We start from the raw sequence: 57,671 nt of genomic DNA, 5'->3' as shown, positions 1-57,671 counted from the left end.
GCAAGTCTCTCCATTAACGTGAACGGCACAGAATATCGGATTCCGGCTTCGCTGATGACGGTTCCCGGCCCTGTGAAAGTCTCGATTGTTTCTCCAGGGGCTGCCGATGCAGCAAGCGTGGAGACACTGTTTAAGGGAAGAGAAGTACTAGCCGATCCGCTGTTGTTCAAGCTTGAGCAAATAAACGCGGATAAGACAACGACCGAGCTGAAGCATTTCGGCAAAACCCATGTCAGCGAATTTATGACCGTCGATGCGAAAAAGATAAATGTAAAACGTGCCACCGGAGTGGTTTATATACCAGGTACTCATGAGCTTCGATCCGTTCCGACCTTGTTTAAGGTTAACGCGGATGGTACGGTAACTGTTGAAATCAAGAAAACTGGCAGCGGTATTTATGCTCTGATTCAGCAAGATATCCGGTTTAGCGACGCGATCCCTTCATGGGCAAGAGAAGACGTGGCGCAGGCTGCTGCCAAGCTGATCGTATCTGGAGAAAGTAACGGATCATTCGGCGGGGATCAACATATTTCCCGTGCCGAGATTATATCCATTGTGGTGAAAGCTTTGGGTATTCTGCCTGACGACAGTAATTCCAACTTTAAGGATGTAGATCCGAAATCACGATATGCTAGAGAGATTGCAGCGGCGAAAGCGGCAGGTTTAGTGAAGGGACGCTCAGGCGATACCTTTGATCCAAACAGCTTGATTACGCGTGAGGAATTGGCCGTCATGCTGAGTAATGTGCTGAATTATTCCGGCAAGAAGAACGAAGCCAGCCAAGGAATGTTAAACCAATTCAAAGACCACTCCAAGATTTCGTCCTATGCGAAGTCGTCCGTCGCCTTCGTAGTGGAGCAGAAGATTATGCAAGGCGTATCCGCCTCCAAGCTGGATCCGCAATCCCATGTAACCAAAGCTCAGACGGTGGTAACCGTCATGAGATTGCTGCGGGCAGTGGGTTTGTCTAACTAAACATGGATTCGTAATACAATGGGATGTCTCACAGGCGAGTTTTCACACTGCCTGGAGGCATCCTTTTTTCGATTAGGGGTTATATGCTATAGCCGGCTGAATCGCTGCTGCGTTTTTTAACAACTAAACCTGAATGGACGGGATCGAGAGGTTGAATATGCTTCGCAAGCTGAATTCCCGAGGCTTGGGTTGAACATAGCAATTGAAGAGAAATACCGCGCTGCTGCTCATGCTAAGATGAATCTATCAAATCGACGAGGTGATTCGAAATGGCTTTGAAAAGCGACAATATTTTTGTGAACTTACCTGTAAAGGACCTGGAGAGAACGAAGGACTTTTTCTCGAAAATCGGCTTTGAATTTAACGCCCAATTTACGGACAAAAATGCGGCTTGCCTGGTCATCGGCGATAACATCTTTGCCATGCTGCTCACCGAGGATTACTTCAAGACGTTCACCAAGAAAGATCTGTCGAATGCCGCCAACACAACGGAAGTGATTCTGGCATTATCCGCCGAAAGCCGGGAGCATGTGGACGAAATCGTCAATGCCGCGCTTTCCTCGGGAGGGTCGCCTTCCAATGATCCGGTGGATCATGGCTTTATGTATGGCTGGAGCTTCCAGGATCCGGATGGTCACCTGTGGGAAGTCATGTATATGGATCAGAGCCAGGTCGAATAAGAAGCATGGAAGCAAACAGATGCAGGATCTTCAACATGAAGAAGCATACACCCTAATAAAATGAAGCGGCAGCGGTCTCCGGGGGTTATGGGGGAAATCTGCCGCTTTACTTTTATTTGGAAATCCATTATATTTGTATGTGCAAACAATAAATGGTGATTCAACAGGATGAACTCAGCGAAAGAGGTAGCCGTTATGTTAAACACGTATATCAAGGAATGCCTTTACTTCACTGCCAATCGTCTTAGCCGGGTCATTACCAAGATGGCCGAAGACGAGTTTGCCGCAAGCGGATTGTCACCCACATATGCTTATTTGCTTATGGCTGTATATGAGAAGGAAGGGATCTCGCAGAAGGAATTAGGCGAAATTCTTCATCTTCAGCCTTCTACCGTAACCCGACTGGTTGAGAAGCTGGCCGTTAAAGGGCTGGTTTATAATCGAGTGGAAGGAAGGATGTCACTGATCTATACAACCGATAAAGGGAAGGCTTTGGAGAAAGTGATTCACGAGTGCTGGATGAATTTGCGCAGTCGTTACGGCGCTATATTAGGTCATGCCGAAGGTGATGAATTATCGCTGCGTTTATACGAGGTGAGTGATCAATTGGAGAATAAGGACTGAGGTCTTTATTTTCGCAAAACAATAATTGTATGTACAAACAAATTTTATATAAAAGCAGAATTGGATTAAGCATATGATTCTGATCGGGAGGTGAGTCAGGGCTGGCAAGCTAGCTGGTGACGTTGTTGTCCACAAAATAAAAGGAGTGTTGTTTATATGGAACGCGTACTCGTTATTAATGCACATCCGAGGGTAAGAAGCGAGAAATCATTGAGCTTGCAGGTACTGGAGCATTTCGTAAGTAAGTATGCAGCGCAGAATCCGGCCAGTCTGATCGAGCAGATTGATCTATATCGGGAGGACGTACCCGCCATTGACGCAAGTCTGCTAAACGGGTGGGAAAAGCTTGAGAGCGGGGAGCCGCTAACAGAGGGTGAGGAGAGGGTGATGGGACGGATGGCTGAAATCCTGCAGCAGTTCAAAGGAGCATCCAAGTATGTAATCGCCATGCCGCTGCACAATTTTAACATCCCTTCCAAGCTGAAAGATTATATGGATAACATCATCGTTCCGAAGGAAACGTTCAGATATACGGAAAGCGGCTCCGAAGGACTTCTTACCGACGGAAGAAGTGTAGTGGTCATTCAGGGCAGCGACGGCATATACACGGAGAATGATGGGTACCGAGAGGTTGAATATTCGCATAAGTACCTGAAATCCATGTTCGAATTCCTTGGCATTACGGATTATGAGATCATTCGTGCACAAGGCCGCGCCATGCTCGATGTTAAAGATATTTTGGACACAAGCCGATTGGCCGCAGCGGAAGTCGTGGAACGGTGGAGTTCCAAATAAATCACACAAAAAAGGCCCTCCAAGTGAAACTTGAAAGGGCCTTCTAACATTAATTGACTTGGACTTCTGTCGTTACCTGCCACAATACGCCGAACTTGTCTTCCAGCACCCCGAACAGCGCTCCCCAGAATTGAGTTTTCAGCGGATCAATCACCTTACCGCCCTCGGCCATGCGGTCAAAAGCTTCATGTGCTTCAGCATCGCTCTCAAACGACAGGCTCAGATGAATTCCGTTTCCGCGCTCCAAGGTTTGGAATATGGAGTCCGACATAAAGATGGGAATTCCTCCGGCTACCAGACTAAGATGCATGACCTTGTCTTTAAGCTCTTCCTTGGTTCCGGGAATCTCGCCATGGGTTTGCACGGACAGGATTTCCCCGCCCAATGCTTGGGTATAAAACTCAGCTTGCGCTTTTGCATCCTCAGAGAAAATATACGGTGTCAGTTTAGCCACGTTCAACATCCTTCCCAGTTTTAAAATGATGGATTTGTTTTCCTTGGTTTTAGTATAAACGGTCAGAATCTCCCGCATTTCTTCTGGATTGCTAAATGTTGCGGCAGCGCTAAGGCTTGTTTTACAGAATAGGTGACAGCAAGCGTGAGATGGATTCCTTGAACTTGATCCACCTTGATCGCTCCAGATACTGCTTCATCGTAAGCTGGCTGGATACCTGCAGATCCTGATGGAAGATGTGGGTCAGCTGTTTTGATAAATTCTCATCGTACAGGAACGCATTCACTTCAAAATTCAGCTTGAAGCTTCGAACATCGATATTCGCCGTGCCGACGGAAGAAATCTTCTCGTCAATGATGATTGTCTTGGCATGAATGAAGCCATTATTGTAGAGATACACGTTAGCCCCGGTTCTGAGCATTTCCCCGATATAGGATAAGGTCGCCCAATAGACAAAGGGATGGTCTGGTTTATCGGGAATCATCAGGTTAACCTCGACGCCGGACAGCGCCGCAATGCGGAGCGCATCCAGGAGACTGGCATCGGGGATAAAATAGGGCGTCTGAATATGAATCGATTTCTTGGCGGACGAAATCATTTTGATATAACCATTCTTGATGTGTTCATACCTGGAATCCGGACCGCTGGTCACAATCTGAATCCCGACATTGCCTGGCGAATCGATCTTGGGGAACAGATTCGATTCATAAAAAATATCGTGATGGTGCGAAGCTTGATTCCAGTCGAGAATGAAGCGAACCTGCATCGCATAAACAGCTTCACCTTGAATACGCAGATGGGTGTCCCGCCAATATCCGAACCTGGAGTTGAGACCCAGGTATTCATCCCCAACGTTAAATCCGCCGACATACCCGATGTCGCCATCAATGATAGCGAGCTTCCGATGATTCCGGTAATTCAAGCGCAGATTAATGAAGCGCAGCTTGGACGGGAAGAAGGCCTCGGCTTCTCCGCCGGCTTCGCGAAATGCTTTGAAGAAGCCCTTGGTTAATTGACGCGAGCCCAGTTCGTCGTATAGAACCCTTACCTTCACGCCTTCTTTTGCTTTTTTGGTCAACAGGGATATCAGCTTCTTGCCCAGCTCGTCGCGACGGATGATGTAGTATTGAATATGTATGTAGACTTTGGCTTCCTCAATATCCTGAAACAAGCGTTCGAATTTCTTGCGTCCATCCGTGAAAATTTCAACGTGGTTATCGTCCGTAAGGATCGCCTGATTCTCATTGATATGCATATGGATCAAATCGCTGCTATCCGCCGCCGCTTGATTGCTGAACGGGTATTCCCCGTTATTCATCCTCTCCATTTGAGACAGCAATACCTTCTCAATTCCCGTTTTCTGCAGATCATCCCAATGAAAGAGACGGATTCTTCTTAAATTTTGGGCGAACAACAGGTACAGCGCAAAGCCCAGAATCGGGATAAAGGACAGCACCAACAGCCATGCCCAGGTGGAGCCGGCATCCCGCCGTTCCCTGAACACCACGAACATGGAGAACACGATATTCAGTACGATGATCAGACCAAGAATGATGGATGTAACATGCAGGTTCATAATATCCTCCTAAACTATATCCTTGCCCTTGCAATCCATCATATTATACGTGAGGCGTTAGGAGAAGTATATATCGACAGGATGAAGTGAGCCGAATGGTTATAAAGGGGATGGCGTTACGCTCCGGGCATCCTATGCCAGTGCAGACGCAAGCGATTTGTGTATGCACACATGGTCATGATACGATGGTGAAAAAAATAGGAGAAGGGGCATGCTTTTTGCTGAAAATGAACAAGTTTTTCAAATTATGTCTTGCCGTGATCCTGGTCCTCATTATTATTTATTTGGGATCGCTGGTGGATTTTATATTCAGACCGGTACTTTCGTTCTTCTCGATCATCCTTGTGCCGTTGATGCTGTCAGGATTCTTCTATTACCTGCTCAGGCCGCTGGTGGATTTTCTCGAAAAGCGCAAGCTAAATCGCTCGCTGGCCATCCTGCTCCTATATGTCGTGTTTGCAGGCATACTTACAGGTTTTATTATTGGCGTATGGCCATCCCTGCGGGACCAGATCGTGGCACTTGTACAGAATGCCCCCGCATTGTTTGCTAAGCTTGGCGAGCAGCTTCAGGAATGGGAGAATAACGGCTTCTTCAAGGATATATTTCCGGAGAACGCCAATCCGCTTACACAGCTAACCGATTATTTGAACCAGGGCTTTACGTTTTTGACGAATTATATTATGAACCTGTTTTCGTTTGTTTCGAATTTTGCCATCGTTTTATTTACGTTCCCGATCATGCTGTACTACATGCTGAAGGAAGGCGGGAAGTTCGGGGAGATGATTGTCAGCTTTTTGCCTAACCGATTCAAGGAAGTCGGAGCTTCGGTGCTGGATGAAATCAATAATGCACTCAAAGGGTTTATCGTGGGTCGGGTCCTCATCAACCTGGCGCTGGGCGTCTTGATGTATATCGGCTTCCTGATTATTGGTTTGCCTTATGCGCTGCTGCTGACGGTTGTCGCGGTCATTGCAAATTTCATACCGTTTATCGGAGCCATTCTATCCTCGATCCCGATTGTGATCATCGGGTTCATCCAGTCCCCGGGGACGGCGATCTGGTCGCTTGTTGTCATCCTGGCCGCCCAACAGATTCAGGATAACCTGATTGGTCCGTATATTTTTGGCAAACAGCTGGCAATCCACCCCATTACGATCATTATCTTGGTTTTGGTGGGACAGGATCTTGGCGGAATTATAGGGATTCTGCTGGTGGTACCGATTTACATGATCATTAAGATTATCGTAACGAGAGTGTATCAGCTGTTCTTTAAAGAAAAATGGCAAAAAGCATAGAATCGGGATAAATATGTGGCCGAAGCTAGCTGCTGAAGTCGCCTAAGAGCGTGGAATCGTTCTTGGCGGCTTTTTGTATGCCCGAGGTATGAAGGGGCGCTTGACAATGATATGAAAAATATATAATCTTAAATTAAAGATATTAAATATAAAGATTGTGTGATTGAATTATACGAACGGAATCAAGTTTGGAAATATTGGGCTGGACACGAAACGATGGGGAGCGATGGATATGGCATTACATACGGCAGGCATTCATCATATTACCGCTTATGCGCAGGACACGCAGAGAAATGTTGATTTTTATACGGGGGTACTGGGGCTCAGAATGGTGAAGAAGACGGTGAATTACGATGCGCCCGAGGTTTACCATTTGTATTTCGGGGATGAGGAGGGGCACCCGGGGACCATTATTACCTTCTTTCCGTCTTCTGCCTCGCGAAGAGGGAGACGTGGAGGAGGGCAGGTTGGGTATACAACATTTGTTGTCCCTGCAGGTGCCCTGCCGTATTGGGAACAGCGATTACGGAGCTTCGGCGTCCCTGTCATGAAAGCATACCGATTTAATGAACACTATCTTCAGTTCTCCGATCGCGATGGACTTTCTCTGGAGCTGGTCGAGCGGGAAAACGGACCGAAGAGCAGCTGGTCTGTAGACGATGTGACGCCGGAAACAGCGATTAAGGGATTTGGTGGTGCGGTCCTGTTCAGTAACAAATGGAAGGAAACGAAGAAAGCATTGGAGCAGGTAATGGGGCTGACCTTCATGGGAGAGGACGTTAACTATGCACGTTTTCAGTCTGCGGGGCCCTTCGGCAACGTGATTGATTTACCGATGCGGGACATCCCGTTGGGCGCTGGAGGTGCCGGAACGACCCATCATATCGCTTGGCGGGCCCAAGATGATGGTGAGCACGGCAAATGGCACGAATGGGTGAAGCAGCATGGTTTTCACCCTACGGATATTAGGAACCGGAACTATTTCAAAGCGTTATATTTCAGGGAACGAGGGGGGATCTTGTTTGAGATCGCAACGGATCCGCCCGGATTTACGGTGGATGAAGATCTGGACTCACTCGGGGAACAATTAAAGCTTCCTGCCTGGTTTGAACCGGAGCGAGCCCGTATTGAGGAAGGTCTGGAGCCTATACAAGTCAAAATACAGGAGAGGGGCAACTCAAGTGATATCCATTGACCCGAATACCCAAAGCGAACGGGACATATACAAGCTGCTGATCGGGAGCGTTGTTCCGCGGCCGATTGCCTTTGTTACGACATTATCGGAGGATGGCGTGCTGAATGCGGCGCCGTTCAGCTATTTTTCCATTCTGTCGAGCAATCCCCCTCTGCTGTCCGTCTCCGTTCAGCGGAAGAACGGTACGGCTAAGGATACAGCGAGAAATGCCATGCAAAGCGGCGAGCTTGTCATCCATATCGTGGACGAAGACACCGTAGAAGCCGTGAACGAAACGGCGGCGAACCTGCCCCCGCATGAGAGTGAGCTTGACCGAACCCATTTAACCCCGGTCGTTAGCGAGGTCGTTAAAGTTCCCGGCGTTCTGGAATGCAAGATTCGCATGGAATGTGTGTTGGAGCAGGCCGTCACTTTGAATGGCGCGGATCAGCTTCCTGCTGCCGATCTCCTGATTGCCCGCGTAGTCCGCTTCCATGTTGCAGAGGAGCTTTACGAGCAAGGCCGGATTGACGCTGCCAAGTTGAAGCCTGTAAGCCGTATGGCGGGAAACATCTATTCTTCACTGGGAGAGATGTTTACGGTCGAGCGGCCCGTATAACAGCGGATGGGATGGATAAGGGTTAGGACGCAGCGAATATCAAGCTGTAAGCGTTCATGTACCGCTATTCGATAGCGCGTTGGTCCATGAAAGAAACGGGACTTGTGGAATATCCTGCCTGGAATATGCAAATTCTACATGAATGTGGGGCCGATATGATGAATTCACAATATAGGAGTGATCGACATATGAAGTTTGAATCCAAGGTTGTCATTGTGACGGGAGGCGCCAGCGGGATCGGTGAAGCAGCGGTAAGGCTTTTTGTAGAAGAGGGGGCCAAGGTTGTTATCGCGGATTATTCGGACCGCGGACAGGCCGTTTCCGATGAATTAAGAGGAGCAGGCTTTGAGACGCTGTTCGTTAAGACGGATGTAACCCAAGAACAGGAAGTTACGAATATGGTGAAGCAGACGGTTGAGCATTTTGGCCGTGTTGATGTATTGTTCGCCAATGCAGGCATTGCTCATGATGCGCCTGCCGATCAGTTGTCGATGGACAACTGGCAAAGAACGATTGATATTAATCTTACAGGGGTGTTCCTGTGTGATAAATATGTAATCCAGCAAATGCTATCCCAAGGAACCGGAGGGGCGATCGTAAACTGCGGCTCGATCCATAGCCATGTCGGAAAAGCGGGGGTTACCGCCTATGCTTCCGCTAAGGGAGGCGTTAAGCTGTTAACCCAGTCGATGAGCGCGGATTATGCTCCTAAAGGGATTCGGGTCAACGCCGTATGTCCGGGATATATCGATACGCCGCTTATTAAGGGAAGAACGGAAGCGATCACGCAGCATCTGGTCGGCCTTCATCCGATGGGCCGCTTGGGGCAGCCGGAAGAAGTAGCCAAAGCCGTGTTGTTCCTCGCCAGCGAAGATGCATCCTTCATTACAGGCACGAGTTTGCTGGTGGATGGCGGGTATACGGCCGTATAATTGAAGCAAAGCCCCGATATAACAATCGGGGCTTTGTTTGCAGGAGGAAAGACGAAACTTATATAATGCTGACACCAGCGCTGCCGTAACCTGCGACTGCAGTGACAAGAGTTACGCCAGCAGCTGTTGCCGAGAATACCATTAACAAGCGGGTATTGGCTGCCACCGGAATGGCCAGGCCTTCTACGAAGCCATTGCTTACCGTTCCGGGACCTACAATGCCTGTGAGCGGCGGAGCCAACGTAACAAGAGCGCCTGGTATCGGTGCGAAAGTATTGCTCGTAGCCGGTGCACTGTACAGTTGGGCTGTGATTGTAACCGTGGTTCCTGTCAGGGTAAGCGCCAAAGTAGTGCTAAAGGTAGCAGACAGTGCAGTGATGGTACCAGCTCGTGGCGTGTTAAATGCGAAGTCAAGTGCAGTACCTGCTGCTCCCGTAAGGTCGATCGTTCCACCAGCGAGGGTAACGGTAGGGCCGGAAATACCAAAGCCGACCAGACCGACTGTACCTACCAATCCGCCCAAAACAGTAGTCAGAGCAAGTGGCAGACCAGATGCGAATGGGATGATGGCTCCTCCGGCAGCTGCTCCAGTAGCCCCAGTAGCCCCAGTAGCTCCAGCAGGTCCGACGGCTCCAGCAGGTCCGACAGGCCCGACAGGCCCGACAGGTCCCGCCGGTCCGGCAGGTCCAGCAGGTCCAGCTGGTCCAGCAATACCCGTTGTCGGTCCGGCAGGTCCGGCAGGCCCGATAGGTCCAGCTGGTCCAACCGGTCCAACCGGTCCGATAGGCCCTTGAGGACCTACAGGTCCGCGGATAGCTCTTGGGCATCGGCGCTTTTTAACAACACATACATGATCTTTATGGCCACCATGACCATGAGACGGGCATTTCTTTTTCTTCGCATGAATGACTTCTTTCTCTATCTTTTTAAGAGCACACAATAATTTTCTCTTTCTAGAAGAACGTTCCAAATGAAGCACCTCCTTTAGATTTGTTTTATACTACGCAAGTGCTCTCGGTACGGCATGGGTTAATAGCGTACAAATGATAGATATCCACCTATAATTTCCAGAATGTACGCTAGCCCTTAAGGCATTCATCTATTGACGAATAGCAAAAACCATAGGATGAATTTCAAATTTCCATACGATGTTCATAGGCTTATTACGCAGCGTTTCAAAAAAAAAATTAGGCCTTACATGTAATGGGGGAAGCTTTCACAATCCGGGTTTAATTCATGGCATAAACTATCCATCACATGAACGAGTAAGGGAGGCATGTCAAACGCCTGCTATATAGCGAAAAATAAGCCTGGAATAACCCCCCTGAATGGTAAGGGGACAGGCTTGAATGAGGCATTTTTCCGGTGTGTAATATACCCTGGAAGAATGGCATTTCCGCCTCTAAATTTCCAAAAAAAGCGGTTAAAGGGGTTTGACTTTTCCTGAACTTCCCTTTATCATGAACACACGCTTAGTTTCCGGCATACATTTTCCGGAAAGCGGGGGAACCAGTTTCACCAGGGGCGAGTCACTTGGAATCACGAGTGTAGGGTACCATCTTACCCGAGTCCGTCAGCTAACCTCGTCAGCAGTGGATGGGTCTTTTATACATAATGGATGTTTCATAACAAAGGCCCTTTATTCTCTATAGGGGCCTTTCTCTATTTTTTGACCCCCTGCTGGCGGAGCTATGTCTAGATCCCCTGTTTGGTGGTCTTTTTGTATTCTGCTAAAGAGGAGGGGCAAGGTCGGCAAATGTTGAACCAATTGAATCGGTCAGACGGCATTGGGTTAAAGCGTGCACGGAGATGGATGAATCATCTTCCCTGAAGCCCCGACCCGTGCAAGGTATCTGAATGTCTTTATATCCAAGTTAACATATAAATTAACAAGGATTATTTCATCATGCCATTTTTTAAGAATTGCAAAGTCATAACGAAAGGTTGTGGAAAAGTTTTGAAGAAAGTCGTTGTACTGATGTTGTCATTGATTTTGGTGGTATCGCTTGCGGCTTGCGGCGACAAAGGGAGTACGCTGGATCGCGCCATAGAGCAGGGATATATCACCGTGGGTTTTGCGAATGAGAAGCCTTATGCCTATAAAGAGGCCAACGGGGAGCTGACGGGAGAAGCGGTTGAGATTGCCCGAGTTATTCTGGAACGGCTTGGGATCAAGGAAATGAGGGGAGAGCTTACGGAATTCGGTTCACTGGTTGCCGGACTGCAGGCTGAGCGGTTTGATCTCATTACCGCAGGCATGTTCATTAATCCGGACCGCTGCTCTGCCGTATTGTTTGCCGATCCGGAGTACAGCATCGGGGAAGCCATTGCGGTGAAGCAAGGGAACCCGATGGAACTCGGAAGCTATGAGGACATTGCCAAGAATGACCAGGCCAAGGTAGCCGTCATGACCGGCGCGGTCGAAATCGGCTATATGGAGAAGTCTGGTATTCCCACGGACCGGATCGTACAGGTCCCTGACCAGGCCTCGGCCATCAGCGCTCTCCAGGCAGACCGGGTGCAGGCGATTACGATGACGGGGCCGTCCCTGCAGGCGATGCTGGATTCGGCTAACGACGACAGCATCGAACGCGTGGCTGATTTCGAGCAGCCGGTCATCGACGGAGAGAGCGTTCGCGGTTACGGCGCTACGGCTTTTCGCCAAGCGGATACCGAGTTCCAGGAGGCTTACAATGCGGAGCTGCAAAAAATGAAGGAGTCTGGCGAGTTGCTCGAAATTTTGCAAGAGTTCGGGTTCACGGAAGAAGAGCTTCCGGGTGAGATGACGGCCGCCGCGCTTTGCGGGGAATAGCATGCCGAATTCTTGGATCGATTTTCTCCCTACGCTGCTTAAAGGAGCAGAGATCACGATTATCGTCGCGTTTTTTTCAGCCATACTGGCTATCGTGATGTCCTTTGCAGCCGGATTATGCCGGCTGTCGAAGCTGTGGATCGTCCGGACGTTGACAGCCGTGTACGTGGAAGTCTTTCGGGGAACCTCCTTGCTGGTGCAGCTGTTCTGGTTGTATTTTGCCCTTCCGTTCATCGGCATCGAGCTTCCGAAAATGCTGGCGGCGATCCTCGCGATCGGGCTGAACTTCGGCGCATACGGCTCGGAAATCGTTCGAAGCGCCGTGCTGGCCGTTCCGAAAGGACAGTGGGAAGCCGCCTTAGCGCTTAATCTGAAGCCTTGGCAAAGGCTGTGGAATGTGATATTGCCTCAAGCGTCCCTGCGAATGCTTCCCCCTTTCGGAAATCAGCTTGTGGAACTCATCAAATCCACCTCACTGGTTTATTTCATCACGATGGCGGATTTGACGTATCAGGCGATGGTGCTCCGCAACAATTACATCTCCTGGACGACCGAGATTCTGGTGCTGCTGCTCCTCATGTATTTTGTCATTGCTACGCTCGTCTCGCTGGCGGTTCGACTGCTGGAGCGTAAATGGACAGCGGGGAGGTTATAGCCATGTGGGACTGGAACTATGTGTGGGATATCCTGCCGCAGCTCTTGAATGCGTTAAAGATGACGGTATGGGTGACGCTCTGCGCTTTCGCGGTGGCTTTGATCATCGGATTGCTGCTTGCCTTTGCGACACGGAGCCGATTTAAGGTGTTGTCGCTCCTAACCAAAGGAATCATCGAATTTATTCGCAATACACCGCTGCTGGTTCAGGTCTTCTTCCTGTATTACAGTCTGCCGCTCCTCACGGGAATTTCCATTCCGGCTTTCTATGCCGGGGTGATCGGTCTCGGGCTGCATTACAGCACATATCTTTCCGAGGTGTACCGTTCCGGAATCGAGGGAGTGCCGAAGGGACAATGGGAGGCTGCCACAGCACTGAATTACACGAAAGCCCAAACCTGGCGGAGTATTATCCTGCCGCAAGCCGTACCGCCGATCATTCCGGTACTGGGCAATTATTTGATTGTCATGTTTAAAGAAACGCCGATTCTATGCGCCATAACGCTGGTGGAGATGATGCTGACGGCCAAAAATATCGTGTCGCAGTCGTTCCGCGCATTTGAGCCGTATACGCTGGTCGGGATTCTGTTCCTGATCATCAGTTATATCGCCTCTTTGCTTGTGCAAAGGCTGGAAAAGCGTATGAATCTGCAGCGTGGAAAATAAGGAGGGGAGTCTATTGAATGCCGTTGTGATCGATGAGCAAGCGGAAGCGCCGAAGGAGCCGCAGCAGGAGAAAAGTCTCGCTACCGCTACGGGTACAAAGCCGATTGTAAAATATACCGGCGTGACCAAGTCATTTGGTGACCTCCAGGTGCTTAAGGGCATCGATCTGGAAATGCAGCCGGGAGAAAAGGTAGCTGTGATCGGTCCGAGTGGATCGGGCAAAACGACGATGGGCCGGATGCTGATGACGCTGGAAGAACCCACCGAAGGAACCATCGAGGTGGATGGCGAGCTGCTCTGGCATATGGAGGAGAAAGGCAAGCTGGTTCGGGCCAACGAAAAGCATTTGCACCGGATGCGCTGCAATGTCGGCATGGTCTTCCAGCATTTTAATCTGTTCCCGCACATGAATGTGCTTCGCAATGTGACGGAGGCCCCGCGCAAAGTGCTGGGTTTATCCAAGGAGGAGGCGGAGGAGCGGGCCGTCTCCATGCTGGGCAAGGTCGGCTTGGCCGACAAGCTGAAGATGTATCCGTCCAATCTGTCCGGAGGTCAGAAGCAGCGGGTTGCCATCGCCAGAGCGCTGGTCATGCGGCCGAAGGTGATGGTGTTTGACGAGGTCACCTCGGCTCTTGATCCGGAGCTGGTCGGCGAGGTGCTGGAGGTCATTCGGGAGATCGCCGAAGAAGGCGAAATGGCCATGATGCTGATTACGCATGAGATGGATTTTGCGAAGGAAATCGCGGACCGGGTCATATTCGGAGCCGACGGAAGGATCGTTGAGCAGGGCACGCCGGAGGAGATATTCGATGATCCTCAGAGCGAGCGGCTGCAGAGCTTCCTGCAGCGATTCCGTTCCAACGGAAATTAGTTCTGGAAAGAGGTGATTGTATAGAATGGCTGTAAATACCGAAACCGAAATTGTTTACCGAAGACCGGAAGCAAGGGATGGCACCCGGGTGTGGGAGCTTATACGCGACACCGGATCACTTGATCTGAACTCCCCTTATTGCTACATGCTGCTTGGAGATTACTTCCATGATACCTGCATGATCGCCGAGGATGAAGGGGATATCATTGGTTTTATTTCCGCCTTCCGTTCTCCCCGCAATCCGGAGACGCTGTTCGTATGGCAAGTGGCCGTTGCAAGCTCGCACCGGAGGCAGGGGATTGCGAAGGCGATGCTGACAGGCCTCATGAACCAGAAGGCATGTCATGGCGTCCGTTTCATTGAAACGACAGTATCGCCCAGCAATATGGCGTCACGCAGATTGTTTCTCGGTTATGCCGAAGAGAAATCCATTCCGAGCACCGTAACGGTAGGTTATGGAGCCGAGATGTTTCCGGATGGCACGACACATGAAGATGAGCCGTTATTCGTGATTGGCCCCTTTTTCAATGACATTTAAACAAATGGAGGGAACTATGGACAACCAAGTCATGGAGAAACCGAAGCTTACCGTGTTTAACAAGCTGGAATCGGAAGTAAGAAGTTATTGCCGGAGCTTTCAGACCGTTTTTGACAAAGCCCGGAATGCAAAGCTGTGGGATACGCAGGGCAATGAATACATTGATTTTTTTGCGGGAGCCGGCGCTTTAAATTATGGACATAACAATGAGAAGATTCGCGAGAAGCTGGTCGACTACATCCTGAAGGACGGCGTCACGCATAGCCTGGATATGGCTACGGATGCGAAGGAAACCTTTCTGACCCGATTTCAGGAGGTCATCCTGAAGCCGCGCGGGTGGGATCACAAAGTGATGTTTCCCGGTCCGACCGGAACGAATGCCGTAGAGGCAGCGCTCAAAATCGCCCGCAAAGTGACAGGGCGCAGCACCGTTCTGTGCTTCACGAATGCCTTTCATGGCATGTCGCTGGGATCGCTGGCGGTGACCGGCAATGCCTTCAAGCGTCAAGGCGCCGGCGTGGATCTGAACCATTCGGTATTTATGCCGTATGACGGTTACTTTGGCAACGACGTGGATACGATGGCATATATGGAGAAGCTTCTGGATGATCCGGGAAGCGGCATTCCGCTTCCGGCCGCCGTGATCGTCGAGGCGGTGCAGGGGGAAGGCGGATTGAACGCCGCCAGTCGGGAATGGCTGCAGAAGCTTTCGCGCATCTGCAAGGATAAGGGGATGCTGCTTATTCTGGATGATATCCAGATGGGCTGCGGCAGAACCGGGCCGTTCTTTAGTTTTGATGATGCCGGCATTGTGCCGGATATCGTATGTCTCTCAAAATCGATTGGCGGCTTTGGCCTGCCGATGGCGATTACGCTGATCAAACCGGAGATCGATAGATGGGAGCCGGGGGAGCATAACGGTACCTTCCGGGGTAATAATCTCGGATTCGTTGCCGCGGCCGAAGCGCTGAATTATTGGAAAACAAAAGATTTTCAGCTCGATATCGGCATTCGGGAGAATCGGATCCGCCAATCATTGGAAGGCGTTGTGAAGGATTACCCACAGCTCGGCGGCGAGATTCGCGGCAGAGGCATGATTCAAGGGGTTGCTTTTGCTAAGCCGGAGCTCGCAGGAAGGCTATCCGAAATGGCCTTTGAGCAAGGACTGATTATGGAAACGTCAGGCCCGCATAGCGAGGTAGCGAAGCTGATGCCGCCGCTGACGATAGAAATGAACACATTGGCACAGGGATTGGGGATATTTGAGAACAGTATGAAACAATTAGCTGCAGAGGAGAGGTTGTCATGATTGTTAAACATTTGGAAGAGATCGTGGATACCAAGGACGATATCGATACCCAGACATGGAATTCGAGAAGGCTGCTGCTGACCAAGGATGGCATGGGCTTTTCTCTCAATGATACCCTTATCAAGGCCGGAACGGAGACGCTGATCTGGTACAAAAACCACGTCGAAGCCGTGTACTGCATCGAAGGGGAGGGGGAAATCGAGGTTATCGGGGGTAAAACCTACGCGATATCTCCTGGGATGATGTACGCGCTGGACGGTCATGAGAAGCATTATTTGAGGGCACGTTCGCAAATGCGGATGGTCTGCGTATTCAATCCGCCGCTTACCGGTGCTGAAGTTCACGATGAAGAAGGAACCTATCCGCTGCTTGCCCCAATTTCAGACTAAGGAGATGATATGCGATGAGTAATAATCATGTGTCGGCCCTTCAGGAAAAAGAACTGGACGTTTATCCTTCAAGATTGCATCCGGAGCCCCGGATCTTAAAGAGACAGGATCCTGTTGTATATTCCGAATGGACGCCGGATGCTGCATTAACGCAGGAGCAGTCCGACTTTTACGAGCGCAACGGATATTTATTTCTGGAAGGCTTCTTTGATCGGGAGGAGCTATCGCGATATCAGGAGGAGGCCCGCAGGCTGCAGATAACGGCGCGGGACTCAGAGAAGGACGAGGTGATCCGGGAGCCGGGCGGGGACGAAGTTCGGTCGGTATTTGCGGTGCATGAGAGTCATGAAGTATTCAAGCAGCTCTCCCGGCATCCGAGGCTCCAGGCGATCATGGAATATCTCTTGGGAAGCGAGACGTATATCCATCAATCGCGGATTAATTACAAGCCGGGCTTCACGGGCAAGGAGTTCTATTGGCACTCCGATTTCGAAACGTGGCATGTTGAGGACGGCATGCCACGCATGAGAGCCTTGAGCTGCTCCATTGCTTTGGAGGACAATTACCCCTTCAACGGGCCGCTTATGGTTGTGCCTGGATCGCATAAGGAATTCGTGGCCTGCATCGGCCAAACGCCGGAGAATCATTTCAAGGATTCTCTGCGCAAGCAGGAGTATGGGGTTCCGGATCATGACAGCCTGACGCGGATGGTGAAGGAAGGCGGTATCGACACGCCTGTCGGCAAAGCGGGCTCGATCGTGATTTTCGACTGCAACATTATGCACGGTTCGAACAGCAACATCACGCCGATGCCGCGGAGCAATATTTTTATGGTTTATAACAGCGTGGAGAATAAGGTCAAGCAGCCGTATTCGGGCCAGAAGCCAAGACCGGAGTATATCGCCACTCGTGATTCTCTATGATCTCGCTGCCACTTATCGGCTCCATCATCGGCATCAACGTGGTCTATGTCTCGATCTTTTCGCTGCGGCTGATTCTGATGATCAAAGGCAGAAGGGGGATCGCCTCCCTTCTGGCCATGCTCGAGGTATTCGTCTACTTGCTCGGCCTCAATCTTGTCCTGCAAAATCTGGACAATCCCTTTAATATGGCGGCCTATTGCCTGGGCTTTGGCCTCGGTGTATATGCCGGCAGCCGGATTGAGGAGTATTTGGCGCTTGGATATATCGTGGTACAGGTCATTGTCAATTCCGTTGAGACGAACCTGGCGATGAACCTGCGGGAGAAGGGATATGGCGTGACCGCCTGGGAAGCGGATGGCAAGGATGGCAAACGGCTCGTGCTTCAAGTTCTCGTGAAACGGAAGAACGAGCGGCGGTTGATGGAGTCACTATCCAAAATGTCGCCGCAGGCGTTCATTATCTCCCATGAACCGAAAAGCTTTAAAGGCGGATTCTGGGTACGATTGACGGAAGGACGCAAATTGTAGCGCGCCTTTAATAGGATACAGGAAAGCCTGCTTCGGAACCCGGTTCTGAAGCAGGCTTATTTCGGTGCGGCATTTGTCTGCATGCTAACAGGGGGGAATTTCCGGATCAGGGACGATTGCCGATATGCAGTGAGTCATTTAGGTAAGAACCAACTCCGGTTCACTCTGGTACCAAAAAAAAGCGTAGTCGGTCATCGCAGAGGAGCTTCCGAGCTGCCGCAGCATGGCGGCAATATTTCCACGATGGTAGGTGCCGTGGTTCACGACATGCAGTATGATCTCGGATAGGCGAGTATCCCGGATGCCGGCATAAGGATTATCCAATCGGATCATCTGCTCCATATCAGGCTGCTGGCGGAGAAAGGCCGTGAATCGCTCTGATAGTTCGATAAACCGGAGGTTTAGATCCTCCAGTGAAATGGCCTCAAGCTCCTCCCGAAGCTGGAAGGCTTCTGCTAAAGCAAGGTTCATGTCCATCCCGGATAAAATGTTCATCCATCCGAAATCCGCCGTGTAGATGTGAATCAATGCTTCGGATACGGTTGGGAAAATGCTCGTTATTTTCCGATTGTACAATTCGCCCGGCAGCTCCAGCAGACGGTTGAATATCGCTTGGTTGGCCCATACATGGTATTCATACATTTTTACAGGATAGTTCATCGTGATCGTCCCCTTTGGCTTCGTGTTTTTTGCTTTCTTGGGAACATTGTAAATAAAAAAGTATGACAGCGGACTGTCATACTTTTGCGTAAACCTGCAGCATTTTTTCTAATTTGGATTGCATGCGCGTCCTTAAGTCAGCGGGCTCGATGATCTCGATATCCTCGCCAAAGCTCAGCAGGGTAGACCAGAACCACCAGGAATCCGGATGTTCGACCCTGAACGTGAGACGGAGCGAGCCGTCATCATGAAATTCCCGCTGTACATCATAGAATTGATCCATCGCTTTGGCCAAGGCACGGGGGGATACGTGAAGGATCACTTCTATCGCATCGGGTGAAGGTTCCCAGCTGTGCTGCTCCCCTCGGTGGAATGGATTCTGCTCTTGAAGATGGGACCCGTGCGTGTGCTCCTCCGAATGCTGGTGCTGAAAGGGCTCGGCGGACGTGGAAAGCTCCGACATTCTCGAAATGCGGAATTCGCGGTAATCGGCCCTTGTTCTGCAGAAACCGTACAGATACCAGGATCCGAATTTATACATGAGTCGCAAGGGCTCGACTTTACGGTGAATGCGTTCATTCTTGGCGCTTATGTATTGAAAGGAGATCACATGTTTATCGGTAATGGCGCGGCGAAGAAGACGGAGGATTTCGTTGTAAGAGCGCCAGCTCCCGATATCCATGGACAATCCCTGCGATGCGGAATTGGCGGAACGATCAATGGTCTGCAGACGCTGAATGGTATCCATGGCCCGTTCATCCTCAAACACCGTTGACATGCTGTGCAGGATGGTGATCAGGGCGCTGACATCGTAGGAGCCGAGCAAGCTTTTGTCCATCTTGTATTGCTCCATAATGCCATACCCGCCGTTCACCCCTTGGTACGATACAACCGGTATGCCGGCTGCGCAGATCGCATCGATGTCGCGGTATATGGTTCGCTGAGACACGTTATATTTCTCTGCCAGGGCAGACGCCGACAGAATCTCGTTGTTCAGCAGCATGTAAATCATGGATATGAGCCGCTCCAGTTTCATCGGTACACTCTCCTATCATAATTGGATCTATTCTCCAATGATTCCGTATTATATCATAGGTTTTATTAAGTAAGGAGAGGAGATACAGATGAGTCGGAAAATGAAATCTCTACTATGGTTAACGAGAAGGAATATATTGCAGGGATCGTTCATGCGGAGTGGCGGATCCTGAGCGACTTTTGTTCCATTCCCGCCTCTTTTGCCGTACAATATAAGGGAATTCCATAATACAAGGAGTGTGAGCCTCATGGCCCGTACCAAAACGCAAAAAGCGCTCCGCAAAGCGGAACGTGCCGGAACATGGTCAGCCGTCTCGATGAGAAAGACCAACGAAGATTACAGTGCGCTGTCACAGCATGTGAGAGTGAAGCCGACCAAACAGGAACAATGGAATAAGATCAAACACAGAAAGCGGATCGGAGACGATGGCGCTTTTTTTGTTGGTTTCGGAGGATGTGATATAGTACGCTAGAGAGGTTAGTTCAGGATGGAGGTTTATGATGGCGAAGCAAAAATATTATGTAGTCTGGGTAGGTAAAGTGCCCGGAATTTATACAAGCTGGGGCGACTGCCAGCAGCAGGTCAATCAGTTTACAGGCGCGAAGTTCAAGGCGTTCGAATCCCGGAGCGAAGCGGAACAGGCTTATGCGGCAGGCTATAAAAATTACTGGGGGCAGCAGTCCGGAAGCAAATCGGGCAGCTCTGGCTCCAAAAACTACAAGCGAAGCAGCCCATCTGCCGCGGACGAACCGGGCGAGATCGATTACGACAGCATTTCCGTAGATGTCGGGACGCGGGGAAACCCCGGACCCGTTGAGTACAAAGGCGTGGATACGCAGACGGGAGATATTCTGTTCTCGTGCGGACCGATTTCGAAGGGGACGAACAATCTCGGCGAGTTTCTGGCTATCGTTCACGCGCTGGCTTACCTGAAGAAAATCGGCAGCACCAAGACGGTGTACAGCGATTCCATGAATGCGCTCAAATGGCTGAAGCAGAAGAAGGTGGTCTCCACGCTGCCGCGCGATGCGTCCACCAAAGAGATCTGGGATCTGGTGGACCGGGCCGAGCACTGGCTTCGAACCAATACATATGAGAACAAGGTGCTGAAATGGCAAACGAAGAGCTGGGGAGAGATAAAGGCCGATTACGGACGCAAATAAATGAGGGATAGCAGAAGGAAACCGTTCAAAGTTGTATCAAGCCGTAGGTTTGATATCGACGTTTTTGTTGCCACTGGGCGGCACCCTTACAATTATAAAGCGAAGACAGGGAGGGCTTCCCTGTTTTCGCTTTTTTTTGATACTCCATTGATTTAGGGCTCGAATGCAAAAAAGTCCAAATCGAAGCATGTGGATAATTCAAACGAAGGACGCTTGCTTCACATCCAAAGGACTGTGCATAACATGATGAATGAGTTCGTTATACACAGAGTTATAAACATTATCCCCGTTCGTTCCGCATACATCCAATTTCGATCTTATATTTCATGGAAGTTATCCAGCGTTTGTGAACAAATGTGGAGAAGTGCAAGCATAACTCCCCTTTAAACTCGAGGGAGGAGACGGTTATCCCCAAGGCCGGAGGTCAGGCGCAACGCTTGCTGTGGATCTATTCACGATACGATGACCTTTATACCGGGAGCCAGCGACGAGCACGTTTAACCTTATTCCTTCTCACGGACCTGCTTATAGTATTGATTGGGGGACATGCCGACGTATTTTTTGAACACCTTGCTGAAATAAAACGGATCCTCCAGGCCGGTTAGATACCCGATCTCTCCGAAACTGAGGTGCGTGGCCTCGATTAATTCCTTCGCATGATTGATTCGTACCTGATTCACATATCGCATGATCGTATGTCCGGTAAGCTTGGCAAACACCCGATTGATGTAATCATAGTTGCATTCGAAGCGCTGTTCGATATCCGAGCTGATGATTTTCTCGGCGTAATGTTCATGGATGTAGTCAAGGAGCGCATGCACCTTCATATAGGACTTGGTGTGCGGGCTGTTCTTCTCCAGCTCATCGAATAGGCTCTCGCGGGACAGCTCGATCAGCATTTCCATGAATTTGAGTGCGGTCAAACTGCGGTTAAAGTGCTTTCGTCTGTACAGCTGCAGCATTTCGCCAAGAGCATGGTACATATGATGAAGGCTTTTTTTCTGGGTTAGCGTGCAGATCTTGGGGAAATATAGCTGTCTGTTGTCATCCTTGCCGGTCGTCTGGTTCTCGCCCATGATCCATTGTTTGGCCAGCAAGGATAAGGGGCGCTCGGGCGCATGATGAATATCGGGGTGTTCAAAATGAATATAGTAGTAGTCGCAGGGATGTTTCTGGGTTCCCTCGTGGTCCAGATGCGGTTCAAGGACCAGCAAGTCGCCTTTCTTGAGCACATGGGAAACGCCGTTCTCCCGCATATGAAGCTCGCCGCTCTTCACGAAATACAGAATATACTCGTGTGTGTTCCGCTTGAAATGAATCCAGGGGTTCTTGTAGGAGACAAATCCCATCAGTTTGATTCTTGGCACATAGTCCGCGTTCATCGATAGCACGAATTCCACCCTCTCCCCAAAAAAACGTGAAGTCGTTTTTGTACAAAAAGAGTAACTTTCACACATTCCCGTTCATTGTAACACAGCCTATACTTGGGATGAATGTATAAGAGGTCTTACGGACGTCTTTCCGCGGAGATCAGCTGCAGGCTTTTATCTGATGTGGTTAACGGCAATGGTCATGCACTGGATACAACGTTACGGGGATGCAAACAAGAACCAGAGAACGACGGTTTCCAGCTGGACGGAAGAGCGTAGGATATTAATTAATATTAAAGGAGGCCATACTCTTGGCTACTATCAATGTAACGGTATGGAATGAATACCGGCACGAGAGACATAATGAACAGATCGCAAAGATTTACCCCGAAGGCATCCACCGGACGATTGCTGATTTTCTGGAGAAGGACACACAATTTGACGTACGCACGGCCGTGCTGGATGATCCGGAACACGGATTAACAGATGAAGTACTTGCTTCAACGGACGTCCTGATCTGGTGGGGTCATGTGGCTCACGGCGAAGTACGGGATGATATCGTGGAAAAAGTGCGCCAGCGCGTATTGGACGGCATGGGGATCATCGTGCTGCATTCCGGCCACGGCTCGAAGATTTTCCAGCGCCTTCTCGGCACCAACACAGGCGCACTGAAATGGCGCGATGACGGTGAGAAGGAACGGTTGTGGGTCATTGATCCCAGCCATCCGATCGTTAGCGGACTTGGAGAATATATCGAGGTTCCGCAGGAGGAAATGTACGGGGAGCGCTTTGAGATCCCGGCACCGGATGAACTGGTGTTTGTCTCCTGGTTCGAAGGCGGGGAGGTATTCCGCAGCGGCTGCTGCTACAAGCGCGGACGCGGGAAGCTGTTCTATTTTAGACCGGGTCATGAAGCATTCCCTACTTACCATCAACCTGAAATTCAACAGGTAATTACCAATGCCGTCGCCTGGGCGGCGCCGATCCAAGGCGCCAAGACCTCCTATGGCCGGGTATCTCCGCTCGAATACGTTCAGCCGGTATAGGCCGATCCCTTGCAAGCGTCCGTCGTCAACGTTGTATTGCCTGAGATGTCAGGAATACGACCGTTGATCGGGCGCTTGTTTATTTTGATCATAACGGCGGCTATCGAAATCCGCCTAAGAACAATGTATAATGTACCCAATTCGGTTACGACATAAATAAAAGTGGGTTGGATCATGGATCAGGATAAACAGCGCCTTAGCATCGAGGCAGCAAGATTGTATTATATGTCGGATTACAGCCAGCAGGATATCGCGACAAAGCTCGGCGTTTCACGTCCTACGGTCTCCAGGCTTCTTCAGCACGCCAAGGAGCAGGGCTACGTGCAGATCAGCATTGTGGACCCTCTCGAGGACCTGGACGCTTTGGGCGAAAGGGTGAAGAAGGAGTACGGATTGGAACAGGTGCTGGTGAGTTACTCTCCCATCAATGAATACCGCGAAATCCAGAAGCATATCAGCAAAAGGGCGGCCGATTACCTGCATGAAACGGTCCAGGATGCCGATATTATCGGCGTAACCTGGGGAACGACCATGCATGCCGTGGCGCTTCAGCTGCAGCAGAAGCCCGTTCGGGGCGTCGAGGTCGTGCAGTTGAAGGGCGGCGTCAGCCATTCGCATGTGAACACGTATGCCGCAGAGATCGTCAATCTTTTTGCCGAGGCATACCACACGATGGCGAGATATTTGCCGCTGCCCGTCATCTTTGACACCACCGAGCTGAAAGAAATGGTGGAGAGGGACCGGCATATCCAGCGGATTATCCAATTAGGCAAACAAGCCAACATCGCCATATTCACGGTGGGTACCGTTCATGAGGACGCGCTGCTGTTCAGGCTCGGCTATCTTAGCAAGGAAGAACAGAAACTGCTGCAGCGGATCGGCGCGGGCGATATTTGCTCCCGTTTTTTTGATGCGGAGGGCACGGTGTGCAGCGAGGATATTAACAATCGTACGGTAGGCATCGATTTGGATGATCTCAGGCACAAGGAGAAATCCATTCTCGTGGCAGGCGGGCAGCGAAAGGTAGATGCCATTCGAGCTGCGCTGATCGGCAAGTATGCAAACATCCTGGTGACGGACCAGTTTACGGCGCAAGCCTTGTTATCATGAAATGCTCAACTTGATTTGGATATTTTATAGACACCTCGTTTTAGGGAGATTAGAAGCCGTTACAGCTTCGCGCTCTCCTGGATGAGGTGTTTTTTAATGCGTTAAAAATAGCTGTCATAACAGGAAACGGGTCTTATTATCTGATTATGTTTACCCTGATCGGGTATAGAGCATAGTAAACGTAGTGAATTGTTAGATTATTCCTGAATGATCAATTGTCGTTTTAGTCAACAATGATAAATATCATTGCCATAAATCGGAATGAACATATTTTCAATATGTGTTTTACATATGTTCAAGGCTGTGATATGATGGTCCCGTCTAAAGGATTAAGCGTTATGATAGCGCTTTTACAAGATTATTAAAAAACAGTTTAAGGAGTGTTTTAACCAGATGAATATAGCAGGAATGATCGACCACACGCTCTTGAAGGCGGATGCAACCCAAGCCGAGATTACGAAAATTACAGAAGAGGCCAAAAAGTACGAGTTTGCTTCGGTTTGTGTGAACCCGACTTGGGTATCCTACTGTGCTGAGCAGCTGGCGGACACCAACGTCAAAGTATGCACGGTTATCGGTTTCCCTCTGGGAGCTGCAACATTCGCGGTAAAAGCTTATGAAGCGAAGGACGCTATTGCTAACGGGGCTACGGAGGTTGATATGGTCATCAACATTGGAGCGCTCAAAGATCGCAATGATGAGCTCGTGTTGAAAGATATCCAAGCTGTAGTGGATGCAGCTAAAGGCAAAGCCCTGGTTAAAGTCATCATTGAGACAAGCCTTCTGACGGAGGAAGAAAAGGTTCGTGCATGCAAGCTGTCCGTGCAAGCGGGAGCCGACTTTGTGAAGACGTCAACAGGGTTTTCGACTGGCGGGGCGACGCCGGAAGACGTAGCCTTGATGCGCAAAACCGTTGGCGAGAACATCGGCGTGAAGGCTTCCGGCGGCGTGCGCAGCAAGGAAGATATGGACCGCATGATCGAAGCGGGGGCCACACGGATCGGTGCCAGCTCCGGCGTGAAAATTATGGAAGGCGGCCAATCCAGCTCTTCCTACTAAATGCTTTTGTGAATATCCGGTTTTCGATGATTCTATAGCCGTGTCATATCAAAAAAATCACCTATGGGGGAACAACGACGATGAAATATATAATCGCCATACTAGGTTTGCTGGTCGTATTCGGTCTTGCGTTCCTTATCAGCAATGATAAGCGTCACATCCGTTACCGTCCGCTGGCCGTCATGATTGGGCTGCAGCTGATCCTTGGATTCATCCTGCTGAACACCAATGTCGGCGAGTATCTTGTTAAAGGGATAGCGAATACGTTTAAAGCGCTGCTTGACTACGCCGGAGCCGGAATCGGGTTTGTATTTGGCGGCTTTGCCATTGAAGGTGATGGTCCGTTCTTCTTGAATGTCCTGCTGCCAATCGTGTTTATTTCCGCGTTGATTGGTATACTTCAATATATTAAGGTACTGCCGTTTATCGTAAGATATATCGGTCTCGTCTTGAGTAAAGTCAACGGCATGGGTAAGCTGGAGTCTTACAACGCGGTAGCTTCAGCGATCCTGGGGCAATCCGAAGTGTTTATTTCGGTAAAAAAACAGATCGCCTTAATTCCGAAGCACCGTATGTATACGCTCTGTGCTTCCGCGATGTCCACCGTATCGATGTCGATCGTCGGGGCTTACATGAGCATGATCGAGCCACGGTACGTGGTGACCGCGCTTGTACTGAACCTGTTTGGCGGCTTTATCATTGCTTCCATCGTCAATCCTTACAAGGTGGATAAGGAAGAGGATATCCTGGAGGTGCAGGAAGAGGAGAAGCAATCCTTCTTCGAGATGCTGGGCGAGTACATCATGGACGGTTTCAAGGTAGCGATTACCGTTGCAGCGATGCTCCTTGGTTTCGTTGCTTTAATCGCGATGATCAACGGCATTTTTGATATGATTTTCGGAATCACCTTCCAGGAGCTGTTAGGATATATTTTTGCTCCATTTGCTTTTGTCATGGGCGTGCCTTGGAAAGAAGCAGTGGATGCAGGCAGCATCATGGCTACGAAGCTGGTATCGAATGAGTTCGTCGCGATGCTCGATCTGGCCAACTTCACGAATATGTCCGAACGCACCGTGGGTATCGTATCGGTATTCCTGGTGTCCTTCGCCAACTTCTCCTCGATCGGCATCATTGCCGGCGCGGTCAAAGGCCTGAACGAGAAGCAGGGGAACGTGGTTGCGCGTTTCGGTCTCAAGCTGCTGTACGGCGCAACGCTGGTGAGCGTGCTGTCGGCCACGATTACCGGACTGTTCCTGTAAGCCAGGTTTGAAGGACTACTACAAGCGAGCCTTATGGATAGTTTGATTAAAAACTCATATATGAGGGGGAGCAATGGATATGGAACGTTTTGACCGAATTCACTTGATCGTATTGGACTCCGTCGGCATCGGGGAAGCACCGGATGCGGCTGATTTCGACGATATCGGCTCCGACACGCTGGGGCATATCGCCCGCGAATGCGGCGGGCTGAACATGCCGAACATGGCAGCGCTCGGGCTGTCCAACATCCGGGAGATCGAGGGCGTCCCTGCAACGGATCAACCTCGGGCTTACTATACGAAAATGCAGGAAGCTTCGAATGGCAAAGACACCATGACAGGCCATTGGGAGATCATGGGCTTGTATATCGATACGCCATTCCGCGTGTTCCCGGACGGGTTCCCGGACGAGCTGATTCAGCGCATCGAAGAGAAAACCGGACGGAAGGTCATCGGCAACAAGCCGGCCAGCGGAACGGAGATTATCGAAGAGCTTGGCGAAGAGCATGTAAAAACAGGGGCCTTGATCATCTATACCTCTGCCGATTCCGTGCTTCAAATCGCCGCTCATGAAGATGTGGTTCCTCTCAAGGAGCTGTACGAAATCTGCGAGTTCTGCCGCGAAATCACGCTGGAAGATCCGTATATGCTCGGCCGGATCATTGCCCGTCCTTTTATCGGCGAGGCGGGGAGCTTCAAGCGTACGGCGAATCGGCATGACTATGCCTTGAAGCCTTTCGGACGTACGACGATGAACGAGATGAAGGATGCCGGTCTTGACGTCATCGCCCTCGGTAAAATCTCCGATATTTACGACGGGGAAGGCATTACGAAGGCAGTCAGAACCGTATCGAACATGGACGGCATGGACAAAATGGTGCAAACCCTGGATGAATCCTTTAAGGGGCTGAGCTTCTTGAATCTCGTGGATTTCGATGCCGTATACGGACACCGCCGCGACCCGAAAGGATACGGCCAAGCGCTGGAGGATTACGATCGGCGCCTGCCGGAGGTATTCGAGAAAATGACGGAGAACGATCTCCTAATCATCACGGCCGACCACGGGAATGATCCTACTTACAAGGGCACGGACCATACGCGAGAATACGTGCCGCTGCTTGTATATTCCCCTCGCTTTGCGGAAGGCAAGGAACTGCCGCTTCGCAAGACCTTTGCCGACATCGGCGCCACGGTTGCTGACAACTTCGGCGTGAAGCTGCCGGAGCACGGAACCAGCTTTTTGAGTGATTTGAAATAATCGAACAAGTGGAGGAATGGGACATGAGTACACATATTGGAGCGAAACCGGGAGATATCGCGGAGTCGATTCTGCTGCCAGGCGACCCGCTGCGGGCTAAATTCATTGCCGAGACGTATTTGGAGGACGTGACCTGCTACAACGAAGTGCGGGGGATGCTTGGATTTACGGGAACCTATAAAGGAAAACGCATATCCGTGCAGGGTTCGGGCATGGGCGTGCCTTCCATCGGGATCTATGTCAATGAACTCATTCGGGAATATGGCGTCAAAAACCTGTTCCGCGTCGGAACCTGCGGCGCGATGCAGGAGCACGTCCGGGTGCGCGACGTCATTCTGGCCCAGGCGGCTTGCTCGGATTCCGGCATGAACCGTCACCACTTTAACGGTTATGATTTCTCCCCGATAGCCAGCTTCCCGCTGTTGCTCGGCGCGTACGAGCGCGGCAAGGAGAAAGGGCTTAAGATGCATGTCGGCAACGTGTTCACGTCCGATGTATTCTACCGTGAGGACAAGTCGGTGGTTGAGAAGCTGATGCAGCACGGCGTGCTGGGCGTAGAGATGGAGACAACGGCCCTCTACACGATTGCCGCACGCTTCGGTGTGAATGCCCTGACGATCCTGACCGTAAGTGACCACTTGCTGACAGGGGAAGAGACTTCTTCCGAGGAGCGCCAAACGACGTTTAACGAGATGATGGAAGTCGCGCTGGATACGGCGATTTCGTTGTAAGGAAACGGCCCCGAGCGAAGAAGGCGGAATTGTTTTGGAGAAGCGAAGCGGTCGCCTTTGCCCACGGATTCCAACAATATTAATGATATATAAGGAATCTGGGGGCAACAGCGATCGGAAGAACAATCCGCTTTTGTAGTGATGCCCGTGGAAGGAATACAATCATCGCAAACAGTGAGGAGAATGTACGATGAGAATGGTTGATTTAATTGCGAAGAAACGAGACGGCAAGGAACTGACAACAGAAGAGATCAATTTCTTTATCGACGGATATACCAAAGGAGATATTCCCGACTATCAGGTGAGCGCCATGAACATGGCGATTTATTTCCAGGACATGACGGACCGGGAGCGGGCGGACCTGACGATGGCGATGGTAAACTCCGGAGAAACGATTGATCTGTCCGCAATTGAGGGAATCAAGGTTGATAAGCACTCCACCGGGGGCGTAGGCGACACCACGACACTCGTTCTGGCTCCGCTTGTAGCGGCTCTGGATATTCCCGTAGCGAAGATGTCCGGACGCGGTCTGGGCCATACCGGAGGAACGATTGACAAGCTGGAGTCCATTGAAGGATTTCATGTGGAGATCAGCAAAGACGAATTTGTGAACCTTGTGAATCAACATAAAATCGCCGTCATCGGCCAAACCGGGAACCTCACCCCGGCGGACAAAAAACTGTATGCGCTTCGGGATGTGACGGCTACCGTCAATTCCATTCCGCTGATTGCCAGCTCCATTATGAGCAAGAAGATTGCCGCTGGCTCGGACGCCATCGTCCTGGATGTGAAAACCGGAGCAGGCGCGTTCATGAAAACCGTGGAGGATGCCAAGGAATTGGCGCATGCCATGGTTAGCATCGGCAACAATGTCGGCCGCAAAACGATGGCTGTCATCTCCGATATGAGCCAGCCGCTTGGGGCTGCGATCGGCAATTCGCTGGAGGTGCAGGAAGCGATCGATGCGCTTCGCGGCGAGGGTCCGAAGGATCTGGAGGAGCTGTGCCTGGCTCTGGGCCGGCAGATGGTTTACCTCGCTCAGAAGGCAGATTCGCTTGAAGATGCCGAAGAGAAGCTCAGAGAGGTTATCCGCAACGGCAAAGCATTGGAGAAATTCAAGGAATTCATCCAGAACCAGGGCGGAGATGCGTCCGTGGTGGATCACCCCGACCGACTGCCGAAGGCGAAGTACCTTATTGAGCTTCCTGCGCAGCAGGACGGTGTTGTCGCTGAGCTGGTAGCGGATGAGATCGGTACCGCAGCGATGCTGCTTGGAGCCGGCCGTGCAACGAAGGAATCCGAGATTGATCTGGCTGTAGGCCTGATGCTGAACAAGAAGGTCGGCGATGCCGTGAAGAAGGGTGATTCCCTTGTCACCATTCATGCTAACCGCGAGAACGTGGATGACGTGAAGCAGAAGCTGTATGAGAGCATTCGGATTGCAGATCATGCGGATGCGCCTGTATTGATTTATGACATCGTGACGGAGTAAGGGAAGCCTAATCCGAAGCGAGTCATAAACGCAACCCTGGGGAGCATCGGGGTGAGGGTCTACTTCTCCGTGAGAATAACACATCTCATCCCTATATCCGTATTCATTTTCCAAGGTATGCCGATGCAACCTGCCTTTTTCGTGTTTTATGAACGGGGGCAGGTTTTTTGGCGGCCCCCGTCATAAAACGGGTGGGAGCCCTCATAAGATGGTAGTGGGGAAAAACGTAAGGCATTTAACGGGAGAGGGAGATGTGTAGCCCGGGCAAGAGCCATCCTGCTTGAAGGAGGCTTTTGGCCATGACCATCGATCAGTTGATTGCTTTGCTGGCACTTATCGTTATGATCATCGGACTTGCGGTGAAGAAGGAGTCTTAACCTGTGAGTCCGGGAGGGCTGCTGCTAAGTAGAAATTCTACTGATGCTGCAGCCTTTTTCTTTTGATAGGTTGATAGAGTTCGATATAAGTCATATACTTAGAATGCAATGTTCTCCATTATTCATCATTTATTGGGAGGAAACCATGCTCTATTTTGCAGCGTTTGTCATATCCATGGTGCTGGTATTGGTACTGATTCCGCCATTTCGCAAACTTGCGATCAAGCTTGATTTTGTGGACAAGCCAAGACCGGACAGCGAGCGGAAAATACACCGCGAGCCGATACCGCTGACAGCGGGGGTCGCCATATTCATCGGATTTTTCATCACCTATTTTGCGCTTACCGGCGCCATTTCAAGGGAAGCGGTAGGCATCTTTATCGGTAGTGCTCTTATTCTTGGCATTGGACTCGTGGATGATTGGTATAAGTCCCAAGGCAAGGAACTGGCTTCGCTGCCGAAGCTCATTGTACAGGTCAGCGCAGCCGTCGTTGTATACAGCTATGGCATCGCGTTTGAAGGATTCAACAATCCGTTTACGGGTCAGTATATTAACCTGCCGGAATGGCTGCAGCTCATCTTAACGATTCTGTGGATTTTCGGTGTAACGACAGTCATTAATTTCTCGGATGGCATCGACGGTCTTGCTGGAGGGCTCTCCGCCATATCCGGAGGCACGCTGTTTGTTGTGGCGATTACGCTGGGCAGAGGCGAATCCGCGCTGCTTGCCGTCATTCTTGTAGGTGCTGCGCTGGGATATTTACGATATAATAAGCCGCCTGCCCGCGTGTTTATGGGAGATGCCGGCGCCACCTTCCTCGGGTTCATACTCGGGATCATTGCCCTGGATGGTGCGTTTAAAGGTGCAACCCTGGCGTCCTTATTCGTTCCAATCTTCGCTCTGGGCGTGCCGATCTTCGATAATATCATTGTGGTCATCCGCAGAATGATTCAGTCCAAGCCGATCTATCAGGCCGATGCATCCCAGGCGCATTATCGTTTGCTGGCAACGGGACTCAATCAGAAGCAGACATTAGTATTTCTGTGTTTGCTGAATCTATGTTTCGGTCTGGCTGCAATCATACTTGCGATGAATGGCGGCGCCTGAGGCGTGAAAGCCTGACATCAGCTTTTTCCAGTACGTTATTTAAGTCTCGTCTCCAAATCGATGTTGGTGGCGGGGCTTTTTTTTAGAGATAAGAAAGTATAAACTTCAGAGGCTTACCATCCTTATCTCGCAAGAAAAACTTCCGCTAAATGTGGTCTGTCTTCTGAGAAAGTGCGTCGATAGTCGTTTTTCTTATTAGAATGGTAGCAGGTAGATGAACAGGAGGTCAGCGGGATGAATGACATGACTGGAAAGATCATCATCGTAACAGGAGCCAACTCCGGCATGGGCCTGGCTGCGACGGTGGAGCTGGCAAAAGGCGGAGCGCATGTAATCATGGCTTGCCGTAGTCAATCGAGGGGCGAAGCGGCTCTTCGGCAAGCGCTGCAGGAGAGCGGCAGCTCGAAAATCGAGCTGATGACGCTGGATTTGGGGTCTTTTGATAGCATTAGGGCATTCGCTTCCGATTATAAGGCCAAATACGAGCGGCTTGACGTTCTTGTGAATAATGCTGGCGTGGTCACTATCAAGCGGGAACTGACGCAGGACGGATATGAAGCCATGATGGGGGTCAATCATCTGGGGCATTTTTTGCTGACGAACGAGCTCCTGGAGCCCCTTCAGCACGCCCGGCAGGGGAGGGTCGTAAATGTATCCTCTGGCGCGCATAAAGTGGGCAGCATTCATTTTGATGACCCTCATCTCGGTAAGGGATTCAATGTGGCCAAAGGTTACGCACAGTCCAAATTGGCCAATATTTTATTCACGAAAGAGCTTGCCCGCCGGCTGCAGCCGACGCGGGTAACGGTCAATGCGCTTCATCCCGGTGCCGTCAGCACCAGCATTGGCGTGAACCGGGACACTGGCTTTGGCAATGCGGTCCACAAGCTGCTTCGTCCGTTCTTCTTAACGCCGCTCGAAGGAGCTCGGACAGCGATTTATTTGGCTGCTAGTCCTGAAGTGGAGCATGTGACAGGGGAATACTACGTCAAATGCAAACCAGCGAAGACCACCGACAAGGCAAGGGATCCGAAGCTGGCCGCTCGTCTGTGGGAATGGAGTGAAGAACAGGTAGGTTGGAAGTCGGACAAGGGTCGATGAATTTACGCGTTCAAGAGGCCCGATTCCAAGAGTGGTTTATGACTGAATGATCCGATAAGAGCCTGATCGGGCAACAATGAACGAGGGGATGAATCGGCCCATCAACATGATGACTACCAGTAAATGAAGGACCAAGACTGGCGAACGAATAAACGGGATATCCTTCAGATCAACATGATCTGAGGATATCCCGTTTCATTTCACGATAGATGTTCATGATCCGTTATAGAAGCACACGTTATATTACTTCGTCGTTTTCATATCGATTGCGCTGCGAACAAATCCGCTGGTACCGTCTAGAAGTTTGGAAGCTTCCGCGGCACTGACATTTGCAAGCAGCATCACGATGGCGGTTTTAACATGGGCGCCGGCTTCATGGTACGCCTTCTCCACATCCTCCTCAGATGCTCCCGTTGCAAGGGTTATGATGCGTTTGGCGCGATGCACAAGCTTATTATTGGACGGGTTGAGGTCGACCATCAGATTTTTGTACACCTTGCCGATCCGAATCATGGCGGTCGTTGTCAGCATGTTCAGAATCAGCTTTTGCGAAGTACCGGCTTTCATACGCGTGGAGCCCATGATCACTTCGGGTCCGACAACAGCCTCGATCACAAAATCCGCATACTGATGCATCGGCGATTCGTAGTTATTACAGAGTCCGATGACAACAGCTCCACGCTCCTTGGCGCATCTCATTGCCCCAAGAACATAGGGCGTACGGCCGCTTGCAGCGATGCCGATGACAACATCCCTCTCATTGATACCGTTTTCATTGATATCCTGTTCACCTAACTCTTCGCTATCCTCGGCACCTTCGATAGCTTCCTTTACGGCTCTGAAACCCCCTGCGATCAATCCCTGCACCATGGAAGGGTCGGTCCCGTAGGTAGGCGGACACTCGGATGCGTCCAGAATACCGATTCGGCCGCTGGTTCCGGCACCTATATAGAACAATCTGCCACCCTTCTGGAAAGCGTCCACGACGAGATCTGCCGCTCTGGCTATAAGAGGAATAAGCTCGCGGATCGCATCGGTGATCAGGCTATCCTCGCTATTGATGAGGATCATAATTTGTTCTGAGCTCAACTGATCAATGTTTTGCGTATTTTCATGAGGCTGTTCGGTTGTCAATTGACTTAGAATATTCGTCATGAGACAGGTCTCCTTTTTTGCCTTGGAATATGGACGGGCACTGATGTAAAGCTACAGCAAGTCAGAGACGCCGTCTGTAAATAGCTTGCAGGCTAACAGGGCCGCACCATGGGCGGGTGTACGTTCACGATTTCCTTCGGGGAACCGGAGGCGGGGGTAACGCGTTAGCAGTACGCTGCCGTACGTGTCCCGAAACAAGGGTGAATGTTTGAATATCGAGCCGATCTGCACGAGTTCACTCTCTTCGAATTCAGCTTGCTGCCTGATGAGAGCGCTTGTTGTATCGGCCAGTTCTTCTGCCTGCTGCCGGATGATGCCGCATGCCGCTTCATCACCGGCTTCGGCTGCTTCTATGCAGCAGCGGGCGAAGGAAGCGATATCCTGTTTCGTTATAGCGGGCTGGTAAATGTAAGATTTGAGATCGGTAATATGCTGGAGAGGATAGGCTGCAACAATCAGGCTGCTCATGATGGTGGGTGGTAAAATGCCCTCGTGGCTCTTAATGACAGATTTCAGCGTCTGAAGTCCGATCTGATAGCCGCTGCCTTCGTCTCCAAGAAGATGTCCCCAGCCACCGACGCGGTGGATGTCTCCCGATTTGGTTATAGCGTAGGTATTGGATCCGGTTCCCGAGATCGCAAGTATTCCATACTGACGTTCCAGTACGGCCATTAATGAAATTTCGGCTTCCGAGCGCATGTAAATACGCATCGAGAGCTGCCGCTGCTGGAAATAGGAATGAAGGAAAGACTGAACACGACGTCGTTCTTCTGCAGAGCTTATACCTGACATTCCAAGACATATTGATGTGAGTGATAATGACTTATTAAAAAGAGGTGCCAGAAGCCCATCCAACACCGTTCGGAGTTCCTCCATCGCTTTATCAAAGGTTACAATGTAAGGATTGGTGGAACCTCCGGTATACCGGGAAAACACTTCTCCAGCGCCATTGATAGCGGTTGCTTCGGTTTTGGTACCGCCACCATCAACACCGATAAAAATTTCCATATTGAACCACTTCGCTTTCTATATCCAGTATAGGAGAAAACGGAAGTGTTGTAAAATAAAATTTTAAATCATGAATTAAGTATTGAAATATAATTTCATACAATTTATAATGAACTCAATCCACTGATATTGAAAGCGATACCAGTCATGCTTTCATTCAAGTTGTGTAAAGTAATGTTACATAGAAGTGATCGTCAGAGGATTATTTGTAAAGGGGGGGCAAGAAATGAACGGCGGATTGGTTCGATTGCGTGAGGTGTATGATTCATTAAATCCGTCCGAGCGCAAAGTTGCAGCCTTCATTTTGCAGGAACCGGCAGAGATGATACAGATGTCGGTCGCGGATCTTGCAGTCCGAAGCGGTTCCAGTCAGGCTGCCATTGTACGCCTGTGCAAAACGATGGGTTTCAAAGGCTATCAGGATCTGAAGCTGAAGGTAGCCGGAGACTTGCAGGAGCCATTAGCCACCGGGTATCAGGATATCCGGCCCAATGACAGCATTTCTGCAATTATACAGAACGTCTCGAACAACAACATTCAATCGATTCGGGATACGATGAAGATTATGGAGGAAGGGAAGGTGGAAGAGGCCGTTCTGGCCCTCGATCAGTCGAAGCGCATTTTCATGTTCGGGGTAGGGGCTTCCAATCTGATCGGGATGGATGCCCAGCAGAAATTTTTGCGGATTAACAAGGTATGCATATCGTTTCCGGACCCTCATGTTCAGCTCACCTCGGCGGTGCTGCTGACTCCAGATGATGCGGCCGTATGCATTTCCTACTCCGGTGAAACGGATGAAGTGATCCGCGCAGCAGCGATTGCGAAGGAGAAGGGGTGCAAGACGATTGGCATTACCAAATACGGCGATTCTACCTTGAGCCGATCGGTGGACATTCCCTTGTACACTTCCTCCACGGAGAACGAGATTCGCAGTGGCGCAATGTCCTCTCGTATTACGCAGCTTAATCTTATCGATATTTTATATCTTGGCGTCGCCAGCCGAAATTACGAGAATTCAGTGAAATACCTGGATGAGAGCCGGCAAGCGATCAAGCGGTTGTAGTTCATAGCGAAAACCACAAATATATAAATGATAAGGGGAGTAGTACATGAAGAAAAAAGGTTGGCTTACATTGTTGGCTTCTTTAATGCTCGTGTTTACCGCAGCTTGCGGCGGTTCCGGCGGGGCGAAGACTCCGGAAGGCGGAACAGGAACCACTTCGGAAGGAAACGGTGAAGCCGCACCGAAGCAGGATACGGTTGTCGTCTGGACTTATCCGGTTCATGGTAAATACGAAGATGAGTTGAAAGAGCATGTAGCGGATCTGAAAGAAAAGTATCCGCACATTACAGTCCAAACCGAAGTGCTCTCCTGGGCTGAGGGTCCGAAGAAGTTCGATGTGGCCTTGAATGCCGGTAACCCGCCTGACCTCTATTTCCACGCGGTGGATGGAGCTTATGTGGATACGGGCCTTGCACTGGAGCTTACCCCTTATATTACGGACGAGATCAAAAACGACTACCTGCCGGGAACGCTTGAGCTGGGCCAAATCCAGGGTAAACAATATGGACTTCCGCTGTACCAATCCCTCTGGGCGTGGGGCGGCAACAAGAAGATTCTTGAAGAAGCCGGCATCGACTGGAAGGCTATTCAAGAGAACGGCTGGACTTGGACTGAATTCAAGGCAGCTGCCGAGAAGTTGACCAAGAAACTTCCGAACGGCAATACGCAGTATGCGCTGGTGACCGACGGTACTTCCCTGGACTTCATGGAAATGCTGACGCGCAGCAACGGCATGCCGGACGTTCTGAATGATAAAGGCGAGTTCCAATGGAACGACGAGCGGATTCTGGATACGATGACATTCGTGTCCGATCTGATGAAAGCCGGGCATTTGCCTGCCGAGACCGCAGCGATTACGCCGGCCAAACGGATGGATCTGTTCTATGCAGAGGAAGCCGCGATCGTGTCCAAGGCGATTCCTTACTATGACGTAATGCTCCAGAACCGCGCGAAGGATATTGACAGCGGTACTGTACAGGGCGCGAAAATCGATTTCGTCCTGCTGCCGGTTCCGCATAACGACGGGGCTGAGCGGAAGACCTCCATGTTTGGTGAAGGCTACGTAGCGTTCAAACAGAAGAAGGATAAAGGCGAAGAGCATGCAAAGAACACGTTCCTGATCATGGAAGGACTGAGCGGCGCGAAAGCAGGTAATTCCGCGAATGAACTGGTGCTGCCTTTCGTTCGTAAATCCCAAGCGGAGTTTTATGAAGGCAAAGGACTCGGTACGGAATCCACCATTAAAGCAGCGGAAATTTTTGCGAACTTCAAAGAAATTCCGGTGACCCTGAACCTCGATGCAGAGGCTTCAGGCAACCAGAAGAAATTCAAGGAGCAAGTGGTGAAGCCGAACATTCAGGCGCTGTTCTCGGGTGAGAAGACACCGGAACAGATCGCGCAGGACTTCAAGGATAAAGGCAAACAGATTTTAGGACAGTAATTGAAGTTATAAGGGGGTGTCCCGTTGTCCTTAGCAGGAACGATCGGGCCACTCCCTTTTTAAACCAATTGATTCAGGCTTCAAAAGGCTTCATGAAAATACTTCACCTGTGCGCAAAGGAGGAAATCAAATGCAGACTGCCCCGGCGCAAACCCGGCCTTCGCGTCCCCCAATGAAGGGTTATCTACGCGAATATGGATGGGCGTATTTATTCATTCTGGCTCCCGTACTGTTGTTCTTGATATTTACGCTTTACCCGGTCGCCTCCGCTTTTCTGATGAGCTTTCAGGAATACAGCGTGATGGGCTCTGAATGGATTGGAACGGACAACTACACACGGATGGTACAGGATGAAGTGTTCTGGAAATCCATGAGGAATACGGTTTTATTCACGATCGGTACCGTTCCGGTGAACATTGTCATCACGTATGCTTTATCCTTTTTTATATTTCAGATGAAGAATAAATGGCAAACGTTCTTCAAGGCTACGATGTATTTGCCGGCCGTTGCTTCCGGCGTCACCATCTCGGTGGTATGGCTCGCCATTTACGATCCGACCCATGCCGGGCTGTTGAATCGCTTCATTGGATTATTCGGATTTGACCCGGTCATATGGCTCGGCAAATCGAACACCGCGCTCTTTTCGCTTATCTTGATGAACTGGCTCGGTTCGCATGGTGCGGGCATTATTCTTTATTTGGCCGCCATGGGCGGGATTCCCAAATCGCTCTATGAAGCCGCGGATATTGACCATGCCAGCGGTTGGTCCAAATTTTGGAGCATTACGTGGCCGCTGATGAAACCAACCACATTGTATCTGCTGGTGACGGGCGTCATTACGTCCTTCCAGGTGTTTATCTCGGTGTATCTGATGACGCAGGGCGGTCCGAACTTCGCGACGACAACCATCGCCTACCTGATTTACAGCACCGCATTCAACTTCTATGAATTTGGACTCGCGGCAGCGCAATCTTTTGTATTAGCCGCATTGATTATTGTCATTTCCGTCATTCAGTTCAAATACTTCTCGTCCGACGTGGAGTATTAATGCATATTTCTGAAGCTAAAAGGGGGTGCACCTATGAAATCAAGATCAAAAGTGATCATGCTGATTGTGGCTTCGGTCATCCTGGTGGTATGGAGCGTTCTGACGATCATTCCGATGTACTGGATGTTGATTGGCTCTGTGCAGGACACCAAGTCAGCGGCTTCGTTTATCCCGAAAATGATTCCGGACGTATTTTCCGTGGCCCCGTACGAGCGTTTTTTTGGCAAAACCAACGTCATGAGGTGGCTCTTTAACTCCTTATTGATCTCATCCATTCTGACGGTGACCAACGTATTCCTGGCCTCGCTCGCAGGTTATGCCTTTGCGAAGCTGAAGTTCCCGGGGAACAAAGCGGTATTCTGGGTTTTGCTCAGCACGATGATGATCCCGGCGCAAGTGACGCTGATTCCGCTCTATATTTTGATGATTGACGTATTTGATCTCGGGAATACATACACGGCTATTCTTCTTCCCGGCATTGTAAGCGTGGGCAACATTTTCTTGATGAAGCAGTACATGTCATCACTGCCTACCTCTCTGATTCATGCAGCGCGTATCGACGCTTGCGGCGAATTCGGCATCTTCTGGAAGGTCATTCTCCCGATGGCCAAACCGGGTCTTGCCGTGCTGGCGATTTTCACGTTCGTTGCATCCTGGAACGATTTCTTCTGGCCCTTCCTCGTGACCAATTCGACGGAAATGAGGACCATACAAGTCGGTCTTGCTTCCTTCGTTTATGCGGACACGACCGATTTCGGCGCACTTATGGCTGGAGCAACCGTCGCGGCGCTGCCGATGATGATCCTGTTCTTCTCGCTTCAGCGCTATTTCCTGCAAGGCATCACCATTGGAGCCGTTAAAGGCTAGAAGGAGGCAAAGTTATGGCACGCGTAGAATTCCGTAATATACGAAAAGAATTTGTAGACGACAACAAAGGGACGTTTACCGCTGTAGCGGGGTCGGACTTTGTGATCAATGATAAAGAGTTCGTGGTATTTGTCGGTCCTTCCGGCTGCGGCAAAACCACCTCGCTGCGCATGATTGCCGGGCTGGAACGTCAAACCTCCGGCGACATCATCATCGGCGACAGAGTAGTAAATAATCTTCACCCGAAAGATCGGGATATCGCGATGGTGTTCCAGGATTATGCGCTGTATCCTCATATGACCATTCGCGAGAATCTCTCCTTCGGCTTGAAGAACCTGAAGAAGCCCAAGGCTTATATTGAGCAAAAGGTATCGCAGGCAGCCTCCATTCTAGGTCTGGAGTCGATGATTGACCGGAAGCCGCGCGAGCTGTCCGGCGGACAGCGTCAGCGTGTTGCGGTAGGGCGGGCCATCGTGCGCGATCCGCAGGTGTTTCTGTTTGACGAGCCGCTGTCGAACCTGGATGCGAAGCTTCGCGTGCAGATGCGGGTAGAGCTGTCGGAGCTGCACAAACGTCTGGAAGCCACCATTGTATACGTAACGCATGATCAGGTTGAGGCGATGACGCTCGGAGAGCGGATCGTCGTGATGAACAACGGCATTATCCAGCAGATCGCTTCGCCGACGGAGCTGTATGCGAATCCGCAGAACATGTTCGTAGCCGGCTTTATCGGCTCCCCGCCGATGAACTTTATCGATGTGCATAAGGAAGGGAATGTCCTCCGTATGGAAGGCGGGGCATTTACTATTCCGGATACGATGGCGGGTGCGCTGAGCAAATACGAGAACAGGCATCTTATCCTGGGCGTCCGTCCCGAGCACATTACGGGTGAGGATCTGCCAGGAACAACCAATCTGGATTACAAGTACTTCACCAAGGTTCAGGTTGTTGAACATCTCGGTTCAGAGAACCTAGTGTACTTCCGCGTTGGAAACCGGACGGTTACCGCGAAGGTTCACCCGGAAACGACGGGTTATCCGGGCATGGACAAAACCTTCATTTTCAATTTCGATAAGGTGCATTTCTTCGATCCTGAGACGGAACAGCGTATCGATTGGTAAACAACGACGAAGAGGAGAGGAAAGCTATGCGCAAGCTGAATGATGTGTTGAAGAAGACAGGGGTTGAGATTTACCGTGAGATTACGGCGGTGGCCTTATACAGCATGATTACCTCGCTGGTGCTCGTGACGGTGGTCATGTTTGTGCCGCTGTGGGCAGCGCTGGTGCTGCTGCCGATTCTGTATATGCCGCTCTTTTATGGTGTTTGTTATGCGTATCACCGCAGAACGGAGCGGGGCAAGTCAAGACTTAAGGATGTGTTCCAAGGCGCGATCAAGGGACTCGGACCTGCCGTAATCATGGGCTTCTTCTTTGTGGTGATGGCCCTCATTTTGTGGTCCACCTGGTGGTATTACGGGGGCAAAGAGGGAATCGGCTATCTTGCGATTGGCGTGTTCCAGACCTATTTCGTCATCATGGCGCTCATATCCCAATTCTACACCTTTCAGCTTGTCATTCAGGAAGGGATGGGCATCTTCAAGGCTATGGCCCACAGTGTCAAGCTGTTCCTAAAATATCCGGCCTATACGCTGGGCGCATGCTTTCAAGCCTTCTGCGTTGCGATCCCGCTGCTTGTAACGGTCGTTGGCTTTGGATTTTTGTTTAACGGCATGTGGGCCATATACCAGCATAAGGTTACGTATAATGTACTGAATCCGGAAGAGGCCAAACCGGCGGAAGACGGTGTGGTAGCCTCGGAAGCGAGAGGTGTGAGCATATGAGAATCAATGTGCGGAGCGGAATTGATATGCTGCCGAGCTTAAAGCATGAGAAAATCACGGGTCGTCGCCTTGGCGTCATCACGAATCCGACGGGGCTCACGTCGGATTTTCGTTCATCTATCGAGGTGATTGCAGGCTTGCCCGAGTCGGAATTGACGGCTTTGTTTGCTTGCGAGCATGGGCTGCGAGGTCAACTGCAGGCAGGGAAGCACGTGGATGATGAAGTGGACCCGGTATTCGGCGTGCCGGTTTACAGTCTGTATGGTTCGCGGCGCAAACCGGACGCCGACATGCTGAAGAACGTGGACACGGTCATCTTTGATATTCAAGACCTTGGCGTGCGTTTTTATACGTATATGACGACGCTGCTGTATGTCATGGAGGCATGCGCCGAGCATGGCAAGAGCCTGCTTGTTCTGGACCGGCCGAATCCGCTGGGAGGCGAGCGCTGCGAAGGCGGCTTGCTACAGCCGGGATTTGAATCTATGGTGGGCGGATGGCACATTCCGATTTGCACCGGCATGACCATCGGCGAATTCGCGCGCATGGCCAACGACTTGCGGGGAACGGGCTGTGATCTGGATGTGATTCAGCTCGAAGGCTGGACGCGCGGCATGGTTTATACCGACACGGGTCTTCCGTGGGTGCTGCCTTCGCCGAACATTCCCACGATGGATACGGTTCGGCTGTACAGTGGGACCTGTTTCTTCGAAGGGACCAACCTTTCGGAAGGCAGGGGTACGACCCGGCCGTTCGAATGGATCGGGGCCCCATGGGTCAATGGCGAAGAGCTGGCGAAGGCATTCAACGCGTACGGACTGCCGGGCGTGCATGCCCATTCCATGTACATGACGCCTACCTTCTCGAAGCACCAGGGCGAAGGCTGTGGCGGGGTGATGCTGTTTGTAACGAATCCGGCAGAAGTGGAAGCTGTGCGCACAGGACTTGTGCTGCTGCACCTGGTCAGCCGGATGTACCCGGATCAGTTCCAGTGGCTTAGTCCACCGGAGGGACGTAACCGGTATTTTATTGATTTGCTTACGGGCAGCGAGGATGTCCGCCGGCACATCCACGAAGAAGCCGGACTTCAGCGCATTGTTGCCGAGTGGGGTAAGGATGCGGAGCAGTGGAGAACGAGGCGGGCTCCTTATCTGCTGTATGGGGAGGCGTAAAGGATGTTCTCACCATGGAAGGATGGAGGGCCGACCGTTGTGGTCGGCCTGATGTCGGGTACTTCGCTTGACGGCATCGATGCAGCCGTCGTCCGCATACACGGAAGCGGCCTCGAGGCATCGGTTGAACTGCTGCATTACTATAGCAAGCCATACGAACCGGAGCTCCGTCAGCGGCTGCGCAATCTGTGCAGTGAAGAGAATTCCAATAGCGCTGCTGTTTGCAGTATGAATGCATACCTGGGGTATCAGTTTGGAGCGGCAGTCCTGGAAGCGGTTGCCGATGCCGGCATGCAAATCGATGAGGTGGATTTGGTTAGCTCCCATGGACAGACGATTTGGCATCAGCCTGTACCCGGACAAGGTGATCCCTATGCTGTCGCTTCGACTCTACAGATCGGCGATATTTCCGTTATCGCCAAGCATACCGGCAAACTTACGGTAGGGGACTTCCGGCCTGCAGATATGGCGGTTGGGGGGCAAGGGGCCCCGTTTGCTCCTTACGGAGATTTGATCCTGTTTCGGCACCCGCAGCGGGGAAGGCTGCTGCAGAACATCGGCGGGATCGGCAATTGCTCGGCGCTGCCCGCAGGGGCGGATCCTGCGGATGTGCTGGCTTTTGATACCGGGCCCGGCAATATGATCATGGATGCCATAGCCCATATGCTATCCGGAGGGCAGCTTTCATATGACGACAGCGGAAAATGGGCTGCCCGAGGCAACCCGGATCAGGTCTTGTTAGGCGAGATGATGGAGCATCCTTATTTTCACATGGAGCCGCCCAAATCAACAGGAAGAGAAGTGTTTGGTCACAATTACGCGGTTTCATTTCTGGAACAAGCCAGGCTCAGGAAGCTTTCGGATGAGGACGTGATGGCAACGGCTACGGCGTTTACCGCCCGTACCATTGCGGATAGCTATGTGAGATATGTGTTTCCCCGTTACAAGATCGATGAAGTGATCGTGACCGGCGGAGGAGCGCACAACAAGACACTGCTCTCCATGTTAAGCGAGCTGCTGCCGGAACAGAAAGTCATGAGCTCCAAGGCGCTGGGCTTTGATGACGATGCGAAGGAAGCCGTGATTTTTGCACTGTTAGGCAATGACTTCATGCTCGGTGTTCCTAACAATTTGCCTGCGGCTACGGGAGCCGGCCGCCCAACCGTTATGGGGAAGCTGGCCCTGCCATAGCGGAGGAGGCATAAACTTCAAAATCACCGTGATCAGTACCTCGCCGGCAAAAATGTTCGCATCAAGCCGGATTGCCAGAGAGATAGGTTTTGCCAGGTTCTCCGTGCATAAACCCATGCATAAACCGTTCATTAAAGTCCGCGGAACGGAAGTACCGAGCGATGGTGTATAGGTAATGTTAGGCAGCGATCTTGGAAAGAAACGTGATTATCTATATTGTAGTCAAACTCGTATAGGGGAGGGGGAAACAACACGTGCTGGAATCTGTTATTCGCGAGCAGCTGGCCGCCGTGGTTGGCGGGAAGTGGTTCAAGGACGATCCGGAAAGTCTCGTCGCTTACAGTTATGATGCTACGCCGCTATATCAAGCAATGCCCGACGGGGTTATCTTTCCTGGAAGCACGCAGGAAGTATCCGACATCGTCAAAATTTGCTCAAAACACCGCATACCCGTTATTACGCGGGGCGCAGGCAGCAATCTGTGCGGCGGGACCATTCCGCTTCAGGGCGGTCTGATCGTGGTTATGACCCGAATGAATAAGCTGCTGGAGATCGATTCGGATAACCTGACCGCCACCTTCCAGACCGGTCTGAATACGAAGCAGTTTCATCTGGCGGTTGAACGGACAGGACTGTTCTATCCTCCGGATCCAAGCAGCATGATCATCTGCACGATGGGCGGCAATATCGCCCTGGGGGCTGGTGGCCTGCGGGGCTTGAAGTATGGAACGACCAAGGATTATGTCCTTGGCCTGGAAGCCGTATTGCCGGATGGCAGCATCCTGCGCACGGGCGGCAAGCTGGTGAAGGACGCGGCAGGGTACGATTTGACCCGGCTGTTGGTAGGATCGGGCGGTACGCTGGCCATTCTGACCGAGGCCACGGTCAAGCTGATTCCGAAGCCTTCTTACAGGAAGGCCATGGTTGCCGTCTATGACGATCTCAACGCGGCGGCCCGAACGGTGTCGAATATTATAGCCAATCATATTTTCCCGTGCACCTTGGAATTCATGGATCAGCCGACCCTCCAGGTGGTTGAGGATTTTGCCAAAATCGGCCTGCCGGTTCACGCCAAAGCGATGCTGGCGATTGAGCAGGACGGCAGCGTGGATGATGTGGAGCGGGACTTGAAGAAGCTGGAAGAGATATGTCTCGCCTCCGGCGCGGTTCAGCTCAATATTGCCAAGACACCGGAAGAAGGGGCGAAGGTAATGGAAGCGAGACGGAGCGCGCTTGCCGCGCTATCCCGATTGCGGCCGACCACGATCCTGGAGGACGCGACGGTTCCGCGTTCGAAGATTGCGGACATGGTCCTTGAAGTTCAGCGTATCGCACAGAAATACGATGTGCAGATCTGCACATTTGGCCATGCCGGGGACGGCAATCTGCATCCGACCGCGATGACGGATGCCCGCGACCCGGAAGAGATTCACCGTGTGGAACAGGCATTCGCCGAAATCTTTGAGGCGGCGATTGCCATGGGGGGCACCATTACCGGTGAGCATGGCGTCGGTATCGTGAAGGCCCCTTACCTGGAATGGAAGGTGGGCGCAGCCGGCATCCAAATGATGAAATCCATTAAGGATGCGATCGATCCGCACCAAATCATGAATCCCGGGAAGCTGTTTGCGGAAACCCGGAAGCGGATTGTCTTCCAGGATCGGACGGAGCAGGCAGAGCGGGACTCGATTTCGGATCAGGATCAGAAGATCCAAACATCGTGAGAGGAGGCGAGAGCGCATGAATTCAACCCATGAGAAGCTTGCACAATCGCTGAAGCTGACGCTGGATGAGGATCAATTGACGAACTGTATGCGCTGCGGGTTTTGTCAGACCGCCTGTCCAACATTCCTCGAGACAGGGCTCGAAGCTGCCTCCCCGCGCGGGCGGATTGCGCTTATGAAAGCGGTTGTGGATGGTTTGATGGAGCCGGATGAGAGCTTTCGGAGCCAGATGGATCTTTGTCTGGGCTGCAGAGCCTGTGAGCCTGCTTGTCCTTCCGATGTGAAATACGGCCAGCTGATCGAGCAGACCCGGGCAGCCATTGCTGCCGAGAAGCCGTATTCGCTGCCGGTGCGGATCGTTCGCAAAACGTTCCTGCAAGGGCTATTCCCGCATCGCGGAAGGTTGAAGCTGATCGGCAAGACGCTTTCCTTTTATCAGAAATCCGGCCTTCAAAAGTTTGCGCGGAGTTCCGGAGCCATGAAGCTGTTTCCCGACCATCTTCAGCAGCTGGAGAAGGCGCTGCCTCCCGTAACGGGCGACGGCCTGGAAGAGCTGTGGAGCAAGGCTGGCTTGCCCTACCGCCGCGAGACGACAGACAGCGGTTCAAGGCTTATGGTGATCCCTGCGGCCGGGGCGAAGGTCGGCCGGGTCGGCATGTTCCGTGGCTGCATCATGGATGTCATGTTTGCATCCACGAACGTGAACACCGTACGGCTGCTGCGTCAGGCCGGGTTCGAAATTGTCATTCCAGAGGAGCAGGTATGCTGCGGAGCGCTGCATGCGCATGCCGGTGAGATGGGCGATGCCAAGCAGCTGGCCGGTCAGAACATATGGGCTTTCGGGGAAGCGAACGTGGATTACATCGCAAGCAATGCTGGAGGCTGTGGCGCACTACTGAAGGAATACGATCATCTGATGCATGCAGAGCCGGATGAGCGGCTTCAGCAAGCGGCGATTCGTTTTGCAGATCAGGTGAAGGATATCTCCGAGCTTCTGCACAGCTTCGGTCGGCCGCTTACGCCGATTCATGCGGAGAGCGCACAGAAAGAGGCCATAACGGTCACCTATCAGGACTCGTGTCACTTGCGCAATGTGATGAGGGTACAAGGCGAGCCGCGTCAGCTGATGGAGCACCTTCCTGGTGTACAGATGTGCGAGCTACAGGGGGCCGAGGTATGCTGCGGTTCCGCCGGCATTTATAATCTGACCCAGACGGAAATGTCGACCACGCTTTTGGATCGCAAAATGGAACATGTGGAGGCTACCGGAGCCAAGGTCATCGTGACTTCAAACCCGGGATGTCTGCTGCAGATGAAGTGGGGGATCGAGCGTGCCGGTAAACAAAATGGCGTAGAGGCCGTTCATCTCGCGGATTTTCTGGCAGGGCAGGTGCTGATTGAGGATAAGCGTGACTAATGGTACAAATGGGCAACCTCATGGTCATTATGATCGTGGGGAAGCCCTTTTTAGTCTGGTTTATCATAAATCAGCGTGTTCATTGCGATCATTTATTATATATAATGGTTCCGATACAGCATTAATCGTATCGATACAGTGATAGAAGGATAGATACAGTGTTATTAGGCAACGAACCGGTTTACATCGTTCCCTATCAACGGTATGGTAGACCGACAGGGGGAGTTCTCTCCCTCACTGGGTTCATAAAGTACATATAAGCAAAGTGCAATCATGCGAGGAGGAGAGCGATACCATGAAAGAGAGCTTTGATCCGTCACTCATAGACCGATTGGAAAGTCCGGAAAGGAAGAAGGAGTTACCGGCCTCTTCACTGCTAGAGAAGCTCCAAGTGAATGGCGAGGTGGATGTCCTTGACATCGGGGCAGGTACCGGCTATTTTTCCATACCGGCAGCCTCGTTAACGACAGGCACGGTTTACGCGCTGGATACCGAGCCAGCCATGCTGGAGATGATGCGGGGGCGTGCACAGGAACAGGGGCTCACGAATATGAAGGTGATGGAAGGCATGGTGGAAAAGCTTCCTTTCCAGCATGAAGCTGTGGATCGGGTCATTGCCTCCTTGATCCTTCATATTACCGATCAGCTGGAGGAGTCCATCCGTCAGATGGCAAGGGTGCTGCGGCCAGGAGGACGATGCTTGTGTCTGGAGTGGCAGGAGGATCCAGCCGAGAAGCGGGTTCCCCGTCCGAACCGGGTCGATCCGCATGTGATGAAGGCTTTGTTGGAGCAAGCAGGGCTGTATGTGGAAGGAATCGAGTATCCGACAGAGCGTCATTATCTGATCATCGCCAGTAAATAGCCAATGCCGATGGAGCCTCTTGCTGAATCTCCTCTCTCTTTAGATAACCGAGATAACCACCCGGTCCAGTGCCTGCCTCACCGTGTTCTGTGGAGGTAGATCCCAGATTCTGTGCATGTATTGATACTGCTGGAACATTTTGGGGATTGCGGCCGTCTAAGGAATGAGGTGATTCATTTATGAGGCAATCCATGGTTAGGATTATGCTTAGCTGCTTGCTGCTCCTGGTGAGCCTGTACACGGTCAAACCAACGGACGTATTTGCTTGTTCCTGTGCGGGACCGCCTACGGTTGAGGAGAGCTTGGAACGGAGTGCAGCGATATTTGCAGGCAAAGTGACCAAGCTGGTTGGCCCGAAGCCGAAGCTGATGATGTCATCCGCAGATCCGGTCCAGGTTACGTTAGAGGTATCGGAAGTATGGAAGGGCGAATTAGCCGGAATGACGGAGCTTACAACGGCTGTGTCATCAGCCAGCTGCGGTTATGATCAGTTTGCCGTAGGAAGCGAATTTTTGGTGTTCGCGTCTGCAGAATCGGGTCAGCTGAGAACTGGGATGTGTGATGGTACGAAGCTCCTCTCCACCGCAGGCAAAGAGCTAACCGAGCTTGGAGATGGATATCCACCAGACGATGCATCGGCTCAGGGTGAATCAGGGCCCGATACGCTTGCGGAGGGGGTGCCTCCAGGTGAAGGTCAGAATGCTGGTCAATCTCAATTCTCACTGAAACCCGTCCTGTGGGGGGCTGTCGTAGTGCTGCTGGGAGCGGGGCTATGGCTCTATTTTTGGAGGAAGAGAAAGAGAAATGTAAAGCCGATGTAAAATTTTTGAAGATCTATTGGCGGTAGTAAACGGCCATGCTATAATTCTTGTATTCAAGTAAAGGGGAGTAGCAGTCGCAGCAAAGTCGTCAATTCGTGACACGAACGTGTCTCCGGCTTTGTTGGCAACGAAAGTTGTTTGCGAGACCTTTGCCGATTCGGTAAAGGTGCTTATTCCTACAGCCTATTTCTGGGTAGATACCTTTATCGCCGATTTTCGGGATAAAGGTTTTTTTGTTTCCTTCCACCTTTTGAAACGAAAAATCGGATCATTCAAAAAAAGAAGGAGAGATTGCGTTTGGAAATGGGACTGTTGCTCGAATATGGATGGGTACTGCTGGTATTGATTGGACTCGAGGGGATTCTCGCAGCCGATAATGCACTCGTCATGTCCATCATGGTTAAACATTTGCCCGAGGACAAGAGGAAGAAGGCGTTATTTTACGGATTAGCCGGTGCGTTCGTGTTCCGTTTTGCATCCCTCTTCATTATCTCCTTTCTGGCGGATGTTTGGTACGTACAAGCGATTGGAGCCTTCTACCTGCTGTATATCAGTATAAATCATATGGTTAAGCAGTTCTTTGTGAAGAAGAAGAAACATCTGAAGGAAGCCGAAATGAAGCAAGAAAAATTCTGGGTTACCGTGTTAAAGGTAGAGCTTGCGGATATTGCGTTTGCGGTCGATGCGATTTTGGCTGCCGTAGCCCTTGCCTTGACGCTGCCGGAAACCGGCCTCCCGAATATCGGGGGCATGGACGGCGGGCAATTCCTCGTTATCCTGGCAGGCGGAATTATCGGCTTGGTGATCATGCGGTTCGCCGCATCGTATTTCGGAAAGCTGCTCGTTAGAAGACCTGGCTTGGAAACGGCTGCATTCCTGATCGTGGGATGGGTAGGCATCAAGCTGGCCGTCTATACGCTCGCACACCCGGATATCGCTGTATTGGAAAAGACGTTTCCGAAAAGCACCGGCTGGAAGCTTATATTCTGGGGCGTATTAATCCTAATCGCGGTCCTCGGCTGGTTCTTGTCCAAGGAGAAGAGTGATATGACCCAGAAGGAGCGGAAACAAGTGGAAAGCTAACAAACGGCCCCTTTTGATATAATGAACATAGGAAAAAAGAAAGGAATTGTGATCTCGCGTGTAAAATTATCGTTTCTGCGCAACCTTAAATTATACTTTATGATATGAGGAGAAACGATGGTCATTGGATAAATGAAGTTCGAAGTTAGATAAAATGCTGCCTGCCCTGATTCTATTCATGGTCATTGAGAGTCATATGACGTTCTGGGTTACAGCCGAGTTGAAGCTGCCCCCAAGGATGCAACAAGCACACGCCTCGGCCCCCGTGCCTGCCCGAGTGTAAACCGAAAGGCAGACCTTCATCATGGAAATCATTGAGGTTCCTTTGGCTTAGGAGTAGAATAAGATGATGTAGGGCGCTTTTAGCTTTTCTTTTTCTGGATACAAGACAAGAAGAAAGCAGATACACCTTGTGATTGTGAATCAGCCTTATTGGCCGGGGAGTGAGGAGAGGCGGGTGCCTGTCCTCAACAATCTTCGGTCAGCTAAGGCTTTTTGATTTGAATAGCAGATAACAGCCCATGAAGAAGGAGTGAACAGGATTGATAATCCTCAAAACACAAGAACAAATCGCCAAGATGAACAAGGCCGGGGACATTCTCGCCGAATGCCACCGGCAGATTGCCAAGATGATTAAACCGGGCGTGACAACACTGGAAATTGATCAATTTGTCGAGCGGTTTCTGGCAGAGCGCGGCGCGACACCGGAGCAGAAGGGATATCACGGATATCCATTTGCCACCTGCGCGTCGGTGAATGACGTGATTTGCCATGGTTTTCCGAGCCATGAGCCATTGAAGGACGGGGATATCGTTACCATTGATATGGTGGTGAAGTATGATGGTTGGCTCGCCGATTCCGCTTGGTCCTATCCGGTCGGAAACGTGTCCGAGGAAGCGCAGCATCTGCTGGACGTAACGAAGAAATCCCTGTATCTCGGCATTGAGCAAGCGGTGATTGGCAATCGAATCGGAGACATCTCCCATGCGATTCAAACCTATGCGGAATCTCAAAATTTATCGGTCGTCCGCCACTTCGTGGGGCACGCCATCGGCGAAAATATGCATGAGGAGCCGCAAGTGCCGCATTACGGCCCACCCAACCGCGGGACACGGCTTAAAGAGGGCATGGTCATCACCATTGAACCGATGCTGAATCTTGGCACATATCAATGCAAGATCGACTCAGACGGATGGACCGCGAGAACAGTGGACGGCAAATGGTCCGCGCAGTATGAGCATACCCTCGCCATCACAAAGGATGGCCCGGTGATCTTAACGGAACAATAAGATGCAGGATGTGACTCCAAGGGGGCTTACGCTCCCTATGGGGCGGGACGGTACAAGCTACGAGGCTGTTGTTGTATTCCGCGAGTGAGCCTACAAAAAAAACTCCAACGGAGCAGGCGGAATTGTTCTGTAGAAGCGAAGCGTGCGCCTTTGCCCCCGGATTTCAACGATATATATCGTGATTCAAAGGAAATCTGGGGGCAACAGCGATCGGAAGAACAATCCGCATGCGGAGTGATGTATAACTCTCAGAATTCGTTTTTGAATAGACGCATACGAATTCGACGCCATCAATGAATAGACGCCAATCGGAGTTTTTCTTATAATAGAGTAATCATTTTACAAGCGAAGGGAACATGGAACATGACGATACGAAAAGCACTAACCGTAGCGGGCTCGGATACGAGCGGCGGCGCTGGCATCCAGGCTGATCTGAAGACGTTTCAGGAATTTGACGTATACGGTATGACCGCACTGACCACGATTGTCTGCATGGAACCGAAGACATGGGATCATCAGGTTTTCCCGGTGGCGCTCGATATTGTAGAAACGCAGTTGAAAACCGTGCTCGAGGGCATTGGCATCGACGCGATGAAGACCGGCATGCTCGGATCCGTAGAGATCATCGAGCTCGTGTCCCAGTATATCGACCGCTATAACCTGGAACGGATCGTCATCGATCCGGTGATGGTCTGCAAGGGCACGGATGAAGTGCTGCAGCCGGAAAATACGGAAGCGATGCTGGAGTTCCTTCTTCCGCGCGCCGATTTGGTAACACCAAACCTGTTCGAGGCGTCCCAGCTGGCCAAGTCCGGTCCGATCACGACCCTGGATCAAATGCAGGAGGCTGCGGCCATCATTCATGAGCGCGGCGCGAAGAATGTGCTGATTAAAGACAGAGGCAAGATCCGCGAAGGCAAAGCGATGGACCTGCTCTATGACGGAAACAGCTTTGAATGGTTCGAAGCCGATACGATTGTAACGAAGTATACTCATGGTGCGGGCTGCACGTCATCCGCTTCCATTACAGCTAATCTTGCCAAAGGCTTGACCGTTCGCGAGTCGGTACAGCAAGCGAAGGCATTCATTACACAAGCCATCTCCAATGGCTTCCCGCTGAATGAATTCGTAGGTCCGACAAGACATTCCGCGCACCGCAGTTTATCTGCAAATTAAACAAAATACATTTTTTTGCAAGCTTATTCAAGCGTGGTATTCGGCTTGCAGAAAGTGACAAAAAAACCTTTCTTCCAAGAAGAAAGGTTTTTTTGTTGTTAGTCGAACTCGCAGCATATAGTGTATAGGAGCAAAGGCATGCTTCGTTATACGCGTTTTTTCCGAAAGGGATACAGCGGCTTAGGTCCTTTCCAGTATAATTATGTGCTATACTTTATAAAGGGTCTGATAGAAAAGGAAGAAAATGTTTAGGGGTTGAGACATGTTTCAGGACATTTTGGAATTTTTAAAAAATTTTGGTCCATGGGGATTGTTTATTCATTCGTTTGCTGATGCTGTAATTTTTCCGGTTCCCGCCTTTTTTCTGCAGGTTTCGCTTAGCATCATGCATCCGCAGGATGCGCTGTGGCTCGCAACGTATGGCTTTATCGGGTGCTTGCTGGGGACGCCGCTGGGTTATTTAATCGGAAAGCTGCTTGGGAAGTCGGTACTATACAAGATTTTGAAAAAAGAGTGGATTGACGCTGCTACGAACATGTTTCAGAAAAACGGCGAGGCCGCTATATTGATTGGTTCTTTTACGCCGGTACCCTTTAAGGTGTTCACGATTCTATCGGGGTGTTTGAACTTCCCGTTATGGAGACTTCTTGCATATGCCGCTATAGGCAGAGCTACCAAATTTTATGTTGTAGGTACCTTGTTTTACCTGTACGGTAACGCGGCAGAAGGCATGGTTAAGGATGTATCGTTATATATTGCGCTGATTGCCGTTCCGCTTCTGTTGATCGGTGTGTACTTTAACCGCAAACGCAAGCGTAAGAAAATGGAGCAGGAAAAGCTGGCTGAATCTACGAGTGAATCTAGCCCCGTTGTGGTCGAAAAGACGGTACTGGAGCAGACGTCGGACCAGACTCCATCGGCTTAACGCTAAACCTGACGTGGGGGTTACCCCCGCGACGATCATATAAAAAAGCAGCCGGGTGAGAGCCCGGCTGCTTTTTTCCAAGGTATCAGAGAAACATATTTATATGATAGCTACATATTTCAGGATTAACCCGTTTTTCCGAATCTGAAAAACTTGCCTCGGCCTTTCGTTGTCACAGGAGTAAACGTCGGTGATGGGGATAGCGGGGATGTCATGTCTTGTGCAAGATACCCGTGGAGAGGTCCACGGTAGACTTCATTCAACTGCGATGAATGGGAGAAATCCTCCGGCGTTACAAGATGACAAGGCTTGTTCACAGGCCGCAGGCCTGCTTGCTCCAGCACCGTAGCAACAAAGTGGGAGCAGAAAAAAGCATCGTCACGATCAATATGAATCCGAAACAATATACCCAGCAGCCCTAGCAGATTATATTTGTAGCGGTCCTGATCACGCATCATCTCTTTGACAAGGTTGTGCATGCGTTGATAGTCTTCATTACTAACGCGGAAGCGATATACCGCGCATTCCGAAGTGTAGAAGAAGGGGTCGCGGAGATTCTCGCGAACCAAACCGCCGTCAAACGGATTGTTCGCCTTCTTTCGCCCAAAGCTGTACACTTCGCGTAATTCGGAATCAAACGCGATGGATGCATGGTTAAGTGGGGCCTTCGTGAAATATTGGATCATTCTGCTGAACCAGGTGCCCGTGCCTGTAAGCACAATCCAAATATCTTGTTCCGTGTACATACTCGCAAACTCCTTTGTTAACGGTCCTAACGACTAGCAATTGTAAATGACTTGCTTTCTTTCACAATAAACGAAAAAGCCATAGCGTTCAAGTCAAAAAAACCATTTTCTCTCAGTTTCACTAGAATAGCTCTGGGATTGTCACCAAAAATTAGAAACCTCATCACAATATATTCGCCCTATGTCCAAATTATCCTTTGGTTTGCTGTATTTATATTTTTCAATAGGCGAGAGGAAAGGAGAAGCAATCCGATATCTCGAAATAGGTAAAACGATTGAACAATGAAAGACAGGAGGATCTCCAAATGATGATGAATAGTGAAAGTCTCAGCTATGATTTTATGGTCCAAGCGATTGAAGTAGCGCCGATTGGAACGGTATTCATCGATTCAGAGGGGAGTATTATCAAAATTAATCCCGCTGCTTGCGTCATGCTGGGGTATGAGGCGGAAGAGTGTCTGCACCATCCCTATTACGATTGGATTTATCCGGAAGATGTGAATAAGGACAAAGATTGGTTAAAGAAGCTAAAGTCGGGTAAGGCCGCTTCCTTGCAATTGGAGAAAAGACTGATACATAAACAAGGCGATATCAGGTGGGTATCTTGTTTGCTAAGCACAGCTCGCAGCAGGGAAGGAAGAACACTCGGCTATGTGGCGCATTTTACGGATATTACCGACATGAAAAAGGCGGCCCATCAAGAAGAGGAGCGGCTGATCCAGTCCGATAAGCTGTCCATGGCCGGTCAGCTCGCGGCAGGGATCGCCCATGAAATCCGTAACCCCATGACCTCCATCAAAGGGTTCGTGCAGCTCATTCGCTCCGGCGCCGGCCGAAAGGATGAATATTTCGATATTATCTCCTCGGAGATCGAAAGGATCGAGCTGATCGTAAGTGAGCTTTTGTTTTTGGCGAAGCCACAAAGCGTGAAATTCGAGCGTGCCGATATCCGGCAGCTCCTGGACCAAGTAATTACTCTATTAAATACCCAGGCCATCATACATAACGTCGAGATTATAACGGATTTCGGAGAGCGAGAGGCGAATGTAGAAGGGGATGTGAATCATCTGAAGCAGGTGTTCATCAACTTTATTAAAAATGCCGTGGAATCCATGCCGGGCGGCGGGGAGTTGACCATTCGGCTGGAGAGAGGCGATGACCCTACCGTGGCCATCTATTTCACAGATAATGGCTGCGGGATTCCGGAAGCGATTCTCTCCCGTCTCGGGGAACCATTCTTTACCACGAAGGAGAAAGGGAACGGCCTGGGATTCATGATCAGCAAAAAAATGATCGAGGACCACAAGGGGCAGGTTCACGTGTCCAGCAAGCTTCAGGAGGGAACGACCATAAAGGTAATCCTGCCGCTCAGCATAATCTAGCTTGACCGGACGTATGGTTCGCTCTACATTATAGAAAGATATAGGAGAGGGGGCGGCCAATATGGGCAATATGCAATTGTTAAAAGAGCCGAAGCGGCGCAAGCTGCTGTTCAGTGCGGGTGCCAGCTGGATGTTCGATGCGATGGATGTCGGGATGATTTCGTTTGTTGTTGCGGCACTGGCAGCGGAATGGTCGTTGAGCTCGCAGCAGGTAGGTATTCTGACAAGTACCACCTCGATCGGAATGGTATTCGGGGCGGCCATGGCTGGATTCCTGGCCGATAAATATGGACGGAAAAACATTCTGCTGTGGACGCTGCTCATATTCTCGATCGCGAGCGGTCTTTCCGCGCTGGCTACCGGTTTTATCATGCTGTGTTTGATGCGCTTTATTGCCGGCTTCGGACTTGGCGGAGAGCTTCCGGTTGCATCCACGCTGGTATCGGAAAGCATGCCGGTTCATGAACGGGGAAGAGCGGTTGTGCTGCTGGAAAGCTTCTGGGCGGCAGGCTGGATACTATCCGCGCTTATAGCCTATTTTGTCATCCCGGATTACGGCTGGCGGGCAGCCTTTGTTATTGGGGCTCTGCCTGCTTTTTATGCGCTCTATCTGCGGCGTGCCATCGAGGATTCGCCAAGGTATATCGAGCAGAAAGCCAAGGCTGCCCGCAAGCTGACCTTCGGGGAGCGAGTGGCTTCGGTCTGGTCGGTGGAACATCGGCGTACGAGCATCATGCTGTGGGTGCTCTGGTTCACGGTCGTATTTTCGTATTACGGCATGTTCCTGTGGCTTCCGACCGTCATGGTCGATAAAGGATTCAGTTTGGTCAGGAGCTTTCAGTATGTGCTGATTATGACGCTTGCCCAGTTGCCGGGCTATTTTACGGCCGCGTACTTTATAGAAAAGTTCGGGCGGAAATTCGTTCTCGTAACCTATTTGGTGCTTACGGCCTTCAGCGCAATCTGGTTTGGTTACGCCAATACGGAAGGTTCGCTACTCGCAGCAGGCATTTCCTTGTCATTCTTCAATCTGGGAGCATGGGGAGGGTTATATGCCTACAGTCCGGAACTTTATCCGACGAAGGTTCGTTCAACGGGGGTAGGGCTTGCTACGTCGTTCGGACGGATCGGCGGCGTTATTGCACCGCTGCTCGTCGGTGTGCTGAAGCAAAATGGCACCCGTATCGAATTTATTTTCGTGATGTTTTTCGTGACTATCCTGATCGGTGCGCTTGGCGTACTGGTGCTTGGCAAGGAAACGAAAGGGCAGGAGCTTGCGGACTAAGGCTGGTGACCGCGTGCAAATGACGTTTTTTTTGCGAACCAGGAGGATATGCTCTGAAGTGTATACTTTCTGATATCTGAAGAAAGGGTGGATCCGAAGGTTCAAATTACCTTGGATCCACCCTTTTTATGTTGAGATACAGTTAAGGCTCAAGTGACCGAAGCCTTATACTTCCATGATGGAAGGCATAATGTACGGGCTTCGGCCCAGTTCCCTTTTAAAATAACGGTTGAGTGTGTTGTTTGTCATCTGTTCCCAGGCAGCGCGGTTGTATTCACGCTGTTCACCGGCTTTGTTCAGCTGTTTGCGCAGCATCGCTTCAGCTCGGCGTAGAAGAGGCTTGGAGTCCTGCATATATACAAATCCGCGGGTAATCAGCTCCGGCCCTGAGAGCAACTTGCGCGTCTCGCGATTAATGGTAATGGCAACGATGACAACGCCATCGTGAGCGAGCTGTACTCGTTCCTCGAGTAATTCCTTCTCATGGGTGCGCAGCTCTCCATTGTTGATGTAGACGTCTCCGGAGGGGATATTCCGCCCTTTACGCGCATAGTTGCGGAATAGGGACAGCGTATTCCCAATGTTCATCAAATAAACGTTGCTGTCGGAAACCCCAACCTGCACGGCGAGGTGACGATGATTAAGCATCATTCGGTATTCCCCGTGGATCGGCACAAAATATTTGGGACGCAAACTGCTGATCATAAGCTTCAAATCTTCGCGGCAGCCGTGTCCCGACGTATGGATATCGAGAATGGAACCGTATTTAACTTCAGCTCCTGCCCGCATCAAGAGATCGATGCTGCGATTAACGTTCTGGGTATTCCCAGGAATCGGCGAAGACGAGAAAATAACGGTGTCCTCCGGATGAATCTGGATCGAACGATGGGCACCCGAAGCGATGCGTGTCAGCGCTGCATTGGGTTCGCCCTGGCTGCCTGTACAAATAATCAGAACCTGGTCGTCGCGATAACGGTTAACGGCTTTCACATCAATCATCATGCCGTCCGGTACGCGAATATAACCAAGCTCCTGACCGATCACAAACACCTTCTCCATGCTGCGGCCGACGATGGCGATTTTGCGGCCTGTTCGAATGGCAGCTTCAACAACCTGCTGCAGACGATGAACATTCGATGCAAAGGTGGCAAACAGGATCCGTCCGGGACATTCCCGGAACAGACGCAGGATGGAATCGCCGACGGTGCGTTCCGAAGGGGTAAACCCGTCCCGCTCGCTATTGGTGCTGTCAGCCATCAAGGCCAGGACGCCACGCGCGCCGATATGCAGAATTTTATGCAAATTGGCGGGCTTGTCCTCCGGCGTAAAATCAAATTTAAAGTCTCCGGTATGTACGATCGGCCCGTACGGGGTTTCCACAACGACCCCGAAGGCATCCGGAATGCTGTGGGTGGTTCTGAAGAAATGAACGGAAAGATGACGGAATGAAATCGTTTCGTCTTCATGGAATACGCGCAGATCACTCTGATCCAGCAGCCGGTGCTCTTCCAGCTTCGCACGAACCAGACCGATGGTCAGCGCCCCGCCATAGATCGGCATCTGGATTTGACGAAGCACATAGGGAAT

The 57,671-nt window shown here is 50.9% G+C and carries 56 protein-coding genes, 2 pseudogenes and 1 riboswitch (2 of these 59 only partly in view); of the genes and pseudogenes, 47 read left to right on the top strand and 11 right to left on the bottom strand.

The genetic code is table 11. The annotated features are described in order from the left end of the window. From ACETK5_RS30825 to ACETK5_RS30810, 4 genes are all read left to right on the top strand, one after another. Positions 1 to 975: the 3' end of a glycosyl hydrolase family 18 protein gene (locus tag ACETK5_RS30825; protein ID WP_394059619.1), read on the top strand. It extends 2,694 nt beyond the left edge of the window; only the last 975 of its 3,669 coding nucleotides appear in the window; its start codon lies off the left edge, out of view; its stop codon occupies positions 973 to 975. 269 nt (positions 976 to 1,244) lie between these two features. Further along, positions 1,245 to 1,655, top strand: a complete 411-nt coding sequence (locus ACETK5_RS30820; protein WP_326115761.1) for a VOC family protein — start codon at positions 1,245 to 1,247, stop codon at positions 1,653 to 1,655. Positions 1,656 to 1,850: 195 nt separating this feature from the next. Next, positions 1,851 to 2,279, top strand: a complete 429-nt coding sequence (locus ACETK5_RS30815) for a MarR family winged helix-turn-helix transcriptional regulator (RefSeq protein WP_100541396.1) — start codon at positions 1,851 to 1,853, stop codon at positions 2,277 to 2,279. Positions 2,280 to 2,435: 156 nt separating this feature from the next. Further along, positions 2,436 to 3,074 carry an FMN-dependent NADH-azoreductase gene (locus tag ACETK5_RS30810; RefSeq protein WP_100541397.1) on the top strand — a complete coding sequence of 213 codons (639 nt, stop codon included), beginning with the start codon at positions 2,436 to 2,438 and terminating at the stop codon, positions 3,072 to 3,074. 49 nt (positions 3,075 to 3,123) lie between these two features. Here ACETK5_RS30810 and ACETK5_RS30805 read toward each other — a convergent pair whose 3' ends face one another. Together ACETK5_RS30805 and cls are read right to left on the bottom strand one after the other, a co-directional pair. After that, the gene (locus tag ACETK5_RS30805) at positions 3,124 to 3,528 is read right to left on the bottom strand and encodes a VOC family protein (RefSeq protein WP_100541525.1); all 405 of its coding nucleotides are present in this window, start codon (positions 3,526 to 3,528) and stop codon (positions 3,124 to 3,126) included. Between the two features lie 121 nt (positions 3,529 to 3,649). Then, positions 3,650 to 5,098 (bottom strand): cardiolipin synthase, encoded by a 1,449-nt coding sequence (cls, locus tag ACETK5_RS30800; RefSeq protein ID WP_100541526.1) that lies wholly within the window; start codon positions 5,096 to 5,098, stop codon positions 3,650 to 3,652. 224 nt (positions 5,099 to 5,322) lie between these two features. Here cls and ACETK5_RS30795 point away from each other — a divergent pair, with 224 nt between their 5' ends. From ACETK5_RS30795 to ACETK5_RS30780, 4 genes are all read left to right on the top strand, one after another. Beyond that, a complete protein-coding gene (locus tag ACETK5_RS30795) occupies positions 5,323 to 6,402 on the top strand; it encodes an AI-2E family transporter (RefSeq protein WP_100541398.1) in 1,080 nt (359 codons plus the stop codon). Positions 6,403 to 6,634: 232 nt separating this feature from the next. Then, on the top strand, positions 6,635 to 7,597 hold the full coding sequence (locus ACETK5_RS30790; protein ID WP_100541527.1) for a ring-cleaving dioxygenase: 963 nt from the start codon (positions 6,635 to 6,637) through the stop codon (positions 7,595 to 7,597). Next, a complete protein-coding gene (locus ACETK5_RS30785) occupies positions 7,584 to 8,195 on the top strand; it encodes a flavin reductase family protein (RefSeq protein ID WP_100541399.1) in 612 nt (203 codons plus the stop codon). Before ACETK5_RS30790 ends, ACETK5_RS30785 begins: the two co-directional genes overlap by 14 nt. A 188-nt stretch (positions 8,196 to 8,383) precedes the next feature. Then, positions 8,384 to 9,127, top strand: a complete 744-nt coding sequence (locus tag ACETK5_RS30780) for an SDR family NAD(P)-dependent oxidoreductase (protein ID WP_100541400.1) — start codon at positions 8,384 to 8,386, stop codon at positions 9,125 to 9,127. 58 nt (positions 9,128 to 9,185) lie between these two features. Here the strand turns inward: ACETK5_RS30780 and ACETK5_RS32515 are convergent, their stop codons facing one another. Continuing rightward, on the bottom strand, positions 9,186 to 9,692 hold the full coding sequence (locus ACETK5_RS32515) for an exosporium glycoprotein BclB-related protein (protein WP_459213717.1): 507 nt from the start codon (positions 9,690 to 9,692) through the stop codon (positions 9,186 to 9,188). On the opposite strand from ACETK5_RS32515, the pseudogene ACETK5_RS32510 reads away from it, so the two are divergent. The 10 genes and pseudogenes from ACETK5_RS32510 to ACETK5_RS30730 all read left to right on the top strand — a co-directional run. Continuing rightward, positions 9,691 to 9,918 (top strand): annotated as a pseudogene (locus tag ACETK5_RS32510) (hypothetical protein); the annotation flags it as partial. The gene ACETK5_RS32515 and the pseudogene ACETK5_RS32510 overlap by 2 nt on opposite strands. A gap of 668 nt (positions 9,919 to 10,586) precedes the next feature. Continuing rightward, positions 10,587 to 10,734, top strand: a riboswitch (cyclic di-AMP (ydaO/yuaA leader). Between the two features lie 350 nt (positions 10,735 to 11,084). After that, positions 11,085 to 11,939 carry an ectoine/hydroxyectoine ABC transporter substrate-binding protein EhuB gene (gene ehuB / locus ACETK5_RS30770; RefSeq protein ID WP_100541528.1) on the top strand — a complete coding sequence of 285 codons (855 nt, stop codon included), beginning with the start codon at positions 11,085 to 11,087 and terminating at the stop codon, positions 11,937 to 11,939. A gap of 1 nt (position 11,940) precedes the next feature. After that, the gene (gene ehuC / locus ACETK5_RS30765) at positions 11,941 to 12,594 is read left to right on the top strand and encodes an ectoine/hydroxyectoine ABC transporter permease subunit EhuC (protein ID WP_100541402.1); all 654 of its coding nucleotides are present in this window, start codon (positions 11,941 to 11,943) and stop codon (positions 12,592 to 12,594) included. A gap of 2 nt (positions 12,595 to 12,596) precedes the next feature. Beyond that, the gene (ehuD, locus tag ACETK5_RS30760) at positions 12,597 to 13,259 is read left to right on the top strand and encodes an ectoine/hydroxyectoine ABC transporter permease subunit EhuD (protein ID WP_100541403.1); all 663 of its coding nucleotides are present in this window, start codon (positions 12,597 to 12,599) and stop codon (positions 13,257 to 13,259) included. Between the two features lie 13 nt (positions 13,260 to 13,272). After that, a complete protein-coding gene (gene ehuA / locus ACETK5_RS30755; protein WP_100541404.1) occupies positions 13,273 to 14,130 on the top strand; it encodes an ectoine/hydroxyectoine ABC transporter ATP-binding protein EhuA in 858 nt (285 codons plus the stop codon). Positions 14,131 to 14,155: 25 nt separating this feature from the next. Then, the gene (gene ectA, locus ACETK5_RS30750; protein WP_100541405.1) at positions 14,156 to 14,668 is read left to right on the top strand and encodes a diaminobutyrate acetyltransferase; all 513 of its coding nucleotides are present in this window, start codon (positions 14,156 to 14,158) and stop codon (positions 14,666 to 14,668) included. A 16-nt stretch (positions 14,669 to 14,684) separates the two neighbouring features. Beyond that, the gene (gene ectB / locus ACETK5_RS30745; protein ID WP_100541406.1) at positions 14,685 to 15,977 is read left to right on the top strand and encodes a diaminobutyrate--2-oxoglutarate transaminase; all 1,293 of its coding nucleotides are present in this window, start codon (positions 14,685 to 14,687) and stop codon (positions 15,975 to 15,977) included. Then, positions 15,974 to 16,366 (top strand): ectoine synthase, encoded by a 393-nt coding sequence (locus ACETK5_RS30740; protein WP_100541407.1) that lies wholly within the window; start codon positions 15,974 to 15,976, stop codon positions 16,364 to 16,366. Before ectB ends, ACETK5_RS30740 begins: the two co-directional genes overlap by 4 nt. 14 nt (positions 16,367 to 16,380) lie before the next feature. Further along, a complete protein-coding gene (gene thpD, locus ACETK5_RS30735) occupies positions 16,381 to 17,289 on the top strand; it encodes an ectoine hydroxylase (protein WP_100541408.1) in 909 nt (302 codons plus the stop codon). After that, positions 17,286 to 17,816, top strand: a complete 531-nt coding sequence (locus ACETK5_RS30730; RefSeq protein ID WP_100541409.1) for a DUF2179 domain-containing protein — start codon at positions 17,286 to 17,288, stop codon at positions 17,814 to 17,816. Before thpD ends, ACETK5_RS30730 begins: the two co-directional genes overlap by 4 nt. Positions 17,817 to 17,954: 138 nt before the next feature. Here the strand turns inward: ACETK5_RS30730 and ACETK5_RS30725 are convergent, their stop codons facing one another. Both ACETK5_RS30725 and ACETK5_RS30720 read right to left on the bottom strand, forming a co-directional pair. Beyond that, positions 17,955 to 18,476, bottom strand: coding sequence for a DinB family protein (locus tag ACETK5_RS30725; RefSeq protein ID WP_394059618.1), 522 nt, complete (start codon positions 18,474 to 18,476; stop codon positions 17,955 to 17,957). Between the two features lie 76 nt (positions 18,477 to 18,552). Continuing rightward, positions 18,553 to 19,512 (bottom strand): helix-turn-helix transcriptional regulator, encoded by a 960-nt coding sequence (locus ACETK5_RS30720; protein ID WP_100541411.1) that lies wholly within the window; start codon positions 19,510 to 19,512, stop codon positions 18,553 to 18,555. 247 nt (positions 19,513 to 19,759) lie between these two features. On the opposite strand from ACETK5_RS30720, the gene ACETK5_RS30715 reads away from it, so the two are divergent. Beyond that, positions 19,760 to 19,984, top strand: coding sequence for a hypothetical protein (locus ACETK5_RS30715; RefSeq protein ID WP_326097788.1), 225 nt, complete (start codon positions 19,760 to 19,762; stop codon positions 19,982 to 19,984). Between the two features lie 28 nt (positions 19,985 to 20,012). Then, complete coding sequence (gene rnhA, locus ACETK5_RS30710) at positions 20,013 to 20,675, top strand: ribonuclease H (RefSeq protein WP_100541413.1); 663 nt, start codon at positions 20,013 to 20,015, stop codon at positions 20,673 to 20,675. Positions 20,676 to 21,178: 503 nt separating this feature from the next. On the opposite strand, the gene ACETK5_RS30705 is transcribed toward rnhA, so the two are convergent. Continuing rightward, positions 21,179 to 22,057, bottom strand: coding sequence for an AraC family transcriptional regulator (locus ACETK5_RS30705; protein WP_394059625.1), 879 nt, complete (start codon positions 22,055 to 22,057; stop codon positions 21,179 to 21,181). Between the two features lie 299 nt (positions 22,058 to 22,356). Here ACETK5_RS30705 and ACETK5_RS30700 point away from each other — a divergent pair, with 299 nt between their 5' ends. From ACETK5_RS30700 to ACETK5_RS30660, 9 genes are all read left to right on the top strand, one after another. Further along, entirely contained in the window at positions 22,357 to 23,091 is a 735-nt protein-coding gene (locus ACETK5_RS30700) for a ThuA domain-containing protein (RefSeq protein WP_100541414.1), read from the top strand. Between the two features lie 174 nt (positions 23,092 to 23,265). Then, positions 23,266 to 24,201: a sugar-binding transcriptional regulator gene (locus ACETK5_RS30695; RefSeq protein ID WP_100541415.1), complete on the top strand. Its 936-nt coding sequence runs from the start codon at positions 23,266 to 23,268 to the stop codon at positions 24,199 to 24,201. 393 nt (positions 24,202 to 24,594) lie between these two features. Next, positions 24,595 to 25,260 (top strand): deoxyribose-phosphate aldolase, encoded by a 666-nt coding sequence (gene deoC / locus ACETK5_RS30690; protein WP_394059617.1) that lies wholly within the window; start codon positions 24,595 to 24,597, stop codon positions 25,258 to 25,260. An 80-nt stretch (positions 25,261 to 25,340) separates the two neighbouring features. After that, a complete protein-coding gene (locus tag ACETK5_RS30685; protein WP_326115749.1) occupies positions 25,341 to 26,519 on the top strand; it encodes a NupC/NupG family nucleoside CNT transporter in 1,179 nt (392 codons plus the stop codon). A gap of 79 nt (positions 26,520 to 26,598) precedes the next feature. Beyond that, the gene (deoB, locus tag ACETK5_RS30680; RefSeq protein ID WP_394059616.1) at positions 26,599 to 27,777 is read left to right on the top strand and encodes a phosphopentomutase; all 1,179 of its coding nucleotides are present in this window, start codon (positions 26,599 to 26,601) and stop codon (positions 27,775 to 27,777) included. Positions 27,778 to 27,800: 23 nt separating this feature from the next. Further along, entirely contained in the window at positions 27,801 to 28,508 is a 708-nt protein-coding gene (deoD, locus tag ACETK5_RS30675; RefSeq protein WP_009589537.1) for a purine-nucleoside phosphorylase, read from the top strand. A gap of 190 nt (positions 28,509 to 28,698) precedes the next feature. Further along, positions 28,699 to 30,000: a pyrimidine-nucleoside phosphorylase gene (locus ACETK5_RS30670; RefSeq protein WP_100541419.1), complete on the top strand. Its 1,302-nt coding sequence runs from the start codon at positions 28,699 to 28,701 to the stop codon at positions 29,998 to 30,000. A 522-nt stretch (positions 30,001 to 30,522) separates the two neighbouring features. Continuing rightward, positions 30,523 to 31,485 carry an MraY family glycosyltransferase gene (locus tag ACETK5_RS30665; RefSeq protein ID WP_326115746.1) on the top strand — a complete coding sequence of 321 codons (963 nt, stop codon included), beginning with the start codon at positions 30,523 to 30,525 and terminating at the stop codon, positions 31,483 to 31,485. A gap of 234 nt (positions 31,486 to 31,719) precedes the next feature. Continuing rightward, positions 31,720 to 32,586 carry an SDR family oxidoreductase gene (locus ACETK5_RS30660; protein WP_394059615.1) on the top strand — a complete coding sequence of 289 codons (867 nt, stop codon included), beginning with the start codon at positions 31,720 to 31,722 and terminating at the stop codon, positions 32,584 to 32,586. A gap of 243 nt (positions 32,587 to 32,829) precedes the next feature. Here ACETK5_RS30660 and murQ read toward each other — a convergent pair whose 3' ends face one another. Both murQ and ACETK5_RS30650 read right to left on the bottom strand, forming a co-directional pair. After that, positions 32,830 to 33,741 carry an N-acetylmuramic acid 6-phosphate etherase gene (gene murQ / locus ACETK5_RS30655; RefSeq protein ID WP_100541421.1) on the bottom strand — a complete coding sequence of 304 codons (912 nt, stop codon included), beginning with the start codon at positions 33,739 to 33,741 and terminating at the stop codon, positions 32,830 to 32,832. Between the two features lie 51 nt (positions 33,742 to 33,792). Further along, positions 33,793 to 34,749, bottom strand: a complete 957-nt coding sequence (locus ACETK5_RS30650) for a BadF/BadG/BcrA/BcrD ATPase family protein (protein ID WP_394059614.1) — start codon at positions 34,747 to 34,749, stop codon at positions 33,793 to 33,795. 226 nt (positions 34,750 to 34,975) lie between these two features. Between ACETK5_RS30650 and ACETK5_RS30645 the strand changes: the two genes are divergently transcribed. The 8 genes from ACETK5_RS30645 (at position 34,976) to ACETK5_RS30610 (ending at position 43,374) form a co-directional block, all read left to right on the top strand. Then, the gene (locus ACETK5_RS30645; protein ID WP_036643553.1) at positions 34,976 to 35,812 is read left to right on the top strand and encodes a MurR/RpiR family transcriptional regulator; all 837 of its coding nucleotides are present in this window, start codon (positions 34,976 to 34,978) and stop codon (positions 35,810 to 35,812) included. 46 nt (positions 35,813 to 35,858) lie between these two features. Next, positions 35,859 to 37,253, top strand: coding sequence for an ABC transporter substrate-binding protein (locus tag ACETK5_RS30640; protein WP_100541423.1), 1,395 nt, complete (start codon positions 35,859 to 35,861; stop codon positions 37,251 to 37,253). Positions 37,254 to 37,383: 130 nt separating this feature from the next. Then, the gene (locus ACETK5_RS30635) at positions 37,384 to 38,301 is read left to right on the top strand and encodes a carbohydrate ABC transporter permease (RefSeq protein ID WP_100541424.1); all 918 of its coding nucleotides are present in this window, start codon (positions 37,384 to 37,386) and stop codon (positions 38,299 to 38,301) included. A 33-nt stretch (positions 38,302 to 38,334) separates the two neighbouring features. Next, a complete protein-coding gene (locus ACETK5_RS30630; protein WP_100541425.1) occupies positions 38,335 to 39,168 on the top strand; it encodes a carbohydrate ABC transporter permease in 834 nt (277 codons plus the stop codon). Between the two features lie 14 nt (positions 39,169 to 39,182). Next, entirely contained in the window at positions 39,183 to 40,289 is a 1,107-nt protein-coding gene (locus ACETK5_RS30625) for an ABC transporter ATP-binding protein (protein WP_100541426.1), read from the top strand. Between the two features lie 26 nt (positions 40,290 to 40,315). Then, positions 40,316 to 41,011, top strand: coding sequence for a hypothetical protein (locus ACETK5_RS30620; RefSeq protein WP_100541427.1), 696 nt, complete (start codon positions 40,316 to 40,318; stop codon positions 41,009 to 41,011). Continuing rightward, positions 41,008 to 42,183: a DUF1343 domain-containing protein gene (locus ACETK5_RS30615; protein WP_394059613.1), complete on the top strand. Its 1,176-nt coding sequence runs from the start codon at positions 41,008 to 41,010 to the stop codon at positions 42,181 to 42,183. Before ACETK5_RS30620 ends, ACETK5_RS30615 begins: the two co-directional genes overlap by 4 nt. Before the next feature lie 3 nt (positions 42,184 to 42,186). After that, positions 42,187 to 43,374, top strand: coding sequence for an anhydro-N-acetylmuramic acid kinase (locus ACETK5_RS30610; protein WP_394059612.1), 1,188 nt, complete (start codon positions 42,187 to 42,189; stop codon positions 43,372 to 43,374). Here the strand turns inward: ACETK5_RS30610 and ACETK5_RS30605 are convergent. Next, positions 43,279 to 43,476, bottom strand: a pseudogene (locus ACETK5_RS30605) (hypothetical protein); the annotation flags it as partial. The gene ACETK5_RS30610 and the pseudogene ACETK5_RS30605 sit on opposite strands and share 96 nt — an antisense overlap. A gap of 152 nt (positions 43,477 to 43,628) precedes the next feature. On the opposite strand from ACETK5_RS30605, the gene ACETK5_RS30600 reads away from it, so the two are divergent. The 8 genes from ACETK5_RS30600 to ACETK5_RS30565 all read left to right on the top strand — a co-directional run bounded on the left by ACETK5_RS30600 (position 43,629) and on the right by ACETK5_RS30565 (position 52,671). After that, positions 43,629 to 45,098 (top strand): FAD-linked oxidase C-terminal domain-containing protein, encoded by a 1,470-nt coding sequence (locus ACETK5_RS30600; protein WP_100541430.1) that lies wholly within the window; start codon positions 43,629 to 43,631, stop codon positions 45,096 to 45,098. Between the two features lie 16 nt (positions 45,099 to 45,114). After that, entirely contained in the window at positions 45,115 to 46,515 is a 1,401-nt protein-coding gene (locus ACETK5_RS30595; protein WP_394059611.1) for a (Fe-S)-binding protein, read from the top strand. Between the two features lie 295 nt (positions 46,516 to 46,810). After that, positions 46,811 to 47,377 carry a class I SAM-dependent methyltransferase gene (locus ACETK5_RS30590; protein WP_394059610.1) on the top strand — a complete coding sequence of 189 codons (567 nt, stop codon included), beginning with the start codon at positions 46,811 to 46,813 and terminating at the stop codon, positions 47,375 to 47,377. 191 nt (positions 47,378 to 47,568) lie between these two features. Next, on the top strand, positions 47,569 to 48,198 hold the full coding sequence (locus tag ACETK5_RS30585; RefSeq protein ID WP_394059609.1) for a hypothetical protein: 630 nt from the start codon (positions 47,569 to 47,571) through the stop codon (positions 48,196 to 48,198). A 297-nt stretch (positions 48,199 to 48,495) separates the two neighbouring features. Continuing rightward, positions 48,496 to 49,281, top strand: a complete 786-nt coding sequence (locus tag ACETK5_RS30580) for a TerC family protein (protein ID WP_394059608.1) — start codon at positions 48,496 to 48,498, stop codon at positions 49,279 to 49,281. A 542-nt stretch (positions 49,282 to 49,823) separates the two neighbouring features. Continuing rightward, positions 49,824 to 50,570 carry a type I methionyl aminopeptidase gene (gene map, locus ACETK5_RS30575; protein WP_076325344.1) on the top strand — a complete coding sequence of 249 codons (747 nt, stop codon included), beginning with the start codon at positions 49,824 to 49,826 and terminating at the stop codon, positions 50,568 to 50,570. Between the two features lie 363 nt (positions 50,571 to 50,933). Then, positions 50,934 to 51,746, top strand: coding sequence for a pyridoxine/pyridoxal/pyridoxamine kinase (pdxK, locus tag ACETK5_RS30570; protein ID WP_076325345.1), 813 nt, complete (start codon positions 50,934 to 50,936; stop codon positions 51,744 to 51,746). 262 nt (positions 51,747 to 52,008) lie between these two features. Then, positions 52,009 to 52,671: a YqaA family protein gene (locus ACETK5_RS30565; protein ID WP_100541435.1), complete on the top strand. Its 663-nt coding sequence runs from the start codon at positions 52,009 to 52,011 to the stop codon at positions 52,669 to 52,671. A gap of 125 nt (positions 52,672 to 52,796) precedes the next feature. Here the strand turns inward: ACETK5_RS30565 and ACETK5_RS30560 are convergent, their stop codons facing one another. Beyond that, the gene (locus tag ACETK5_RS30560) at positions 52,797 to 53,417 is read right to left on the bottom strand and encodes a hypothetical protein (protein WP_098749017.1); all 621 of its coding nucleotides are present in this window, start codon (positions 53,415 to 53,417) and stop codon (positions 52,797 to 52,799) included. Positions 53,418 to 53,722: 305 nt separating this feature from the next. On the opposite strand from ACETK5_RS30560, the gene ACETK5_RS30555 reads away from it, so the two are divergent. Then, complete coding sequence (locus tag ACETK5_RS30555; protein WP_243391009.1) at positions 53,723 to 54,799, top strand: ATP-binding protein; 1,077 nt, start codon at positions 53,723 to 53,725, stop codon at positions 54,797 to 54,799. 61 nt (positions 54,800 to 54,860) lie between these two features. Continuing rightward, the gene (locus tag ACETK5_RS30550; RefSeq protein WP_100541436.1) at positions 54,861 to 56,084 is read left to right on the top strand and encodes an MFS transporter; all 1,224 of its coding nucleotides are present in this window, start codon (positions 54,861 to 54,863) and stop codon (positions 56,082 to 56,084) included. A gap of 165 nt (positions 56,085 to 56,249) precedes the next feature. On the opposite strand, the gene rnjA is transcribed toward ACETK5_RS30550, so the two are convergent. Then, positions 56,250 to 57,671: the 3' portion of a ribonuclease J1 gene (rnjA, locus tag ACETK5_RS30545; RefSeq protein ID WP_100541437.1), read on the bottom strand. Its footprint extends 297 nt past the window's final position; only the last 1,422 of its 1,719 coding nucleotides appear in the window; the start codon falls outside the window, past its right edge; it ends in the stop codon at positions 56,250 to 56,252.

Origin of the sequence: Paenibacillus ilasis (assembly GCF_043195395.1) — a bacterium.
In the GTDB taxonomy this organism is placed as follows: Bacteria; Bacillota; Bacilli; order Paenibacillales; family Paenibacillaceae; genus Paenibacillus_AQ; species Paenibacillus_AQ lautus.
Note: the sequence above shows the minus strand (reverse complement) of the source record. Positions and strands in the feature narration are given on the sequence as shown.

Coding starts and splice junctions, on each gene's coding strand:
- ACETK5_RS30790 (WP_100541527.1), top strand. CDS start 6,635: ATGGCATTACATACGGCAGGCATTCATCATATTACCGCTTATGCGCAG.
- deoB (WP_394059616.1), top strand. CDS start 26,599: ATGGAACGTTTTGACCGAATTCACTTGATCGTATTGGACTCCGTCGGC.
- ACETK5_RS30670 (WP_100541419.1), top strand. CDS start 28,699: ATGAGAATGGTTGATTTAATTGCGAAGAAACGAGACGGCAAGGAACTG.
- ACETK5_RS30595 (WP_394059611.1), top strand. CDS start 45,115: ATGAATTCAACCCATGAGAAGCTTGCACAATCGCTGAAGCTGACGCTG.
- ACETK5_RS30695 (WP_100541415.1), top strand. CDS start 23,266: ATGGATCAGGATAAACAGCGCCTTAGCATCGAGGCAGCAAGATTGTAT.
- ACETK5_RS30715 (WP_326097788.1), top strand. CDS start 19,760: ATGGCCCGTACCAAAACGCAAAAAGCGCTCCGCAAAGCGGAACGTGCC.
- ACETK5_RS30590 (WP_394059610.1), top strand. CDS start 46,811: ATGAAAGAGAGCTTTGATCCGTCACTCATAGACCGATTGGAAAGTCCG.
- ACETK5_RS30585 (WP_394059609.1), top strand. CDS start 47,569: ATGGTTAGGATTATGCTTAGCTGCTTGCTGCTCCTGGTGAGCCTGTAC.
- deoD (WP_009589537.1), top strand. CDS start 27,801: ATGAGTACACATATTGGAGCGAAACCGGGAGATATCGCGGAGTCGATT.
- ACETK5_RS30560 (WP_098749017.1), bottom strand. CDS start 53,417: ATGTACACGGAACAAGATATTTGGATTGTGCTTACAGGCACGGGCACC.
- ACETK5_RS30665 (WP_326115746.1), top strand. CDS start 30,523: ATGCTCTATTTTGCAGCGTTTGTCATATCCATGGTGCTGGTATTGGTA.
- ACETK5_RS30810 (WP_100541397.1), top strand. CDS start 2,436: ATGGAACGCGTACTCGTTATTAATGCACATCCGAGGGTAAGAAGCGAG.
- ACETK5_RS30635 (WP_100541424.1), top strand. CDS start 37,384: ATGCAGACTGCCCCGGCGCAAACCCGGCCTTCGCGTCCCCCAATGAAG.
- ACETK5_RS30625 (WP_100541426.1), top strand. CDS start 39,183: ATGGCACGCGTAGAATTCCGTAATATACGAAAAGAATTTGTAGACGAC.
- ectB (WP_100541406.1), top strand. CDS start 14,685: ATGGACAACCAAGTCATGGAGAAACCGAAGCTTACCGTGTTTAACAAG.
- pdxK (WP_076325345.1), top strand. CDS start 50,934: ATGACGATACGAAAAGCACTAACCGTAGCGGGCTCGGATACGAGCGGC.
- ACETK5_RS30640 (WP_100541423.1), top strand. CDS start 35,859: ATGAAGAAAAAAGGTTGGCTTACATTGTTGGCTTCTTTAATGCTCGTG.
- ehuD (WP_100541403.1), top strand. CDS start 12,597: ATGTGGGACTGGAACTATGTGTGGGATATCCTGCCGCAGCTCTTGAAT.
- ACETK5_RS30615 (WP_394059613.1), top strand. CDS start 41,008: ATGAGAATCAATGTGCGGAGCGGAATTGATATGCTGCCGAGCTTAAAG.
- ACETK5_RS30645 (WP_036643553.1), top strand. CDS start 34,976: ATGAACGGCGGATTGGTTCGATTGCGTGAGGTGTATGATTCATTAAAT.
- rnhA (WP_100541413.1), top strand. CDS start 20,013: ATGGCGAAGCAAAAATATTATGTAGTCTGGGTAGGTAAAGTGCCCGGA.
- ACETK5_RS30780 (WP_100541400.1), top strand. CDS start 8,384: ATGAAGTTTGAATCCAAGGTTGTCATTGTGACGGGAGGCGCCAGCGGG.
- ectA (WP_100541405.1), top strand. CDS start 14,156: ATGGCTGTAAATACCGAAACCGAAATTGTTTACCGAAGACCGGAAGCA.
- ACETK5_RS30620 (WP_100541427.1), top strand. CDS start 40,316: ATGCGCAAGCTGAATGATGTGTTGAAGAAGACAGGGGTTGAGATTTAC.
- ACETK5_RS30630 (WP_100541425.1), top strand. CDS start 38,335: ATGAAATCAAGATCAAAAGTGATCATGCTGATTGTGGCTTCGGTCATC.
- ACETK5_RS30650 (WP_394059614.1), bottom strand. CDS start 34,749: ATGGAAATTTTTATCGGTGTTGATGGTGGCGGTACCAAAACCGAAGCA.
- ACETK5_RS30740 (WP_100541407.1), top strand. CDS start 15,974: ATGATTGTTAAACATTTGGAAGAGATCGTGGATACCAAGGACGATATC.
- ACETK5_RS30555 (WP_243391009.1), top strand. CDS start 53,723: ATGATGATGAATAGTGAAAGTCTCAGCTATGATTTTATGGTCCAAGCG.
- ACETK5_RS30610 (WP_394059612.1), top strand. CDS start 42,187: ATGTTCTCACCATGGAAGGATGGAGGGCCGACCGTTGTGGTCGGCCTG.
- ACETK5_RS30550 (WP_100541436.1), top strand. CDS start 54,861: ATGGGCAATATGCAATTGTTAAAAGAGCCGAAGCGGCGCAAGCTGCTG.
- thpD (WP_100541408.1), top strand. CDS start 16,381: ATGAGTAATAATCATGTGTCGGCCCTTCAGGAAAAAGAACTGGACGTT.
- ehuC (WP_100541402.1), top strand. CDS start 11,941: ATGCCGAATTCTTGGATCGATTTTCTCCCTACGCTGCTTAAAGGAGCA.
- murQ (WP_100541421.1), bottom strand. CDS start 33,741: ATGACGAATATTCTAAGTCAATTGACAACCGAACAGCCTCATGAAAAT.
- ACETK5_RS30720 (WP_100541411.1), bottom strand. CDS start 19,512: ATGAAACTGGAGCGGCTCATATCCATGATTTACATGCTGCTGAACAAC.
- ACETK5_RS30705 (WP_394059625.1), bottom strand. CDS start 22,057: ATGAACGCGGACTATGTGCCAAGAATCAAACTGATGGGATTTGTCTCC.
- ACETK5_RS30815 (WP_100541396.1), top strand. CDS start 1,851: ATGTTAAACACGTATATCAAGGAATGCCTTTACTTCACTGCCAATCGT.
- ACETK5_RS30660 (WP_394059615.1), top strand. CDS start 31,720: ATGAATGACATGACTGGAAAGATCATCATCGTAACAGGAGCCAACTCC.
- deoC (WP_394059617.1), top strand. CDS start 24,595: ATGAATATAGCAGGAATGATCGACCACACGCTCTTGAAGGCGGATGCA.
- ACETK5_RS30685 (WP_326115749.1), top strand. CDS start 25,341: ATGAAATATATAATCGCCATACTAGGTTTGCTGGTCGTATTCGGTCTT.
- ACETK5_RS30565 (WP_100541435.1), top strand. CDS start 52,009: ATGTTTCAGGACATTTTGGAATTTTTAAAAAATTTTGGTCCATGGGGA.
- ACETK5_RS30725 (WP_394059618.1), bottom strand. CDS start 18,476: ATGAACTATCCTGTAAAAATGTATGAATACCATGTATGGGCCAACCAA.
- ACETK5_RS30730 (WP_100541409.1), top strand. CDS start 17,286: ATGATCTCGCTGCCACTTATCGGCTCCATCATCGGCATCAACGTGGTC.
- ACETK5_RS30820 (WP_326115761.1), top strand. CDS start 1,245: ATGGCTTTGAAAAGCGACAATATTTTTGTGAACTTACCTGTAAAGGAC.